This is a genomic window from Xanthomonas sp. NCPPB 2922 (genome assembly GCF_041520885.1).
In the GTDB taxonomy this organism is placed as follows: domain Bacteria; phylum Pseudomonadota; class Gammaproteobacteria; order Xanthomonadales; family Xanthomonadaceae; genus Xanthomonas; species Xanthomonas campestris.
Map to the genome: position 1 here is coordinate 57,672 of NZ_JBGOFY010000017.1, position 45,156 is coordinate 102,827.

Annotated in this window: 39 protein-coding genes, 1 other RNA gene and 1 pseudogene (1 of these 41 cut by a window edge); 24 read left to right on the forward strand and 17 right to left on the reverse strand. The window is 66.3% G+C overall.

Annotation, left to right across the window (positions count from 1 at the left end):
- The 3 genes from ACD584_RS16980 to ACD584_RS16990 all read left to right on the forward strand — a co-directional run.
- Positions 1-876: the 3' portion of a CitMHS family transporter gene (locus tag ACD584_RS16980; RefSeq protein WP_011038452.1), read on the forward strand. 453 nt of this gene lie to the left of the window's left edge; only the last 876 of its 1,329 coding nucleotides appear in the window; its start codon lies beyond the left edge, outside the window; it ends in the stop codon at positions 874-876.
- Positions 877-1,037: 161 nt separating this feature from the next.
- A complete protein-coding gene (gene phbB / locus ACD584_RS16985) occupies positions 1,038-1,778 on the forward strand; it encodes an acetoacetyl-CoA reductase (RefSeq protein WP_014508912.1) in 741 nt (246 codons plus the stop codon).
- 367 nt (positions 1,779-2,145) lie between these two features.
- Positions 2,146-3,177 (forward strand): LacI family DNA-binding transcriptional regulator, encoded by a 1,032-nt coding sequence (locus ACD584_RS16990; RefSeq protein ID WP_076037898.1) that lies wholly within the window; start codon positions 2,146-2,148, stop codon positions 3,175-3,177.
- A 167-nt stretch (positions 3,178-3,344) separates the two neighbouring features.
- Here the strand turns inward: ACD584_RS16990 and ACD584_RS16995 are convergent, their stop codons facing one another.
- Positions 3,345-4,664 (reverse strand): MFS transporter, encoded by a 1,320-nt coding sequence (locus ACD584_RS16995; RefSeq protein ID WP_076037157.1) that lies wholly within the window; start codon positions 4,662-4,664, stop codon positions 3,345-3,347.
- Between the two features lie 265 nt (positions 4,665-4,929).
- Here ACD584_RS16995 and ACD584_RS17000 point away from each other — a divergent pair, with 265 nt between their 5' ends.
- Positions 4,930-7,386, forward strand: coding sequence for a TonB-dependent receptor domain-containing protein (locus ACD584_RS17000; RefSeq protein WP_070689761.1), 2,457 nt, complete (start codon positions 4,930-4,932; stop codon positions 7,384-7,386).
- 36 nt (positions 7,387-7,422) lie between these two features.
- Positions 7,423-9,333, forward strand: coding sequence for an amylosucrase (locus ACD584_RS17005; protein WP_175611867.1), 1,911 nt, complete (start codon positions 7,423-7,425; stop codon positions 9,331-9,333).
- 295 nt (positions 9,334-9,628) lie between these two features.
- On the opposite strand, the gene ACD584_RS17010 is transcribed toward ACD584_RS17005, so the two are convergent.
- From ACD584_RS17010 to rsgA, 3 genes are all read right to left on the reverse strand, one after another.
- Positions 9,629-10,309: a type 1 glutamine amidotransferase domain-containing protein gene (locus ACD584_RS17010; RefSeq protein WP_042596977.1), complete on the reverse strand. Its 681-nt coding sequence runs from the start codon at positions 10,307-10,309 to the stop codon at positions 9,629-9,631.
- A 102-nt stretch (positions 10,310-10,411) separates the two neighbouring features.
- Positions 10,412-11,674 carry a flavohemoglobin expression-modulating QEGLA motif protein gene (locus ACD584_RS17015; RefSeq protein WP_076037160.1) on the reverse strand — a complete coding sequence of 421 codons (1,263 nt, stop codon included), beginning with the start codon at positions 11,672-11,674 and terminating at the stop codon, positions 10,412-10,414.
- Positions 11,674-12,765 carry a ribosome small subunit-dependent GTPase A gene (gene rsgA, locus ACD584_RS17020; protein ID WP_076037161.1) on the reverse strand — a complete coding sequence of 364 codons (1,092 nt, stop codon included), beginning with the start codon at positions 12,763-12,765 and terminating at the stop codon, positions 11,674-11,676. The genes ACD584_RS17015 and rsgA overlap by 1 nt, the downstream gene beginning before the upstream one ends.
- A gap of 153 nt (positions 12,766-12,918) precedes the next feature.
- Between rsgA and ACD584_RS17025 the strand changes: the two genes are divergently transcribed.
- Genes ACD584_RS17025 through ACD584_RS17035 form a run of 3 tightly spaced genes read left to right on the forward strand, consistent with a single transcriptional unit; the run spans position 12,919 to position 15,542 of the window.
- A complete protein-coding gene (locus tag ACD584_RS17025; RefSeq protein ID WP_042596984.1) occupies positions 12,919-14,190 on the forward strand; it encodes a pyridoxal phosphate-dependent aminotransferase in 1,272 nt (423 codons plus the stop codon).
- Entirely contained in the window at positions 14,190-14,813 is a 624-nt protein-coding gene (locus tag ACD584_RS17030; protein WP_076037162.1) for an SGNH/GDSL hydrolase family protein, read from the forward strand. The genes ACD584_RS17025 and ACD584_RS17030 overlap by 1 nt, the downstream gene beginning before the upstream one ends.
- Positions 14,814-14,870: 57 nt before the next feature.
- Entirely contained in the window at positions 14,871-15,542 is a 672-nt protein-coding gene (locus tag ACD584_RS17035; RefSeq protein WP_070689752.1) for a methyltransferase, read from the forward strand.
- A 366-nt stretch (positions 15,543-15,908) separates the two neighbouring features.
- Here the strand turns inward: ACD584_RS17035 and ACD584_RS17040 are convergent, their stop codons facing one another.
- A complete protein-coding gene (locus ACD584_RS17040) occupies positions 15,909-16,685 on the reverse strand; it encodes a polysaccharide deacetylase family protein (RefSeq protein ID WP_076037163.1) in 777 nt (258 codons plus the stop codon).
- 60 nt (positions 16,686-16,745) lie between these two features.
- Between ACD584_RS17040 and grxD the strand changes: the two genes are divergently transcribed.
- Together grxD and ACD584_RS17050 are read left to right on the forward strand one after the other, a co-directional pair.
- Complete coding sequence (grxD, locus tag ACD584_RS17045; protein ID WP_070689748.1) at positions 16,746-17,672, forward strand: Grx4 family monothiol glutaredoxin; 927 nt, start codon at positions 16,746-16,748, stop codon at positions 17,670-17,672.
- Between the two features lie 100 nt (positions 17,673-17,772).
- The gene (locus tag ACD584_RS17050) at positions 17,773-18,642 is read left to right on the forward strand and encodes a hypothetical protein (protein ID WP_076037164.1); all 870 of its coding nucleotides are present in this window, start codon (positions 17,773-17,775) and stop codon (positions 18,640-18,642) included.
- Positions 18,643-18,962: 320 nt separating this feature from the next.
- Here the strand turns inward: ACD584_RS17050 and ACD584_RS17055 are convergent, their stop codons facing one another.
- Positions 18,963-19,529 carry a DUF924 family protein gene (locus tag ACD584_RS17055; protein WP_175611678.1) on the reverse strand — a complete coding sequence of 189 codons (567 nt, stop codon included), beginning with the start codon at positions 19,527-19,529 and terminating at the stop codon, positions 18,963-18,965.
- 134 nt (positions 19,530-19,663) lie between these two features.
- On the opposite strand from ACD584_RS17055, the gene ACD584_RS17060 reads away from it, so the two are divergent.
- The 7 genes from ACD584_RS17060 (at position 19,664) to ACD584_RS17090 (ending at position 26,493) form a co-directional block, all read left to right on the forward strand.
- Positions 19,664-21,061, forward strand: a complete 1,398-nt coding sequence (locus ACD584_RS17060; protein ID WP_012437413.1) for an amidohydrolase — start codon at positions 19,664-19,666, stop codon at positions 21,059-21,061.
- Positions 21,058-22,338 (forward strand): amidohydrolase family protein, encoded by a 1,281-nt coding sequence (locus tag ACD584_RS17065; protein WP_175611679.1) that lies wholly within the window; start codon positions 21,058-21,060, stop codon positions 22,336-22,338. Before ACD584_RS17060 ends, ACD584_RS17065 begins: the two co-directional genes overlap by 4 nt.
- 165 nt (positions 22,339-22,503) lie before the next feature.
- Entirely contained in the window at positions 22,504-23,070 is a 567-nt protein-coding gene (locus tag ACD584_RS17070) for a hypothetical protein (protein WP_076037166.1), read from the forward strand.
- On the forward strand, positions 23,067-23,486 hold the full coding sequence (locus tag ACD584_RS17075) for a DUF2809 domain-containing protein (protein ID WP_076037167.1): 420 nt from the start codon (positions 23,067-23,069) through the stop codon (positions 23,484-23,486). The genes ACD584_RS17070 and ACD584_RS17075 overlap by 4 nt, the downstream gene beginning before the upstream one ends.
- 22 nt (positions 23,487-23,508) lie before the next feature.
- On the forward strand, positions 23,509-24,312 hold the full coding sequence (locus ACD584_RS17080) for a hypothetical protein (protein WP_228437975.1): 804 nt from the start codon (positions 23,509-23,511) through the stop codon (positions 24,310-24,312).
- Between the two features lies 1 nt (position 24,313).
- The gene (locus tag ACD584_RS17085) at positions 24,314-24,685 is read left to right on the forward strand and encodes a hypothetical protein (protein WP_175611680.1); all 372 of its coding nucleotides are present in this window, start codon (positions 24,314-24,316) and stop codon (positions 24,683-24,685) included.
- A gap of 206 nt (positions 24,686-24,891) precedes the next feature.
- Complete coding sequence (locus ACD584_RS17090) at positions 24,892-26,493, forward strand: rhamnogalacturonan lyase B N-terminal domain-containing protein (RefSeq protein WP_076037169.1); 1,602 nt, start codon at positions 24,892-24,894, stop codon at positions 26,491-26,493.
- Between the two features lie 557 nt (positions 26,494-27,050).
- Here the strand turns inward: ACD584_RS17090 and ACD584_RS17095 are convergent.
- A complete protein-coding gene (locus ACD584_RS17095; RefSeq protein ID WP_011038479.1) occupies positions 27,051-27,866 on the reverse strand; it encodes a cellulase in 816 nt (271 codons plus the stop codon).
- Positions 27,867-28,329: 463 nt separating this feature from the next.
- On the opposite strand from ACD584_RS17095, the gene ACD584_RS17100 reads away from it, so the two are divergent.
- Positions 28,330-29,274, forward strand: a complete 945-nt coding sequence (locus ACD584_RS17100) for a DegV family protein (RefSeq protein WP_076037170.1) — start codon at positions 28,330-28,332, stop codon at positions 29,272-29,274.
- A 98-nt stretch (positions 29,275-29,372) separates the two neighbouring features.
- Positions 29,373-29,711, forward strand: coding sequence for a hypothetical protein (locus ACD584_RS17105; protein WP_016944410.1), 339 nt, complete (start codon positions 29,373-29,375; stop codon positions 29,709-29,711).
- Between the two features lie 153 nt (positions 29,712-29,864).
- On the opposite strand, the gene ACD584_RS17110 is transcribed toward ACD584_RS17105, so the two are convergent.
- Together ACD584_RS17110 and ACD584_RS17115 are read right to left on the reverse strand one after the other, a co-directional pair.
- Entirely contained in the window at positions 29,865-30,788 is a 924-nt protein-coding gene (locus ACD584_RS17110) for a DMT family transporter (RefSeq protein ID WP_076037171.1), read from the reverse strand.
- Positions 30,785-31,576: a PhzF family phenazine biosynthesis protein gene (locus ACD584_RS17115; RefSeq protein ID WP_076037172.1), complete on the reverse strand. Its 792-nt coding sequence runs from the start codon at positions 31,574-31,576 to the stop codon at positions 30,785-30,787. The genes ACD584_RS17110 and ACD584_RS17115 overlap by 4 nt, the downstream gene beginning before the upstream one ends.
- 122 nt (positions 31,577-31,698) lie before the next feature.
- Here ACD584_RS17115 and ACD584_RS17120 point away from each other — a divergent pair, with 122 nt between their 5' ends.
- Both ACD584_RS17120 and ACD584_RS17125 read left to right on the forward strand, forming a co-directional pair.
- Positions 31,699-33,108: a PLP-dependent aminotransferase family protein gene (locus tag ACD584_RS17120; RefSeq protein ID WP_076037902.1), complete on the forward strand. Its 1,410-nt coding sequence runs from the start codon at positions 31,699-31,701 to the stop codon at positions 33,106-33,108.
- Between the two features lie 318 nt (positions 33,109-33,426).
- A non-coding RNA gene (locus ACD584_RS17125) (sX9 sRNA) lies at positions 33,427-33,498 on the forward strand.
- 4 nt (positions 33,499-33,502) lie between these two features.
- On the opposite strand, the gene fghA is transcribed toward ACD584_RS17125, so the two are convergent.
- The 5 genes from fghA to ACD584_RS17150 all read right to left on the reverse strand — a co-directional run bounded on the left by fghA (position 33,503) and on the right by ACD584_RS17150 (position 37,605).
- Positions 33,503-34,333 carry an S-formylglutathione hydrolase gene (gene fghA, locus ACD584_RS17130; RefSeq protein ID WP_076037173.1) on the reverse strand — a complete coding sequence of 277 codons (831 nt, stop codon included), beginning with the start codon at positions 34,331-34,333 and terminating at the stop codon, positions 33,503-33,505.
- Positions 34,334-34,392: 59 nt separating this feature from the next.
- On the reverse strand, positions 34,393-34,968 hold the full coding sequence (gfa, locus tag ACD584_RS17135) for an S-(hydroxymethyl)glutathione synthase (protein ID WP_011038486.1): 576 nt from the start codon (positions 34,966-34,968) through the stop codon (positions 34,393-34,395).
- 66 nt (positions 34,969-35,034) lie between these two features.
- Positions 35,035-36,144: an S-(hydroxymethyl)glutathione dehydrogenase/class III alcohol dehydrogenase gene (locus ACD584_RS17140; protein ID WP_042597014.1), complete on the reverse strand. Its 1,110-nt coding sequence runs from the start codon at positions 36,142-36,144 to the stop codon at positions 35,035-35,037.
- A 63-nt stretch (positions 36,145-36,207) separates the two neighbouring features.
- A complete protein-coding gene (locus tag ACD584_RS17145) occupies positions 36,208-36,483 on the reverse strand; it encodes a metal/formaldehyde-sensitive transcriptional repressor (RefSeq protein ID WP_014508942.1) in 276 nt (91 codons plus the stop codon).
- 207 nt (positions 36,484-36,690) lie between these two features.
- On the reverse strand, positions 36,691-37,605 hold the full coding sequence (locus tag ACD584_RS17150; protein ID WP_076037174.1) for a LysR family transcriptional regulator: 915 nt from the start codon (positions 37,603-37,605) through the stop codon (positions 36,691-36,693).
- 104 nt (positions 37,606-37,709) lie between these two features.
- On the opposite strand from ACD584_RS17150, the gene ACD584_RS17155 reads away from it, so the two are divergent.
- The gene (locus ACD584_RS17155; RefSeq protein WP_217694198.1) at positions 37,710-38,882 is read left to right on the forward strand and encodes a TDT family transporter; all 1,173 of its coding nucleotides are present in this window, start codon (positions 37,710-37,712) and stop codon (positions 38,880-38,882) included.
- Positions 38,883-39,633: 751 nt separating this feature from the next.
- Here ACD584_RS17155 and ACD584_RS17160 read toward each other — a convergent pair.
- Complete coding sequence (locus ACD584_RS17160; protein ID WP_040940671.1) at positions 39,634-40,731, reverse strand: glycosyltransferase; 1,098 nt, start codon at positions 40,729-40,731, stop codon at positions 39,634-39,636.
- A 135-nt stretch (positions 40,732-40,866) separates the two neighbouring features.
- Between ACD584_RS17160 and ACD584_RS17165 the strand changes: the two genes are divergently transcribed.
- Positions 40,867-41,586: a response regulator gene (locus tag ACD584_RS17165; RefSeq protein ID WP_011038492.1), complete on the forward strand. Its 720-nt coding sequence runs from the start codon at positions 40,867-40,869 to the stop codon at positions 41,584-41,586.
- Positions 41,583-43,079, forward strand: coding sequence for an ATP-binding protein (locus ACD584_RS17170; RefSeq protein ID WP_076037176.1), 1,497 nt, complete (start codon positions 41,583-41,585; stop codon positions 43,077-43,079). The genes ACD584_RS17165 and ACD584_RS17170 overlap by 4 nt, the downstream gene beginning before the upstream one ends.
- A gap of 39 nt (positions 43,080-43,118) precedes the next feature.
- On the opposite strand, the gene ACD584_RS17175 is transcribed toward ACD584_RS17170, so the two are convergent.
- Positions 43,119-44,483: a glutamate--cysteine ligase gene (locus ACD584_RS17175; protein ID WP_076037177.1), complete on the reverse strand. Its 1,365-nt coding sequence runs from the start codon at positions 44,481-44,483 to the stop codon at positions 43,119-43,121.
- Positions 44,484-44,981: 498 nt separating this feature from the next.
- Positions 44,982-45,156 (reverse strand): annotated as a pseudogene (locus tag ACD584_RS17180) (YihA family ribosome biogenesis GTP-binding protein); the annotation flags it as partial.

A 45,156-nucleotide genomic window follows, 5' to 3' on the forward strand; every position in this document is an offset into this window, starting at 1 on the left:
CTCACCCCGTGGGGCGGCCCCACCGCGCGTGCCGCCACCGCATTGCATGTGGATCCGGCCGATGTGTTCGTGCCGCTGGTACCGGCCATGGCGATGGCGATCGCCGGCATCATTGCACTCGCCTGGCTGCTCGGCATGCGCGAGCGTCGCCGTCTGGGCGTGGTGCGCCTGCCGGCCGATGGCAACTGGCTGGAAACCAGCCTGCCCGACGACAACGACGCCCTGCCGCGCGTGGAAGACACCGAAGACATGAAGCGGCCCAAGCTGCTGTGGGTGAACCTGGTGCTCACCCTCGCGCTGATGGCCGCGCTGGTGGTGGGCATCCTGCCGATGCCGGTGTTGTTCATGATCGGCTTCGCGCTGGCGCTGATGATCAACTACCCCAACCTGGCCGAGCAGCGCCGCCGCCTGGTCAACCACGCCGGCAATGTGTTGTCGGTAGTGTCGCTGATCTTCGCTGCCGGCATCTTCACCGGCATCCTGTCCAACACCGGCATGGTCGAAGCGATGTCGCGCAGCTTCCTGGCGGTCATTCCCGACAGCTGGGGTCCGTACCTGGCGGTGATCACCGCCATCGTCAGCATGCCGTTTACGTTCTTCATGTCCAACGACGCGTTCTACTTCGGCGTGCTGCCAATCCTGTCCGAAGCCGCCGGCCATTACGGCATCACGCCCGTGGAAATGGCGCGCGCCTCGCTGGCCGGCCAGCCCGTGCATCTACTCAGCCCCCTGGTGCCCTCGACCTATCTGCTGGTCGGCCTGGCCAAGGTCGATTTCGCCGACCACCAGCGCTTCACCCTGAAATGGGCGGTGCTGATTTCGATGCTGATGCTGGCGGGCGGGCTGCTGTTTGGCTTGTTTCCGTTGGCGCGCTGAGGCCCGCCGGGATTGGGGAATCGGGAATGGGGAATCGCAAAAGCGGCGCTGCGCTGCCGTTTCGATTCCTGACTTCCACATAAAAAATAGAAACCGCGGCCCCTGCTCCACCGATTCCCCACTCCCGATTCCCCATTCCCAACTCCGAAGGAGTTCAAGCAATGACGCTTCGCATCGCATACGTCACCAGTGGCATGGGCAGTGTGGGCACTGCGATCTGCCAGAAACTGGCGCGCACCGGGCACACGGTGGTGGCCGGGTGTGGTCCTAATTCGCCGCGCAAATCGGCGTGGCTGCGTGAGCAACGCGAGCTCGGGTTCGACTTCGTTGCCTCCGAAGGCAACGCGGCCGATTGGGATTCCACCGTAGCTGCGTTTGCCAAGGTCAAGGCGGAGGTCGGCGAGATCGATGTGTTGGTCAACAACGCCGGTGGCAGCCGCGACACGCTGTTCCGCCAGATGAGCCGCGACGACTGGAATGCGGTGATTGCCAGCAACCTGCATTCGCTGTTCAACATCACCAAGCAGGTGGTGGATGGCATGACCTCGCGCGGCTGGGGGCGCATCGTCAACATCGGGTCGGTCAGCGCGCACAAGGGCCAGATCGGGCAGATCAACTTCGCTACCGCCAAGGCGGCCATGCATGGGTTCAGCCGTGCGCTGGCGCAGGAAGTGGCCTCGCGCGGCGTCACCGTCAACACCATTTCGCCCGGCTATATCGCCAGCGCTTCCATCAGCAATTTCCCACCGGATGTGCTGGACCGCCTGGCCACCTCGGTGCCGGTGCGCCGGCTCGGCAAGCCGGCCGAAGTGGCCGGCCTGTGCGCATGGCTGGCCTCCGACGACGCTGCGTATGTGACCGGCGCGGACTACGCGGTCAACGGCGGTTTGTACATGGGCTAGTGCGCCATGCACGTGCGGCGCTGCTGCGTGGAGGCTGGCATCCATCACGCACAGCGCAGCGATGCACCTGGCAACGCAGCAGTGCGTACAGCCGCCCGTGCTGCGGCCGCCTCCCGCGCATGCAGCAACGTTTGGCATCGCATCCCCCTGCACGCCGCAGCCCAACGCGCTCCGTTTCATGCCCTGCATCACCCCCCACAAGCACCGCGCCAGCGCGCTGCAATGCCTGAGCAAGCCGCTGTTTGCCAGCAGTTGTGCGCCCGCATGGCACCGCCAAATCCCCTGTAAGCGACCGCCACCGCAAGGCCTGCCCGACACGTGGCGTGCACGAACTGATTACACTCTGGCTTTTCCGCAGTGCGGTGCCATGGTCAAACATCCCGAACGCGCCACTCCTGCTGCACGCCCGCAGATGGCCGACATCGCGCGCATGGCGGGCGTGTCCGAGTCCACCGTGTCGCGTGCGCTGGCCGGCAGCCCGGTGGTGGCCGAGCGCACCCGTGCCTACATCAAGCAGATCGCCGCCGATGCGGGGTATCAGGTCGATCCGGTGGCACGCAGCCTGCGCGCCAAGCGCTCCAATACGGTGAGCGTCGCGGTGCCGATGATGCATGCGCTGGACCAGCCGCTGTCGGACCCGTTCCTGATGACCATGCTCGCGCTGCTGGCCGAAGAACTCACCGGCCGTGGTTACAGCATGCTGTTGTCCAAGCTCAATCGGCATCAGGACGGCTGGGTGGAACAACTCGCACGCGGCAGCCGCTCCGATGGCGTGATCGTGCTCGGGCAAAGCTCCGAACATGCTGCGCTGGATGCGGCCGCACGCGATGGCCTGCCGATGGCGGTGTGGGGTAGCCGGATCGACGGGCAGTCCTACATCAGCGTGGGCAGCGACAATTTCCAGGGCGGCGCACTGGCCACCGAGCACCTGATCGCCAGCGGCCGCCGGCGCATCGCCTTCCTGGGCGATGACCAGCTTCCCGAAGTGGCGCCGCGCTTTGCCGGCTACCGGCAGGCGCTGGAGCAGCATGGCCTGGAGTTCGACACGCGCCTGCACGCGCGCAGCCACTTCCTCAGCGAGGACGCCTACCGGCTGACCCGCGCCATGCTCAAGAAGACCGACGCACCCGATGGCCTGTTTGCCGCTTCCGACGTGATTGCGGTCGGCGCGATCCGCGCCCTGGTCGAAGCCGGCCACCGCGTGCCGCAGGACATTTCGCTGGTGGGCTTCGACGATATTCCGCTGGCCGCCTACAGCCAGCCGCCGCTGACCACCGTGCAGCAGGACCTGGGCCTGGCCGCCCGCCTGCTGGTGGACCGGCTGCTGGCATTGATCGCCGGCGAAGCAGTGGACTCGGTGGAGATGCCGGTGAAGCTGGTGGTGCGCGAGTCGGCTTGATTCGGGGATTGGGGAGTTGGGATCGGGAATCGGGAATCGGGAATCGGGAATCGGGAATCGGGAATCGGGAATCGTAAGAGCGTGCGTCCTGGACGGATTGCACGCAATGTCTTGGTGCTGCAATCCGCCTTTTTTAGCGGCAAAACGTTGCGACACCTTGCTGGCTACTAGGCCACCACGGCCTTGGGTTTGCGGATGCGCACGCACAGCATGGCCACCGCAGCCGCTAGCATCAGTGCGCCGGCCAGGCGGATCACGTTGCGCGGGTCGCCGTGCAACAGCGGTTCGTAATACAGCGGCAGGGTCACGATCTGGATCAGCATCGGCAGCACGATGAACAGGTTGAACAGGCCCATGTACACGCCGGTGCGCTCGGGCGGAATGCTGTCGGCCAGCATCAGGTAGGGGTTGCCCATCATGCTGGCCCAGGCCAGGCCAATACCGATCATAGGCAGCAGCAACAACCAACGGTTCTCGATGCCCGGCAATACCCACATGCCCACGCCAGCCGCCAGCAGGCAGGCCGCGTGCGTGTACTTGGGGCCAACGCGCCGCACCACTGGCACCATCGCAAAGGCCGCCAGAAACGCGATGAAATTATAGAAACCGCCGATCTGCCCGTTGACCAGCCCGGCCTCGCGGAAGCCGTGCGAGTTCGCCTCGGTGGTGCCGAACAAGGTAGTCGACAGCGACAGCACGATGTACTGCCAGTAGCTGAAGATCGCATACCACTGGAACAGCATCACCGGCGCAAGCTGGCGCATGGTCGGCGGCATGTCGCGCAGCGCGCTGCCGATTTCGCGCAGCGTAGCGCCCAGCCCGGTACCGGCCTTGCGCATGCGCGCGATCTCCGCCGCGGGCACCACCGGCTCGCGCACGCTGCGCGCGGTGAGCAGGATCGAGGCGGCCGAAAAGCCGGCGCCGATCACGAACGCGGCAATGGTCACGTACGGGATGTGGTGCGCATTGGCCGCGTCCTGGCTCATGCCGAACCACACCAGCAAGGGCGGGGTGAGATAGGCCAGCGTCTGCGCCAGCCCGGTAAAGGCGCTCTGTGTGAGATACCCCAACGGCCGCTGCGGTGGCGCCAGCACGTCGCTGACCAGAGCGCGGTACGGCTCCATCGCGACGTTGTTTGCGGCGTCCAGCACCCACAGCAGGCAGACCGCCATCCACAATGCGGTACTGAAGGGCATCGCCAGCAGGCACAGGCTGCACACCAGCGCGCCGAGCACCATGTAGGGCATGCGCCGGCCCCAGCGCGTCACCGAGCGATCGCTCAAGGCGCCGACGAACGGCTGCAGCACCAGGCCGGTGATCGGCCCGGCCAGCCACAGGTACGGCAGGCTGGCGTGGTCGGCACCCAGGTAGTTGTAGATCGGGCTCATGTTGCTCTGTTGCAGCCCGAAGCTGTATTGCACACCGAAGAACCCGGCATTGAGGGCCAGGATGCGTGCGAAGGAAAGCGGAGGAGCGGTCGACGACATGCAGGGTCCAGGCATCGGTGCGGCTCCCAGTGGCCGCAGCGCACTCTACCCTGGCCGCTTTGCAATCGATTGTAACGCTGCGCCGCAGCACGGACGCTCGCCCGCTTAACCCTCTTTCATTACCGCAACAAATGCTGCAACGCAGGATTGCAATCGATTGCATTAGGGCGTATCACTCCGCTCGCACTGCAGGCCACCCGGCCATCCCTGGGAGGGGACGACGCAGGGCGTCGACACACCACCATCCGTGAGAGAGAGAATCGCGATGTCCACCTTGCACACCCTGCGCCTGCACGCTTTGGCCTGCGCGGTCACCACCTGCCTGTGCGCACCGCTCGCGCTGGCCCAGGACGCCACCCCGCCCGCACCCGCCACCCCGCCGGCCGCCGACAGCGCCGCGGTCAACCTGGACTCGGTGTTCGTCACCGGCACCTCCACCGCCACCACCAAGCTCAAGTCCAGCGTGTCGGTGAGCACCGTGGGGGCCGAGGCGATCGAGCAATCGGCCCCGCGCAGCACTGCGGAAATCTTCCGCAACATTCCCGGCATCCGCTCCGAGTCCAGCGGCGGCGAAGGCAATGCCAATATCGCCGTGCGCGGCCTCCCCGTCGCTTCGGGTGGCGCCAAGTTCCTGCAACTGCAGGAAGACGGCCTGCCGGTGATGGAGTTCGGCGATATCGCCTTCGGCAATTCCGATATCTTCCTGCGCTCGGATTTCACGATGGATCGCATCGAAGCGATCCGCGGCGGTTCGGCCTCGACGTTTACCAGCAATGCGCCCGGCGGCATCATCAACTTCATCAGCAAGACCGGCGACACCGAAGGCGGCAGCGTCGGCGTCAGTCGCGGCCTGGACTACGACAACACCCGCATCGACTTCAATTACGGCGCGCCGTTTGCCGAGCACTGGCAGTTCAACATCGGCGGCTTCTTCCGCCAGGGCGACGGTGTGCGCGATGCCGGCTACACCACCGACAAGGGCGGCCAACTCAAGGCCAACCTCACCCGCCTGTTCGAGAACGGCTACGTGCGTGTGTACGGCAAATACCTCAACGACCGTGCCGCCGGCTATCTGCCGGTGCCCACCTCGGTGCGTGGCCGCGACGGCTCGCCGGACCTGGGCGGCTTCCCCGGGTTCGATCCCGGCAACGACACCTTGTACAGCCGTAATTTCCGCACCGATGTTGGCCTGGATGGCAACAACCAGCCGCGCCGCACCGACCTGGGCGACGGCATGCACCCGATCTCCCGCACCATCGGCGCCGAAGCCTGGTTCGACCTGGGCAATGGCTGGAACCTGAGCGATAAATTCCGCATCGCCGACAACAGCGGCCGCTTCGTCAGCCCGTTCCCGGCCGAAGTCACCGATGCCGCCGCGCTGGCATCGTCCATCGGCGGCGCTGGCGCCCAGCTGGTGGAAGCCGGTGGCGCCAATGCCGGCCAGGCCTACACCGGCACGGCCATCCGCACGCATCTGTTCAATGTCGCCATCAACGATCTGGGCAATGTCACCAACGACCTCAGCCTCTCGCGCGAGTTCGGTGGTGACGGCCGCACCCTCAACCTGCGCATGGGCTACTACACCTCGCGCCAGACCATCGACATGGACTGGACCTGGAACTCCTACGTGCAGAGCCTGGGCCGCGACTCGCGCCTGCTCAACGTGGTCGACGCCGCCGGCGTGTCGCGCTCGCAGAACGGCCTGTACGCCTACGGCACGCCGTTCTGGGGCGATTGCTGCATCACACGCAGCTACGACGTGCGCTACGACGTCAACGCACCGTACGTGGCGCTCACCTTCGACAGCGGCAAGCTCAGCATCGACGGCAGCCTGCGCTATGACATGGGCGATGCGCGCGGCAACTATTCCGGCACCGCCATCGCGCAGAACCTGGACGTCAACGGCGATGGCGTGATCCAGCCGGTGGAGCAGCGCGTGGCCACCGTGGACACCGCCAATGCGCGGCCGGTGGACTACGACTGGAATTACCTGTCGTACTCCTTGGGCGGCAATTACCTGATCAACGACGACCTGGGCGCATTCGCACGCGTCAGCCGTGGCGCACGCGCCAATGCCGACCGCCTGCTGTTCGGCGTGATCCGCGACGATGGCTCGGTGACCTCCGATGAAGCGGTCAACGTGGTGCGGCAGACCGAAGCCGGCCTGAAGTGGCGCCGCGACGGCCTGAGCCTGTTTGCCACTGCATTTGCCGCGCGCACCCAGGAGCAGAACTTCGAAGTCACCAGCCAGCGCTTCTTCAACCGTAGCTACAAGGCGCACGGCATCGAGCTGGAAGCCAGCTACCGCTACGAGGGCTTCACCGTCAACGGCGGCGTGACCTGGACCGATGCAGAAATCGCCAGGGACCAGATCACTCCGGAGAACACCGGCAACGTGCCGCGTCGCCAGGCCGACTTCGTGTGGCAGCTCACCCCGAGCTACCGCGGCGACGGCTACCAGTTCGGCGTGAACCTGATCGGCACCACCGAGGCCTACACGCAGGATTCCAACCAGCTGAAGATGCCGGGCTACACGCAGGTGAATCTGTTCGGCGACTACCGCATCACCGATGCGCTCACCGTCGCGTTGAACGTCAACAACCTGTTCAACACGTTCGGACTGACCGAAGCCGAGGAAGCCACCATTCCGGCCAACGGCATCATCCGCGCACGTTCGATCGCCGGCCGCACCACCAGCCTCAGCCTGCGCTACGACTTCTAAAGGACCCGCGCCGGGCCCTGCCCGGCTTTCCCCATGATCGTTTCCTCCCCCATCGATGCCGCTGCACTGCGCGCCTGCGTTGCCGTCGCACTGGATCCGTCCACTGCCGCTGCAACACTGGCGCGTTTCGATACGCATGCCCCGCGCCTGCTCGACGCGCTGTCCACGCTCTACGGCGACCGCGCCGACTACGCCAGCTGGTTGCCACAGTGGCTGAGCGCACTGGGCGTGGTCGCACAGGCACGGCCAGCGGCCTTGCGGCACCTCGACGACAGCCGCGCACCGGGCTGGTTGGGCCAGCAGGACATGCTGGGCTACAGCGCCTACGTGGACCGTTTTGCCGGCACGCTGCGCGGTGTTGCCGAGCGCGTTCCGTATCTGCAGGAACTGGGCGTGCGGTATCTGCACCTGCTGCCATTCCTGCGCGCACGCGCCGGCGACAACGACGGCGGTTTTGCGGTCAGCGATTACGGCCAGGTGGAGCCGGCCCTGGGCAGCAACGACGATCTGGTCGCACTCACCGCACGCCTGCGCGCGGCCAACATCAGCCTGTGCGCAGATTTCGTGCTCAACCACACCGCCGACGACCACGCCTGGGCACTGGCTGCACGCGCTGGCGATACGCGTTATCTCGACTACTACCATCACTTCGCCGACCGCAACGCACCTGACCAGTACGACACCACCCTGGTGCAGGTGTTCCCGCAGACCGCGCCCGGCAACTTCACCTGGGTGGACGAGACCCGGCAGTGGATGTGGACCACGTTCTATCCCTATCAATGGGATTTGAACTGGAGCAACCCGGCGGTGTTCGGCGAGATGGCCTTGGCGATGCTGGAGCTGGCCAATCTGGGCGTGGAAGCGTTCCGGCTGGATTCCACGGCGTACCTGTGGAAACGCCCGGGCACCAACTGCATGAACCAGCCCGAGGCACACACCATTTTGGTGGCATTGCGTGCCGTGGCCGACATCGTAGCGCCCTCGGTGGTGATGAAGGCCGAAGCCATCGTGCCGATGGCGGAACTTCCGCCCTACTTCGGCAGCGGCGCGCAGCGCGGGCACGAGTGTCACCTGGCCTATCACAGCACGCTGATGGCGGCTGGCTGGTCGGCGCTGGCCCTGCAACGCGGCGACATCCTGCAGGACGTGATCGCGCACAGCCCACCGCTGCCGCCCAACTGCGCCTGGCTCAGCTACGTGCGCTGCCATGACGACATCGGCTGGAACGTGTTGCAGCACGAGGCCGCCGGCAATGCGGCGCAACCGCCGTTCTCGCTGCGCAAAGTGGCGCAGTTCTACGCCAACGCCGTGCCCGGCAGTTACGCGCGCGGCGAAAGTTTCCAGAGCAGCGGCGATGGCGTGCACGGCACCAATGGCATGAGCGCGGCATTGGTGGGCGTGCAGGCTGCGCACGAACACGCCGATGCGGCGGCGGCCGCCCGTGCGGTGGACCGCCTGGTGTTGCTGTACGCCGTGTCGCTGGCGATGCCGGGTGTTCCGCTGATCTACATGGGCGACGAGCTGGCACTGCCTAACGACACCGCCTACCTGGACGACGCGCAGCGGCGCCACGAAGGACGCTGGCTGCATCGCCCGGCGATGGCGTGGGAGCTGGCCGCGCAGCGGCATGACGCCTCCACGTTGGCAGGTACGGTGTACACGCGCTTGCGTGCATTGATCCGGCTGCGTGCGGGCCTGCCTGCGCTGGCTGCCACGCAATCGCTGGGCAGCGTCGCCCTGGGTGATGCACGGCTATTCGCGCTGACCCGTGGCGACAGCTTCCTGGCGGTGCACAATTTCGGCGAAGTGCCACTGCCGGTGGATCTCACCCAGGCAGGACATGCGCAATGGGCTGTGCTGGACACCGATGGCACCGGCGATGCGCCTGCGCCGTGTACGGAGCTGTTGCTTCCTGCCTATGGCGTGCGCTGGTTGCAGCGTCGTTGAATCATGGGTTGATCTAGACGGTACTCGACGACATGGCCCCGGTGCGCGTCGCGTGCCGATGCTTGATGCGCGAGGTACTGGAGTGCCTCGCCGACTCGACGCCCGCGCTTCGCCATACGACGCGGTTTCGCACCCAGCCAACGCTGCATTGCAGCGTGTACATCGGCAATAAAAAAGCACGCCGGTCAGGGCGTGCTTTTTCTCATCGCATCTGCTCGACCTGACGACCACGAAGGCTGCGCCGCCGCACAGATGAGTTGCTGCGCTGGCGCGTTACCGCGCCAGCAGCTGCATTTCAGCGCTTGCCCAGGCTCAACAGCGTTTCTGCAGTCTTCTCGGACGAAGCCGGGTTCTGGCCAGTCACCAGCATGCCGTCTGTAACCACATGCACGCCCCAGTCGGCGCCCTTTTCATACTGGCCACCAAGCTCGATCAGCACGTCTTCCACCAGGAACGGCACGATCTTGGTCAGACCCACGCCCTCTTCTTCGCCATTGGTGAAGCCAGTGACGCGGCGGCCATTGACCAGCGGCTTGCCGTCGGCGCCCTTGACCCGACGCAGCGCGCCCGGTGCGTGGCAGACCAGACCGTGTGGCTTGTTGGCAGTGGCGAACGCTTCGATCAGCGCGATCGAGTGCGCGTCTTCGGCCAGATCCCACAGCGGGCCGTGACCACCCGGATAGAACAGCACATCGAACGCGTCTGCCTTGATGTCGGCCAGGCGATGCGTGCTTGCCAGCGCCTGCTGGGCGTCGGGATCCTGCTTGAAGCGCTTGGTCGCCTCGGTCTGCGCGTCGGGCTCGTCACTCTTCGGGTCCAGCGGCGGCTGGCCGCCCTTCGGCGAGACCAAGGTGATCTGCGCGCCTGCGTCCTTGAACACGTAGTACGGCGCGGCGAATTCTTCCAGCCAGAAGCCGGTCTTCTTGCCGGTATCGCCCAGCTGGTCGTGGGAGGTGAGCACCATCAGAACATTCATTGGATTGCCTTGGGTTATCGCCCCTGACTCGGGCAAGGCGGCCAGTCTGCGGTTCAGCCCGTTGCAGCGCCGTGTAGAGCGCGTGGGCGCCGCGCGCACGGTTCAGACATTCATCGCCGGCGGCTGCAGCTGATCCATGCGGATGCGGTTGGCAAACAACGAGAACGCCAGCATGCCGGCCAGCCCGCTGACACGGCTCACCCACGGCGGCAGCCAGCGTGGCGCCACCAGCACACCGCTTTCGAACAGCGGCGCAAAGCGCGCCACATCGCCCAGCGCCATCTTGCCGGCGAACAAATACCGGCAGCGCTGCAACTGATCGCGCTGCAAGGCATGCCGGAAGAACGTGTGCACCGCCACCAGCCCGCGCAGGTACACCGTGTCCTTGGTGAAGGCACCGCCACCGCTGGTCGGCACGCCGCGGAACACGCGCTGCGCGGAGGAAAAACTTTCCGGCGGGCTTTGCCCGCTCTCGGTGAAATAGCGAAAGATCTCGATGAAATCCGCGCCGGAGCGCGCCATCGCAATCGCTTCGATGCGCAGGCTGATGCGCTTCATGCGTTCGATGTCGATGCTGCCGGTGATCTGCTCGGCAAAGGTCGCTAGGCCTTCCTGCGTGGCGGTGGTGCGTGGCGAAGAAATTCCCAGGCTGGGCAGGTGCAGCTGCGCACGCCCGTTGAGCGCCGTGAGCGAGTGCACCAATGCTTCGTGGTGGAACAACTGCGCGCGATCGTAATCGCTGAAGGTCGCGCCGCTGCGCAGCCGGATGCGATGCGCACCGGCCGCGGCCTTGGCCAGCAGGTCCGGGTCCAGCGTCACGGTGATCACGCGGCCTTCGAAAAACGCATCCAGATCGTTCTGCAACTGCATCCGCAACGCGGTGGCCGACACCGGCACCTGTTCTTCGGGCGCCAGCAGTTCGCGGTCCAGTTCCTGCGCAATCTGGATGAAGTGCCGCGCAGCCTCGCGCGTGCTCGGCCCATTGCCCGGCATCGGGTCGTCCGGCACACCAAACAGCTGCGCCGAGTAATCACTCACCGCTGCGGTGCCCAGCGATTCCAGCAGCCCGGCCGCCAGCCCCCAGCTATGCGCCGAATCGATCAAATACGCGCCGAGCGGATGCTGCGGGTCGGCGGCCTTCGCAATGACGGCCAGTTCGCGCCGGGTGTCGCCAAAATCCAGTACCGGGTACTCCACCTGAGGCAGTTCTGGCTGCCCGCGCGCCACGCTTTGCAGGAAGGGCTCCTGCAGCGAGCGCGGCCAGCTCGCCAAGGCGAGCAACTTGACCCCGCGCACCGCCTTGACCAGACGCGCATCCAGCGCCGCGTGATGGACGATGTCCGGCGGCCCCTTGCGCGATGGCATCAGCGCCGTCCGGGACGATCGACGCTGGCAGGCCGCTTGCCCGAGCCCTTGCCGCGATTGTTCTGCGCAACACGGGTGGCGAGTTTTTCGGCCGCGCTGGCCACTTCCACGCGCAGCTTCATGTAGTTGGCCACGCGCTCCGGGTCCAGCTGATCGGCTTCGATCGCCGCACGCACCGCACAACCGGGTTCGGCGATATGCGCGCAATCGTTGAAACGGCATTGCGCGGCCAACGCTTCCACGTCCGAAAAGCCGCCTTCGGCCAGGTCCTCCTCACCGGTGGGCTTGAGCTCGCGCATACCGGGCGTATCGATCAGACACGCACCCGACGGCAGCGGAATCAACGCCCGATGCGTGGTGGTGTGGCGGCCGCGCGAATCGTTCTCGCGCACCGCATTGGTCTTCATCTTCTGCGTGCCGAGCAAGGTGTTGGTCAGCGTCGACTTGCCCGCGCCGGACGAGCCCACCAGCACCGCGGTGCGGCCGTCGCCCAGCCACGGCCGCAGCGCCGCCACGCTGGCCAGGTCCTTCGCATTGACCGTGAGCAGCGGAATGTCTTGCGCGGCCAGTTCTTCCAGCACCGCCAACGCGTCGTCGGCATACTCGGTCTGATCGGCCTTGGTCAGCACCACCACCGGCTCGGCACCGCCACCGCCAACCAGCAGCAGATAGCGCTCGATGCGGCGCGGATTGAAGTCCGCATCCAGCCCGCACACGATGAACACCGTATCGATATTGGCCGCGATCACCTGCTGGTGGTAATGCTCGCCAGCCGCCCCACGCTTGATCGACGTGCGCCGCGGCAACAACGCCACGATGCGCTTGCCCTCCATCAGCACCCAATCCCCCACCGACGCCCGCTCATGGCTGGGAAAGCGCGGCCGCTGCCATTCCGGCAACGACTCGGCCTTGAGACTGGCCTCCGGCGTATCGGCCACCACATAACCGGTGCGGTGCTGCTCCACCACCCGCGCCGGCAGCGCCTGTGGATGCGCCGCAAAGATCGCCTGCCAGGCCGGCTCTTCCGGGGGGCCAGGCCAGGGCCAGCCGATGGATTGGAGGGTGTGGTAGTTGGGGGATGTATCGCTCATGTGCGGATTCTAGCGGCCCAACCTGGGCCGCTTGTGCATTCAAGCGTGATCGGAGCGCTTGCCGTGCACTTGACATTGTTGCCAATGCAAGCATGTCCGCTTGTCATATTTCCGCTACCATGCCAAGCCTCACGCCTACAACCGGCCTGCCGTATGTCCACCGCCCCGCAAAAGCCGCTCGCCATCCGCGAGCGCCTGTCCGAAGTCCGCTACGAGATCCGGGGCGAACTGGCGCGGCGAGCGCGGGAGTTGGAAGCGCAGGGCCGCAAGCTGATCAAGCTCAACATCGGCAACCCCGGGGCATTCGGGTTCCGTGCGCCGGAGCATCTGCAGCGTGCGATTGCCGACGACATGGGCCGCACCGACCCCTATACGCATCAGCAGGGCCTGCCGGAAGCGCGCGAGGCGATCGCGGCCGCGTATGCGCGCCGCCAGCATCCGGATGCGCATCCGGACCGGATCTTTATCGGCAACGGCGTCAGCGAGCTGATCGACCTGTCCCTGCGCGCCCTGCTCAACCCCGGCGACGAAGTGCTGGTGCCCTCGCCCGATTACCCGCTGTGGTCGGCGGCCACCATCCTCAACGACGGCCGCCCGGTGTATTACCGCTGCGCACCGGAAAATGGCTTCCAGCCGGACCCGGTGGAAATCGAGACACTGGTGTCGTCGCGCACCCGCGCCATCGTGCTGATCAATCCGAACAACCCCAGCGGCGCCAGTTATTCGCGCGAGTTGCTGGAGCGCATCGTCGCCATCGCGGTCAAGCACAACCTGCTGTTGATGGTGGATGAGATCTACGACCAGGTGCTGTACGACGGCGCGGCGTTTGTGCCGGTGGCGCCGCTGGCTGGCGAGCACCCGTGCATCACCTTCAGCGGGCTGAGCAAGGTGCACCGCGCCTGCGGCTGGCGGGTGGGCTGGGCGCTGTTGTCCGGCGAGCAATCGCGCATCAACGATCTGCGCAACGCCATGGACCTGCTCGGCGCACTGCGCCTGTGCGCGAATGTGCCTGGCCAGTATGCAATCGACGCGGCGGTGAACGGGCCGGACACCATCTCGGCGCTGTGCGCGCCGGGTGGACGCTTGTACGAGACCCGCCGCGCGGTGATCGAAGCATGCGCGGCTAGCAGCCATCTGTCTTTGGTTGCACCGGCCGGCGCGCTGTATGCGTTCCCGGCAGTGGTGGGGCCGGCGGCGCGTAATTTCGACGACCACACCTTCGCGCTGGATCTGATGAACGACGAAGGCGTGCTGGTGGTGCCGGGCTCCAGCTTCAACGTGCCGTATCGCCACCATTTTCGTGTGACGCTGATGCCCGAAGCTGCGGTGATGCGCGATGTGTTTGCGCGCATCGATCGCGCCCTGACGCGACGTGCAGAGGCGGTGACCAAGGTCGTGCCGCTCAAGTCGCGCAGCGTGGCGTGATGGCGGCGGTCGGCCTGCCGCGGCGCTATCTGGCGCTGGGCGACTCCTACACCATCGGCGAGGGCGTCGCCGCCGAGCAGCGCTGGCCGGAGCAACTGGCCGAAGGCCTGCGGGCCTACGGCTGGCCGGTGGCAGCACCGCAAGTGATCGCCACCACCGGATGGACCACCGACGAACTGCAGGCCGGGATCGACGCGGCCGCGCCGCAGGGCCCGTTCGATCTGGTGAGCCTGTTGATCGGGGTGAACAATCAATACCGCGAGCGCACGCTGGATGCCTACCGCGCCGAGTTCGACGAGTTACTACAGCGCGCGATTGGCTTTGCCGATGCGCGGCCCGAACGCGTGGTGGTGCTGTCGATTCCCGATTGGGGGCTGACCCCATTCGCGCGCGCGCAAGGACGCGATGCGGCCCTGATCGCCGCACAGATAGATGCATTCAACACGGTGGCCGCCGAACGCTGCACGGCACGCGCGGTGCGCTTCGTCGACATCACCGCCACCAGCCGCGACGGCGGCGATGCACCGGACATGCTCGTCGATGATGGCCTGCATCCGTCCGGTGCGATGTATGCGCGCTGGACTGCGCTGGCGCTGCCCGCCGCGCGCGACGCACTCAGCTAGCCGCGTTAGACGCCTCACTGCCAAGGACCGACATTGCACACCACCGCCACCCAACCCATGAGCCGCCCGCAGGCGCTGGCGATCGCACGCGCATTTCTGCCGCCGCATCCGCTGGGCAATCGCTACGACTATTACTACACGCAGGCCAAGCTGCGCACCGACCCACTGTATCCCGGCGTGCTGGCAGAGCTGCGCAGCACCACTGCGCCGGTGCTGGACCTGGGCTGCGGGCTTGGGCTGCTGGCCCATGCATTGCGCGCCGATGGCCAGACGCTGGGGTATCACGGCGTGGATGTGGATGCGTCCAAAATCCGCCGCGCGCAGCACATCGCGCAGCGCTCGGCGCTGGGCAATACGCAATTCGCCGTGGTCGATCTGAGCGTGGCGTGGCCGCAACACAGTGGCAGCGTCACCATCCTGGACGTGTTGCAGTATCTGCAGGCCGACATGCAGGCCAGCCTGCTGCATAGCGTGGCGCAGATGCTGACCCCCGGCGCCAAACTGGTCATCCGCAGCGCGCTGGGCGATGCCAGCGGCCGTGGCCGCACCAGCCGCGTCACCGACGTGCTGGCGCACCTGAGCGGCTGGATGCAGCGCATGCCGCGCAGCTATCCCACCCGCGACAGCCTGCAGGCGCAGCTGGATGCCGCCGGGCTGCGTGCGACGTTTGCGCCGCTCTACGGCAACACGCCATTCAACAACTGGCTGATCGTGGCCGAGCCGCGCTGAGCGGTGGTGCCGGTCCCCCGCTGCGTTGCGGGGAATCTGTGAGTTGCACGTTCTTAATGGAAACTCGTGCGCTCTTGTGCGTATTCGATTGCGTCGCGTCTTTCGTGCTGACGCAGTACGTAGCGATGGACGTCGGCCTGCGGCGCCCGTAAGGACGAATGCATTTTCAAATGCCATCGGCGAGGGCCTTGGAGCTGCCGCCGAAAATGCATTGCCGAAGCATGCGATCGCCTCCCCCATGGCGTGACCTGCAAACTCAGCTCCATCAGACGTCGGCCGAACAGCGCCGTCATGAATGGCACTGCGCACGCCTTGCGCATGCGTCGCCGCGTTCCGCGAGAATGGATTTGCAGCACAGCCGCGCCGTCAATCCGGGCGCCGCGCGATCAATCCACGCGCCTGCATCGCCTCCAGCACGGCGCGCAGGATCGTGACGTTGTGGCCGTGCGCGGCGCCTTCGTGCAGCAGCACGATGGCGCCCGGGACGAGGTCGCGCACGATGCGCGCGACCGTGGTGTCGGGTTCGCAGCGCACGCCGTCGAAGCCACGTGCGCTCCAGGCCACGCGGGTCAGGCCGTGCTCACGCAGCGCAGCGGCAACGAAGGGGTTGGTCATGCCTACCACCGAGCGGTACAGCCGAGGTGCCTGGCCGGTGATGTCCGCCAGCGCCTGTTGCGCGTCGCCGATCTCGCGCGCCATGCGGCGCGGGCCCAGCGCCCAGAACCAGGCCTGCGGATGGCTGTGGCTGTGATTGCCGATGCCATGGCCGCGGCGCATGATTTCGCGCACCAGTTCAGGCCGCTGTGCGGCGCGTTCGCCCACCACGAAGAAGGTGGCGCTGGCGCGGTGCGCATCGAGCAGGTCGAGCATGGCCACGGTGTCGTCGGAAGGGCCATCGTCGATGGTCAGCCACACCTGCGGCCCGTGCCCCGGCAGGCGCGACACCACCGGCGCGTACAGGCGTGCGCGCGGCAGGAACACCGGCGCAACGAACAACGCATGCGAGAGCAGCAACGCTGGCAGCCCCCAGGCCCAGCCCAACCGCCACCACAGCAGCGCCACGGCCAGCTGCGAGACGGCCAGCCAGCCGACCCAGCGGTACGGGCGCGAGGGGATGCGATACAGCGTTTCCAGCGTGGTCATGCCTCATGATGCCACGGGGCGTAGAATGGTTGGCCTCCACGATCTGACCGAAGTGCTGCCATGTCCCTCGATCCCGCCCTGCGTTCCCGCATCGATACGCTGCTGCAATCCAACCGCGTGGTCCTCTTCATGAAAGGCCAGCCCGGCATGCCGCAGTGCGGCTTCTCGGCCAAGGCCATCGGCGTGCTGGACGGCCTGGGCATCGACTATGCCCACGTCAACGTGCTGGCCGACCAGGAAATCCGCGAAGGCATCAAGGCCTACGGCGACTGGCCGACCATTCCGCAGCTGTATGTGGATGGCGAGCTGATCGGCGGCAGCGACATCATCGTGCAGATGGCCGACAGCGGCGAGCTGAGCAGCATGCTCGGCCTGCAGGCGCCGGACCGCAGCCCGCCCAAGATCACCATCACCCCGGCTGCGGTCGAGATGCTCAAGGGTGCACTGGCCGATGCGCCGGATGCCTCGCTGACGCTGGCCATCGATGCCAATTTCCAGCCGAACTTCCAGCTGGCGCCGACCAACCCGAATGCCATTGCCGCCGAGTCCAACGGGCTGCGCGTGCAGTTCGACCTGGCCAGCGCGCGCCGCGCCGACGGCATCACCATCGACTGGGTGGACGACATCCGTGGCCGCGGCCTGGCCATCGACAACCCCAACGCGCCCAAGCCGGTGCAGGAGCTGTCGGTGCGCGATGCCGACGACCGTCTCAAGGCCGGTACGCTGACTCTGGTGGACGTGCGCCCGGCCGATGAGCGTGCGCTGGCCACGGTGGCGGCGCCGTTCCGCACCCTGGACGCACACGAGCGCCTGGAAATCGAGCAACTGCCCAAGGACACCCCGCTGGCGTTCCTGTGCCACCGCGGCGGGCGCAGCCTGCAGGCGGCCGAGCATTTCCGCGGCCTGGGCTTCACCAACGTCTATAACGTCACCGGCGGCATCGATGCCTGGTCGGACGCGGTGGACAACGGCGTGCCCAAGTACTGAGCACGCCGGGTGGCCACGCACGGCCGCCGTGACACCCGAACGGGCGCTCCCATGGAGCGTCCGTTTTTTCATGCCTCCCATCACAAGGACACCGATACGCATGCACTGCCGATTGCTTTCCCTCGCCCTCACCGCCCTGCTGCCGCTGGCCGCCCACGCCGCCGCACCGCCGCGCGCGGTGATGCTGGTGCAGACCTACGACACCCAGACGGCGGATGAGCCGTTCGAATACGTGCCGGTGTGGTTGGGCCGTGGCGTGGTGCAGGAAGCCACCATGCCGCGCTCGCTGATCGGCCAGCCGCTGCAGCTGTTCGATGCAGGCGTCTCCACCGGCGTAGTGCGCCTGACCGCATTGAGCGTGGACGACAACAGCATGTGCGGCGGCACCGCGCGCCTGCGCTTCAAAGGCGCGACATCGCCGACCAAGCCGGTCTTGCTGTCGTCGGTAGACCTCAACCCGGGCCAGCGCTTTGCCACGCGCGCGGCCACGCCGAGCGAGCAGACCGAGCTGCTTCGCCTGCTTGGTGAGAGCGCGCAGCTGCGACAGAAGGTCAAGCCGGCGGCGTTGAACAAGGCGTTGGCGGCATTTGCGGCAGACCGTGCCAACGACGCCGCGTCGCTACAGATTTTCACTGATGCGCGCACACCGCAACGCCGCGTGACCGTGCTCACCCAGAGCCACCCCACCCAGACCGGCAACACCGAAAGCCCTACCGGCGTGCTCACGGTGTTCGCCCTGCTGGAGCACACCGGCCAACGCTGGCAGCTGCGCCAGGGCAACGCCGAGAATGGCTGCGACGACTGCGAAGGCCTGCCACGCAGCACGCACTTGCTGCAGTTCGGCGACATCGACGGCAACGGCACGCTGGACTTCGTGCTGTCCGACAGCGGTTATGAAACCTACGGGTTCTATCTACTGCTGGGCGAAGGCGACCGCTGGCAGAGCGAGACCTTGATGGGCGGCTGCTGAGGCATCGAACACGTGCAGGGAGCCGCCTGTAGATGCATGAAAACGCGTGATTGGCTTGGACGCGCGCAGATCAGCCCTGCGTGCGTCCATCCACGCGATTGCGTTGAGGTGCAGACAACGCGATCTGCTCAGTCATCAGCATCTCTCAGAATCGGCTGGGTGCGCACGCATCAACACTGCGTGCGCCCAAGCATGCGAGTGCTCGCAGATCCAGACGCACGCGATCCGGGCAGTCAACACTATCTTCAGCACCTGCGCGCAGATGCCGAGCTCGCCGTCATACCCACTTTGGGACAGCGCGCGCCGCACTCATCAACGGCCTAACCGGCAAACCCACCTTCGTCGAGAAACTGTTGCTCTTCGACGGTGGTCTCGCGTCCCAGCACGGCATTGCGATGCGGGAAACGACCGAAGCGCTGAATGATCTGCTGGTGCTCCAGCGCATAGCGCGTGGTCTCGGCCTCGCCGAGCGCGGTGATCAATGTCACCGAGCGTGCCTGCTCCTGCAACTCCTCCGCATGCTCGAATGGCAGATAGAAGAACAGGCGCAATTGCGCTGAAACCTGCTGGTCGAAGCCGCGTGCAATGGCCTGCTTGGCGTAGAACAGCGCTAGGCCGTCGGTGGCATAGGCGTGCGCACTGCCCCGGAACGCGTTGCGCGGAATCTGGTCGAGCAGCAACAACAAGGCCAGCGCATCTTCGGCGCGGGTCATCCAATCGGCGTACTCGCCGCGTGCCGCGGCGAAATGCTGCTCGCTGAAATGCTGGCGCACGTTGGCGTCGAAGGCGTCGTTGCGGGTGAACCAGCGCGCCTCGCCGGCCAGTTCCCAGAAAGCCAGCACCACATCGGCCTGTTTGTTGCGTTCGGTTTTGGCAATCATCGACATTCTCCCCAATGAATACGGCACAGCATGCGCCTGCAGGCGTGATGAGCCCGCTGCGCCGCGACCATCAGCACTTGGCAAGCGCGTCGCCGGCCGCTAGGTTTGCGCAGACGTCTTTCGTTCCACCGGGGAAATCCATGCGTTCCATCCTGTTCGCCGCGCTGGGCGCGGCTGTGCTGTGCGGGCCTGCCGCGGCCGCGTCGCGTTTTGTCGAAGACCCGTACCCCAGCACCTACCACGCGCTCGCCTCTGGCCCGGTGCTGATCCAGCATGCCACCGTGCTCACCGGCACCGGCCAGCGCCTGGACGATGCCGACGTACTGCTGCGCGACGGCAAGGTGGCCGCGGTCGGCCGTGGCCTGGAGGTGCCCGCCGACGCGCGCCGCATCGACGGCACCGGCAAGTGGGTGACGCCGGGCATCATCGACGTGCACTCGCACCTGGGCGTGTACCCCAGCCCGGGCGTCAGCGCGCACAGCGACGGCAACGAAATGACCGCCCCGGTCACCCCCAACGTGTGGGCCGAGCATTCGGTGTGGCCGCAGGACCCGGGCTTCGGCACGGCACTGGCTGGCGGCATCACCTCGCTGCAGGTGCTGCCCGGTTCGGCCAATCTCATTGGTGGCCGTGGCGTCACGCTCAAGAACGTGGCGGCCACCACCTATCAGGGCATGAAATTCCCCGGTGCGCCGTGGGGCCTGAAAATGGCCTGCGGCGAAAACCCCAAGCGCGTGTATGGCGAGAAAGGCGGCCCGGCCACGCGCATGGGCAACGTCGCCGGTTACCGCGCGGCCTTCATCGACGCGGCCGAATACTTGAACAAGAACGCGCCCAAGAAGAGCGAGAAGAAGCGCCACTGGTGGAGCGGCGGCGGCGACAACGACAGCAGCGGCGATGCCGGTGGCAAGCGCGATCTCAAGCTGGACACGCTGGCCGGTGCCATCAACGGCGACATCCGCGTGCACATCCACTGCTACCGCGCCGATGAAATGGCCACCATGCTGGATCTGGCCAAGGAATTTGGCTTCCACATCGCCGCGTTCCATCACGGCGTGGAAGCCTACAAGTTGGCCGACCGGTTGGCGCAGGAAAACGTCTGCGGTGCGCTGTGGGCCGACTGGTGGGGCTTCAAGATGGAAGCCTTCGACGGCATCCAGGAAAACATCGCCATCGTCGATCGTCCGGCCAACAGCTGCGCCATCGTGCATTCGGATTCGGAAGAAGGCATCCAGCGGCTCAATCAGGAGGCGGCGAAGGTGATTGCCAACGCGCGCCGCGCCGGCATGGAGATTCCGCCCGAACGCGCCATCCGCTGGCTCACCAGCAACGCCGCCAAGGCGCTGGGCATCGAGCAACAGACCGGTGCGCTGGAGCCGGGCAAGATGGGCGATATGGTGGTGTGGAACGGCAACCCCTTCAGTTCCTACGCACTGGCCGAGCAGGTGTATATCGACGGCGCGCAGGTGTACGACCGCCACGACCGCAGGTTGCAACCGGTCTCCGACTTCATGCTGGGCCAGGAGGTGGCACGATGAGCCGCGCCATGTTCCGCCGCCCGCGCCTGCGTGCGTTGTCAGCCGTTTTGCTGGCTGCGCTGGCATTGCCGGCAGTTGCGCAGCAGGTGCTGATCCGCGGCGCCACCGTGCACACCGCCACCAGCCAGGGCACGTTGCGCAATACCGATGTACTGGTGCAGGGCGGCGTGATTCGCGCCATCGGCACTGGCCTGGCCGTGCCCACCGACGGCCGCGTGGTCGAGGCCAAGGGCCGCCCGCTGACGCCGGCCCTGTTCGGCGGCATCACCGAGATCGGTATCGAAGAAGTGTCTGGCGAAGCCGCCACCGTGGACAGCGGCGTCAAGCTGACCGAGCAGCCGATGCGCCCGGAATTCGACGTCACCCTGGCCTACAACCCGGACTCGGTGCTGATCCCGGTGGCACGCGTGGAAGGCATCGGCTTCACCGCGCTCGGGGCGACCACCAGCGGTGCGTTCATCGCCGGCCAAGGCGGCATCGTGCGCCTGGATGGCGGCCCGGATCCAGTCGGCCCGCATGCCCTGTTCATTCGTCTGGGTGCGGCCGCGTCGGACCTGACCGGCAGCTCACGCGCCGCGCAGTGGATGCTGCTCGATCAACTGGTGGCCGAAGCACGCGGGCGCGTGCCGGCAGACTCGCCGCATGCCTTGCTCACCCCGGTTGGCCGCAGCGTGCTGGCCAACTACCTGGCCGGCCGGGGCCGCATCGTGGTGCAGGTGGAACGGGCTGCGGACATTCGCCAGCTGCTGCGTTGGGCGCAGCGCGAGAAGGTGCGCATTGCCATTGCTGGCGGCACCGAAGCGTGGAAGCTCGCCCCGCAGCTGGCGCAGGCCAAGGTGCCGGTGTTGGTGGATGCGTTGGCGGATCTGCCTTCCACCTTCGACCAGATCGGCGCCACGCTGGAAAACGCCGCACGCCTGCGCGCGGCCGGCGTGGAGGTGAGCTTCACCCAGAGCGGCGATGCCTCGCACAACGCGCGCAAGTTGCGTCAGCTGGCCGGTAATGCCGTGGCCAATGGCCTGCCATGGGAATCTGGCTTGGCCGGGCTGACCCGCGTGCCGGCGGAAATCTTTGGCGTGGGCGATCGCATCGGCAGCATTGCGGTGGGCAAGCAGGCCGACCTGGTGTTGTGGGACGGCGACCCGCTGGATGTGGCCCATTACGCCGAACAGGTCTGGATGGGCGGGCGTGACATGCCGATGCGCTCGCGCCAGACCGATCTGCGCGACCGCTATCTGCAGCAGGCCGGCCCGTTGCCACGCGCCTACCAACGCTAAGCTGCGCGGCGCAGACGGCTGCGTCGCTGACAGTGGTCGCAGTACACCGTAAGCGCCGCATTGCGGCGCCGCGCAGTGTAGTGCACTGCACTGCACTGCAAGCATCGCAAGCACTCCACGGTCGCAGGCGACACGCCTGCGACACCTCATCGCAAAGGATTGCCCATGCGCCTGATGCGCACACTGCTGTTGTCGTTGTTGCTGCTGCCGCTGCTGGCCAGCGCCCAATCCGGCTGGATCGATACGCAAGGCCAACCGATTCCCAACTCCTCTAGCCGCAAGGCGGTGCAGGACCTGGGCGCTAGCCTGTTACTGACCCCTGACGCGGACTGGCAACAGAAATGGAATACGCCCAGCGACACCACGCCGCACTTCAATGAGGTGGATCACCTCGCTACCGGCGAGGTGTTGTTCATGCTGATCCTGCTCTCCAACCCGGGCCTGGATGCGCAGCGGCATACCGACGTGGTGTGCAATATCCGCATCATCGACCCGACCGGGCACCTCGTGCAGGACACCACCGATACGCCCTGCCTGCAGGGCGAACTCAGCGGCGACCCACGCAATGTGTACATGGCTCAGGCTAGCCTGCATGTGGAAGCCGAAGCCGACGACCCGCCGGGCCGCTGGCAGGTACAGGTCACCGTCAATGACCGCCAGCGCGGGGTCAGCATTCCGCTCAGCACCAGCTTCACCATGGGCCGCAAACGCGCCGCAGCGACCGCCCGATGAGCAGCATGCCGCGACGGACCCGCATCACTTATTTACTCATCGCGGCGGCCATCTTCTTGATCGAAGTGGCCATCGCCGCCGGCTGGATCGGCGGGCCATGGGTGCGCGGCAGCCTGGGCGATGTGTTCGCGGTGGCGCTGGTGTATTGCGGCCTGCGCGGTGTGTTCGCCTGCCCGCCGCGGTGGGCCTGCGTGCTGGCGATTGCCATCGGCCTGCTGATCGAAGGGCTGCAGGCCGTGCACCTGGCCGACCGGCTTGGTCTGCGCTCCGGCAGCGCCGCCTACATCGCGCTTGGCAACACCGCCACGCTGCATGACCTGGTGATGTATCTGATCGGCGGGCTGCTTGCCTACGGCTGCGACGTGCTGCTGCGTCGCCGTGTCATGCGTGCATCGCATCATGTAGCGCAGCAGTGAGCCACTTTTTCTGGAGACACGAATGGCCGGTTCGATGACCACGGCGCTGACACGCATCACCGCCCTCTGCACGCTGCTTGCGCTGGCCAGCTGTGAGCGTGCGTCCGCACCTGCTCCCGCACCATCGCCGTCGGCAGCGACGCCGACCACACCGGCGACCAGTGCGCCGGCAACACCAGCCGCACCCGCAGCGCCAGTCGATGGCGCATCGCTCACGCTGGCCTGCGCGGAAGGCGACGACCCCGCGCAGGAAGCCAGTGCCATCGCCGCACGCGGTGGCAGCATGGTGCAACGGGTGTCCGCGCATCGCCTGCAGGTCACCACGCCGGCCGGCGCGCAGGTCTTTGCCGACACCGCGCCCTTCGACGAACCGCTGGAGGGCGAGGACTACCGCTTTTGTGATCGGCGCGATGGCTACCTGCTGCTGCAGCATCGCGACGGCGGCACCTTCGCCGGTACCTTGATCGACGCACGCACCGGCACGCAGACGCCGGGCGGCCTGCGCGTGGTGATCGCGCCGGACCGCAACCGCTATCTGGCCACCGCGCAGCCCGATGGCATGGATGGCGAGGAGTGGCAGGTGCTGAGCATCGGCGGAAAGCAGCTTGCGTCCACGACCAGTGCCTTGCTCAGTGACGACGCTGCCGAGCCCGGCATCATCGCCACGCTGGACGCACCGCAGTGGAGCACCGCGCAGCAGCTGCAGGCCACCGCCACCTGCCTGAGCGATGAGACGCAGCAGTGGCAGGTGCGTCTTGTCGAGCAGGCCGGCCGCTGGCAATGGCAGCCACGTCGCGACTGCGCGAGCGCGCCCACGGAGCACTGACATGTTCCAGGGCAGCACGACGGGTTCGATTCAACAGCGTGTCCTGCAGCAGGCGCCCGCCAATCTGCAACGCGGCCTGGAAACGGTGGGCGGGCGGCTGATCCTGACCGCCGATGCGCTGCACTTCCAGCCGCATGCCTTCAACATCCAGACCCAGTCGCTGACCATCATGCTGCTGCAGATCGCATCGCTGCAGTTGTGCTGGACGCGCCTGCTCGGCCTGCTGCCGCTGGCACCCAATTCGCTGGCGGTGCAGGTGGCCGATGGCAGCGAGCACCGCTTCGTGCTTGGCAAACGCGAGCAGTGGATGCGCGCCATCCAGGCGGCCTGCGATGCCAAACGCCAGGCCGCCACACCACCACCATTGCCGTAGCCGTCCCCGCCGGTTCTGCGCAACCGGCGGCCTGCGCGCCAAGCGGCAATGCATGCCGGTCGCACCGCGAGCGTGACCTGCACTGCGCTTCGCGTACCGGGCGTGAACCCAGCGCACGCTCCTGGGCTGCGGTTATCGCCGCTGCAGCCGCGCCCGCCTAGCATCGCGCATCGGCGCACCGCGCCTTGCTCGTTACGGAGATCGACATGCATCGCATTCCGCTGCGCGCGCTGGCCTGTGCGCTTGTGCTCTACGCCGGCGTCGTCGCGCCCGCATTCGCCGCCTTCGGCATCACCCGCAGTGGTGATCGCATCGTGGTGGATACCGGCGCCGAGCTGCTGTTTTCGGTCAACGCCAGCAACGGCGATCTCGTGTCGATGCGCTACCGCGGCAACGAACTGCAGACCACCGAATCCAAGGGCTCGCATATCGCCTCCGGGCTAGGCAGCGCCAGCGTGGAGGCGCGCGTGGTGGGCGGCGCCATCGTGGTCACGGCCAAGGCCGGCGACCTCACCCAGTACTACATCGCGCGCAAGGGCCGTAATGCCATCTACATGGCCACCTCCGCGCCCAGCCTGCTACCGGTGGGCGAGCTGCGCTTCATCGCCCGCTTGAACGTGGCCAAGCTGCCGAACGCGTTGCAGGAACCGGATTCCAGCGTCGGCACTGCGATTGAAGGCGAAGACGTGTTCCTGCTGCCGGACGGGCGGACCAGCTCCAAGTTCTACTCGGCCCGGCGCATGCTCGAAGACCCGCTGCACGGCGTGAGCGGCAACGGCATGGCGGTGTTCATGCTGATGGGCAATCGCGAGCGCAGTGCGGGCGGGCCGTTCTTCAAGGACATCGCCACACAGAAAACCCGCGTCACCCATGAGTTGTACAACTACATGTATTCGGACCACACCCAGACCGAAGCCTTCCGCGGCGGATTGCACGGCGTGTACGGCCTGTTGTTCACCGACGGCGGTGCGCCCTCCTCCGCACAGACCAGCACCGACTTTATCGATGCCAGCCTGGGCGTGAGCGGCTACCTGGCAGCGGACGGGCGCGGCACGCTTGCCGGGCGCGTGAGCGGGGTGTTGGCCGGGCAGCCGGCAGTGGTCGGCTTGCGCAACGCTCAGGCGCAATACTGGGCCACCGCCACTGGCAGCGGCGACTACCAGATCAACGGCGTGCGCCCGGGCCGCTACCGCATGACGCTGTATCAACACGAGCTGGAGGTGGCGCAACGCGATGTCGAGGTGTTTGCCGGCGCCACCGCACAGGCCGCGCTGCAGGCGGTGAGCTTGCCCGGCGCGGTGAAGTGGCAGATCGGCGTTCCCGATGGCACGCCAGGCGGCTTCCAGTACGCAGACCTGCTGCCGCGCGCGCATCCGTCCGATGCGCGCATGCGCTGGGCACCGGTCACCTACACGGTGGGATCAAGCAGCGTGGGCAGCTTTCCGGCGGTGCAGTGGCGCGGGATCAACACACCCACACAGATCGTGTTTAGCTTGAGCAGCAGCGAAGTGCGCAGCTATCGGCTGCGCATCTTCGTGCCGTTGGCGCAGGTCAGCGCGCGCCCGCAGATCGCCGTCAACGCACGCTGGAACGGCCCCGTCCCCGCTGCACCGAATCAACCCAAGACGCGCGGAATCACCCGTGGCACCACACGCGGCAACAACACGCTGTATGAAGTGGATATCCCGGCGACGGCGCTGCAGGCGGGCAGCAACCGGATCGCCATCAGTCTGGCCTCGGGGTCGCCGGACAATGGCTTCCTCAGCCCGGCCATCGTCTACGACAGCGTGCAGCTGGTCGCACCGTAATCACGCCACGTCCGGGTGCCCGCATAGCGCACGCCAGAACGCGTGGTGTGCGGTGCATGCATCAGTTGGCGGTGATGCCCACCGCCAAGCGACGCGCTAGCGCTGCGGTAACTTCTAATGCATCGTCCACCACTTGCAGATACAGGGCGTTGCTGTAGCGGCCATCGCCATTGCGCACGGCCTGCACTCTGTCCGGAAAGGTCTTGCTGCGCGCCGCCTGCAGGACATGTCGGAATGAGCGACCTGCGCCTGCGCATGTTTGCACGTGCCCTCCAATGAGTTATGGACGACGTGCTTACTGCTGCACACGTACTGGCAGGCGATACGCCGATCAATCCATCCAGTACGCCCTCATCAAGGTGAGCAGCCACATGCGACTTCACGCGCACGGCATGACTGCGCGAGTTGCGCCACGCTAGCGCGCAGCAAAAAGCGCGGCACACCCATGGGGTGTACCGCGCCTTGGATTACTGCGTCTACCTGGCAGTGATCAACACCGCCATGGGCCAGCATCGACCGCGCCAGCCGCAGCTATGCAGCCGCGCTGATCGCCGCTGTTACTTGGCGTCCATCGTGGCGCTGACCTTGGCCCAGCCATTGCCGCGCACCACTTCGAAACCGGCTTCGGCCGCATGCAGATACATGCTGTTGTTGTAGCGGCCATCCTTCGAGCGGTTGGTCTGCAACCAGTTGAGGAACGGCTTGGCATCCACGTTGAGGCTGCCGCTGGTCTTCAGCGTGGCCTGCCCCGCGGTTCCGGTCGGGATGAAGGTGTAGACGTAATAGCCCGCACCGGAGTTGAAGCCTTCCCACAGATCAAAGGTGCGCCCGCCAGCGGTGATCACCTTGCTGGCGGTCAGCGTGCCGATCGGCCAGGAGTTGTGGTCGCCCCAGATCATCACTTCCAGCTGCGGATTGCCTTTGGCCGTATCCCAGCGGAAGAAGATGTCGTAGGCGAAGTCGCCCGCCAGGTTGGTGCCGCCGGCACTGTAGCTGAACTTCATAGGGATCGAGCTGATCGAGGAGATCTGCTTCGGAAACAGCGTGTCGCTGGTGGGGTTCCAGTCGTAATGCCAGCCGCGCACGATCGCCGGATACCCGTAGAGGTTGTAGTCGGCGAAGTTGAAGGTGACGGTGAGCTCCGGCGTGCTGCCGGTGCCGAACGTGCCCTGGATGATGTTGTTGGGATCGTTGAAGTTGTTCACCCACGCGTAGTGGTTGCCGAAGATCTTGTACGGCCCGGCCAGCGCGACCGGCGCCAGTGCCACCAGCCCGAGGGTCAGGGCGGCCTTCCACCAGCGCGAGGCACGCCGCCGTGTGGTGGGCGCCTGCGCAGTGGCCTGGTCGAGGATGCGATGTTGAGTCTGCTGCATGTGGTGTCTCCCTTGGATTCAGCGCGCGACGCCACCGTTGCGGCGTCGGGACCGCTGCCTGGCAGCGATCGCAGCGGGACCCTAACAGCGCCGCGTCGCAAGGAGCTATAGCGAAACCTGGGGGCCTGCGGGTGCCCGCGCGATAGCGGGCGCTACCCGGCAATCGGGGCGTGCGCCCGTCCTCAGTTCGTCGTCGGCATGCTGCCGCGCCAGCGAATCCCGGTCAGGTGGCGGCGGCCTTGGTGAGGGCGATTGCTGCGTTGCCACATCGCGCGACGGCGCACTGGCGCCGTGCAGTGCCTGGACAGTGCTGTGCTCAGCGTGCCGGGGCCTTCCGGTAGACCCCGGCGACGCTGCCGCCGAGCCCGTCCCCGCACGCCTTCCGACCAATGCCCTTCGCCTCGCCCCCGATTTGCGATAGCGTTCACATCCAGAGACGACGCAACAGCCGGAGGGGGCGACGATGCGCATCGGAATCGTGGTGGACAGTGCGTGCGACTTGCCGCAGGACTTCATCCAACGCAACAACGTCATCGTGCTGCCGATCAGCGTGCGTATCGGCGAAGCCGTGCTGGCCGACCATCGCGACGAGGAAGCCACCTTGAGCTTCCTGCACGCGCACGTGGCCGAGCGCGGCCATGAGGCGGAGACCACCCCGTTTTCGGTCAACCAGATCCGCGACCTGTTCCTGCAGCGGCTGGTCATCGATTACGACCACGTGTTCTGCCTGACCATCTCCAAGCTGCGCAGCCAGATTTTCGACAACGCCACCCAGGCGAGCTTTGCGATCCTCAACGACTACAAGCCGGTGCGGCAGGCGGCCGGGCACACCTCGCCGTTCGCGCTGCGGGTGATCGACACGCTGAACCTGTTCGCAGGCCAGGGCATCACCGCGGTGGAAGCGGTACGCCTGCGTGCGCAAGGCCTGGGCGTGGCGCCGATCCGCGCCCGGCTTGAGCAATTGGCCGAGCACACCTATGGCTACATGATTCCGCGCGATCTCTATTACCTGCGTGCGCGTGCGCGCACCAAAGGCGATCGCAGCGTGGGCCTGATCGGCGCCGCGCTGGGCAGCGCGCTGGACATCAAGCCGGTGCTGCGCGCCTACCGTGGCGTCACCGAGCCGGTGGCCAAGCTCAAGGGCTTCGAACCCTCGGCCGAAAAGCTGTTCGCCTTCACCGTGCGCAAGCTCCGCGACGGGCTGATGACGCCTACCGTGTGCGTGGGCTATGGCGGCGAACTTGCCGAACTGCACGCGTTGCCGGGCTATGCCGCATTACAGGCCGCCTGCCAGACGCAGGGCGTGGAGCTGTTCGAAAGCGTGATGAGCCTGACCGGCATGGTCAACGTCGGCAAAGGTGCGTTGGCAGTGGCCTTCGCCGCCGAGCCGCACAGCTTCTCGGCATAAACGTGCGCCTGCACGCCAGCACACGGCAGCAGGCCTCGACGACGCACTCACCACTGCTGGCATAAGGTGCCCGGCACCTGTCATCCGAGTGTGTGCCCATGCCTGTCAGCTATTCGATCAGCCTGCCCGACCCCAAGCTCGCCCGCGGCAGCGCGCCGGCGGTGAGCTTCAGCGCCAATGGTGCGGAGGCCTTTGCCGAACAGTTGCAGGCTGCCCTGCGCGACCCGGCCTGGTTCGACCGCTGGCGCCAGCTGCAGGCCGACCCGGACGAAGTGGACCCCAGCCTGGGCGTCACCGACCCGGCGGCCACCGTGACCGGCAAGCAGGGCGACCTGCGCATCGACCTGGTGGCCACCACCAGCATCCCCGGCGACCTGCTCAAGCAGCGCATGCAGGCCCTGGCCGGCCATCACTGGGAACTGCGCGACGTGCGTTGACGCGCAGATGCCGTGCCGGTTTGCGCGTACGATCGTGTTGCGCAAACCGGTGCGGCTTCAAAACACTGCGACGTTGTACTAAGCACGCCGCAGATCGCATTCCGCTCCAGCATGCGAGCGGGATGACTGACTACTTCTCGTCGCCAGCGCGCGTTACCGCTGCAGCACTGCCTTGCCAGTTGCCCACCGTGGCCAGCGCCATTTCAGATTCACCGCCAGCGTGCCGCAGACGATCAGGCCCAGGCCCAGCCATTGCACCGGCGCCAGCGCATGGCCGTACAGCAGGTAATCCAGCAGCAGCGTCACCAGCGGATACACGAAGGCCAGCACCGCGATGGTGGCCACGTGCAGATGGCGGTACGACGAATAGAACAGCACGTAGACAATGCCGCTGTGGATCACGCCCAGGCCCACCAGCCAGGCCCAATGCATGCCCGGATGCAGCGCAGCACTGCTGGAAAACCCCATAAGCAGCACCGTCCCGACCCAGCACTGCACGGTGACCACCGCCAACGGCCGCTCACGGCCGATGCGTCGGGACATCAGTAGCGAAGCACCACAGAGCAGCGCCGCCAGCAGCGTCAGCCCGATGCCCAGCAGATAGCTGCGGTCGGCGGACTGCCACAACCGCAATGGGTCTGCCGAACACGCCACCCCGATGAAGGCCAGCAGCGTCCAGCCCAGATCGGCGCGACGCGTGCGTTCGCCCTGCACCACCGCCGCCAGGATCAGCATCACGAACGGAAACACGTGATACACCATGGTGGCCACACCGATCGACGAGCGCGCCATACCGGCAAACAGCGCCACCCAGTTCAATACCAGCAGCACGCCGCTGATGGCCGCATCGCGTAACAGGCGGCGCTCGCGCCATAGCCCACGCAAGTGCCCACCAAGCACCCCGCAGACAGTGAGAAACAGTGCGCCAAACAGGCAGCGGTAAAACACCGCCGTCACCGGGTCCTGGCCGCTTTCATGCACGAAGACGCCAACCGAGCCGATCAACACCTCGGCCAACAGCAGCTGCCAGATTGCGCGGCGCGACGCCGCCACCGGTGGTGCAGCCGCAACGCTCATAGCGTGATCTCCCCACGCAGATAGTGCACGGCGCTGCCACGTACGTAGACATGCGCCGGTGTGACGCGGCACTCAAGCTCACCGCCACGCGCCGAGGCCTGCAGCGCGCGCAGATCGGTCTTTCCAAGCGTGCGCGCCCACAACGGCGCCAGCGCTGCATGGATCGAACCGGTGACAGGGTCCTCCGCTCCGCCATTGGCCGGCCAGAAATAGCGCGACACCAGGTCATGCGTGGCTCCCGGTGCGGTAATGGCCACATCGCGTGGCGCCAACGCCAGCATCTGCGCCAGGTCGGGCACCACGGCACGCACCTGCTGCTCGTCCGCGTACACCCCGATGTAGGCCTGTGCGTTGGCATACACCGCCTGCGGTGCGATCGACAACGCGGCCAGCAGTGGCGCCGGGACCTGCGTGACCAGGGTCGGCAGCTGATTGGGAAAGCAAATCTCGAACGTAGCTTCGTCCACCTGCTCAACACCGATCTCACCGACCGCCGGGGCGCGCAGCCGCAACGGAAACGGTGCCAGCTGCTGGCGCGCAATGACGTACGCACTTGCCAGCGTCGCATGGCCGCAGAAGCCGACTTCCTTCAACGGCGAGAACCAACGGATGTCGAAGACGCCAGCGTGATCGCGCACGAAGAACGCGGTTTCCGAAAGATTGTTTTCGGCAGCGATCGCCTGCATCACCGGCACCGGTAACCATGCCTGCAACGGCACCACCGCCGCAGGGTTGCCCTTGAAACCCACACACGTAAACGCATCGACCACGAACAGGGAAAGCAGCACGTTGCAACCTCGCCAGAAGACCGGGCAGGTCGCCCGGCACGGCCAGTCTGCAGCGCGATGCGCGACCAGGACAGATTCAGATACGCTACAAACAGACCAATACAGATTTGGGCACCGTACCCATGCTGCTTTACGAATCGCTGGCCACACAGCTGCGGCAACAGATCGAGCGCGGCACCCTGCGCGCCGGCGAACGCCTGCCCTCGATCCGCCAGCTGGCCGCCAGCCACGGCATCAGCCCCGCCACCGCCGTGCAGGCCTGCCTGCAACTGGAACGCGAGGGCCGCGTCCAGGCGCGGCCACGTTCCGGCTATTTCGTGCGCGCCGCTGCCGCGCCACTGCCGGCCGCCACGCCCACGCCACGCCGGCGTGCGCCGGGCGTCATCGCCAATCCCGCCCTGCAGGGCGTGTTCGACCTGCTCGCACGTACCGACCTGGTGCCGCTGCACCTGGCGACGCCTGCGCCCGCGCTACTACCCGGCGCACAGCTGGCCGCAGCGATGTCGCGCCAGCTACGCCGCCAGCGCACTGCGGCACTGGACTATGCACCTCCACAAGGCCACGCCGCGCTGCGTCGGCAGATCGCGCTGCGGTATGCGCAATGCGGCACCAACGTGGACGCAGACGAAGTGGTGATCACCGCTGGCGCGATGGAGGCAATCAGCCTGGCGTTACGCACCATCACCACGCCAGGCGATGTGGTGGTGGTGGAGACGCCCACCTACCACGGCATCCTGCAAGCGGTCGCCGCGCTGCGTCTGAAGGTGCTGGAAGTTCCCAACCGCGCAGGGCAAGGCATTGACGCCGCGCATCTGGATGCACTGCTGCAACGCACGCCGGCACGCGCCGCGATCCTGGTGCCCAACTTCAACAATCCGCTGGGCAGCCTCACCCCCGATCACGCCAAGCGCGCCGTAGTGGACAGTTGCGCACGGCATGGCACGGTGGTGATCGAAGACGATATCTACGGCGAGCTGGCCTGGTCTGGTCAGCGCCCACGCCCGCTGCGGCAGTTCGACACGCACGCCAACGTCATCACCTGCGGCTCGTTTTCCAAGGTGTTGTCGCCCGGCCTGCGGGTGGGCTGGCTGCTCGGTGGGCCGTGGACCGACGCGCTGGTGCGTGCCAAGTATTTCTCCACCGTCGGCAACGCGAGCCTGCCGCAGCTGGCCCTGGCCGACTACCTGGCGCAACACGATCTGGAGCGGCATCTGCGCAAGCTGCGCCGCACGCTGGCCGACAACGGTCAACGCCTGCGCGATGCGATCGTGCGGCACTGGCCATCCGGCACGCGCATCGGCGAGCCGGCAGGTGGATTGTCGCTGTGGCTGCAGTTGCCCGATGGCGGCAGCGGCCAGACGCTGTTCGAAGCCGCGCTGGCCAAGGGCATCGGCACCTCACCCGGCCAGGTGTATTCCAGCCGCAGCGACTACGCCGACCATCTGCGCCTGACCTGCGGCCAGCCGTGGAACGAGACACTGGACCGCGCCATGCGGCAGCTGGGGCGGCTGGCCGCGCAACGGTCGAGTTGAATTGCGCGCATACGCGTTGTTGCCAGAAATCCGGCAAGCGCCTGACCTGTTCGCAGGTACTGCGCGTCGATGGTTGGGAGGTGATCAACGTCGTCCGCAGTCGCAATGCGACGTGCGGCGGGAACTAAAAGCAAGGGCTCACAGGGCGACAACACTGCGGCATTGCCACCGCGTTTAGCAATGACGCCTTACCGCATCCGCGCGCGCGACACGGCAACCACTACGACACCAAGCACGCCGGCACTGCCTCACTGAGAGCAGCGATCAAAACAACGACGCAACTGCCAGGCGGGAGCTGCGGCCAGTGCTCGGATCGGCATGTACCCGTACCTTCCGATTCCTCCGCACCGTCCGCACCCACCTGACGATTGCTCGCTGCGTCTGTTAGCCGCTTTTAGCTTTTCAGCGCGCGCGCATGATGGGCAATATGCTCGCCGATGAAGCTGGCGATGAAGTAATAGCTGTGGTCGTAGCCGGGCTGCAGCCGCACCGTGACCGGATAGCCCGCAGTCTTGGCGGCGTCTTCAAATAGCTTCGTTTTCAGCTGGTCTTCCAGGAATTCATCGGCATCGCCCTGGTCGATCAGCAGCGGCAGGCGCTCGGCTGCCTGTGCGATCAGTGCTGTGGCGTCGTAGGCCCTCCATGCCGCGCGATCGTCGCCCAGGTACTGACCGAAGGCCTTCTCGCCCCACGGCACCTGGCTCGGTGCGACGATCGGCGAAAACGCCGACACGCTGCGATAACGGCCTGGATTTTTCAAGGCGATGGTCAGCGCGCCGTGCCCGCCCATCGAGTGACCGCTGATGGCGCGTGCGCCGGTGGTGGCGAAGCTGGCCTCGATCAATGCCGGCAGTTCGTTCACCACGTAATCGTACATGCGGTAATGCGCGGCCCATGGTTGCTCGGTGGCATCCACGTAGAAGCCGGCACCCTTGCCGATGTCGTAGCCCTCGGCATCGGCGACATCGTCACCGCGCGGGCTGGTATCCGGGGCCACCAGGATCACGCCGTGTTCGGCGGCATAGCGCTGAGCCCCGGCCTTGCTGATGAAGTTCTGCTCGGTGCAGGTCAACCCGCTCAGCCAGTACAGCACCGGCAAGGGGCCGTCGGCTGCCTGCGGTGGCAGATAGACGCCCACCTGCATGGCGCAGCCCAGGCTCGTGGAGTGGTGCCGGTAAACGTCTTGCCAGCCGCCGAAGCAGGCACGGTGTTCGATACGTTCCATGGGATTCCTTGCGAAGAGAAAATCCTGCGGCCGGGATCACCGGCCGCAGGATCGGACCATCAGTGCAACAAGCCCTTGTGACGCGCCACGTTGGTCGACAGCGCATCCATCAGCGCCGGCGACAGGCAGTCGTACGGCGTCAGGCCCAGTTCGGTGAGACGCGCACGCACGCCATCCATCTGGTCCGGCGGCGTGCCGGTTTCGATGATGGACGAGACGAACGCAGCAAAGCCCGGCGGCGACCATCCCGACTGCTGCGACAGCTCGGTATGGATGAAGTCCAGACCATAGAACGCATGGTCCTTGTTCTCGATCCGGCCATACAGATGCACGCCGCAACCGGTACAGGCATGGCGCTGGATCGTCGCACTTTCATCGACGATCTTGAGCTTCTCCGGATGCGCGGTCACGGTGACCTTGTCGCGTGGCGCAACCGCCACCACCGAGAACTTGGCGCCTTCCGGCTTCCAGCATTTGCTGCAGCCGCAGGCGTGGTTGTGCGCGCTCTGCGATGCCACGTCCACGGTCACCTTGTTGCTGGCACACAGGCATTGCAGGGTGCCCCCTGCAAAACCTTCGGTACTGCCATGCACAACACCACCATCTACTGCAGGGTGAATCGACACGTTAGCCATCATGCCCCTCCCGGTTACGGGTCCCACGTGCGCGGAAGCGGCCGCGCGCCGCTCCTGGCCGTCCGGTCAGAAATGAATCACGGTGCGGATCGACTTGCCTTCATGCATCAGGTCGAAGGCTTCGTTGATCTGTTCCAGCGGCATGGTGTGGGTGATGAACGGATCCAGATCGATCTCGCCCTTCATCGACTGCTCCACCATGCCCGGCAATTGGGTACGTCCCTTGACGCCCCCGAAGGCCGAGCCGCGCCACACGCGGCCGGTCACCAGCTGGAACGGGCGGGTGCTGATTTCCTGGCCGGCACCGGCCACGCCGATGATGACGCTCTCGCCCCAGCCCTTGTGGCAGCACTCCAGCGCCGAACGCATCACGTTGACGTTGCCGATGCATTCGAAGCTGAAATCCACGCCGCCATCGGTCAACTCGACGATCACTTCCTGGATCGGCTTGTCGTAATCCTTCGGGTTGATGCAATCGGTGGCGCCCATGCTGCGCGCCAGGTCGAACTTGCCCGGGTTGGTGTCGATGGCCAGGATGCGCCCGGCCTTGGCCTGCACCGCGCCCTGGATCACCGCAAGACCAATACCGCCCAGCCCGAACACAGCCACGCTCTCACCTGGCTTGACCTTGGCGGTGTTGTGCACGGCACCGATGCCGGTGGTGACGCCGCAGCCCAGCAGGCAGACTTTTTCCAGCGGCGCTTCCGGGTTCACCACGGCCAGCGAGATCTCCGGCACCACGGTGTATTCGCTGAAGGTGCTGCAGCCCATGTAGTGGAAGATCGGCTCGCCGTTGTAGGAGAAGCGCGTGGTGCCATCGGGCATCAAGCCCTTGCCTTGGGTTGCGCGCACGGCCTGGCACAGGTTGGTCTTGCCGGAGAGACAGAACTTGCACTTGCGGCATTCGGCCGTGTACAGCGGGATGACGTGATCGCCCACTTTGACGCTGGTCACACCTTCGCCGATCTGCTCGACGATGCCGCCGCCTTCGTGCCCGAGCACCGACGGAAAAATACCTTCCGGGTCATCCCCTGACAGCGTGAACGCGTCGGTGTGGCAGACGCCGGTGTGGGTGATGCGGACCAGCACTTCGCCGGCCTGCGGCGGTGCCACGTCGATCTCGACGATTTCCAGCGGCTTGCCGGGTCCGAATGCAACTGCTGCACGGGATTTCATGGATGAGTGCTCCTGACGAGGATGTTCGAGGACGGGCGCGGCGCATGCCGACCCGGTGGGAGTTCATTTGAGATAGGACCGGACCAGGCCAAGCAATTCCTGCACCCGTTCGGCGCGTTGCGCATCGGACGCGGCGGCATGCCCGAAGTCTTCACGGATATGCGCCTCCAGTACCTGCGACATCAGCCCGTTGACGGCCCCCCGGATCGCGGCGATCTGCTGCAGGACTGGAGCGCAGTCTGCCCCTATTTCCAGCGCACGCTCAAGTGCATCGCACTGCCCACGCAGCCGACGCACACGCGCTAGCGCTCGCTTTTTCTCCTGTGGCGAATGCGGCATGCAAGGCCCCGTACCGGATACTGGGGGGTAGTATATGGATCGAAGACAAAAAAGCCATGACCGCCGCATGACAGACGATGCAGTGCGCCGACTTCTAGCTTCTTTCTTCGCAGCGTGGGCACACGTCGCGCCCCAGCACCACAACTCCCCTGCGATGGCATATGCAGTGGGCTGCGAACATTCGGCAAGCTGCGCTGCAGCAACACGTTATGGTGTAACAGGCGCTCTCTGCGTCTGTGCAAACTGCCGGCAGCTGCTGCGAAAACGCGCAAGACTCGGCGAGAGAAACTTGTCGCGATGCGTGATCAGAAAGAAGCGACGTGACATCGGCGGGAGCACGCCGGTGATGGCCTTCAACGTCCCGGCAGCCAAGGACGCCTCCACCACCCAACGCGACAGACAACTCACGCCCAGGCCGTGCATCACCATGTGCTTGATCGCTTCGGAGCTGCCGATCTGGCGTGCATCGGCCAACTGATGCAGATGCCGCAGCAGTCGTTGCTCCACCTCCTCACGCGTGCCAGAACCCGGTTCGCGCAACAGCCACGCAGCGGCGCGCAGATCCTTGCGGGTGACGTTTGCCTGCTTTGCCAGCGGGTGCTGGCTGCCAACCACGATGAGCAGTTCGTCGGACAACCAGGGCTCGACGTGCAACTCGGGCACGTGGCACGGGCCTTCGATCAACCCCATCTCCAGCTCGAAATTGGCGACCTTCGCAGCGATGGCCGTGCTGTTGCCGGCTTCCATTTCCACGCGCAGATGCGCAGCGGTTGTATGCAGCTCGCGCAGCACCAGCGGCAGCACATAATTGCCGATGGTGGTGCTGCAGCCCACCTTCAGACGTGTCGACAAACTGGCGCTGCCGGGATGGAAACCGGCTTCGATCTGCTGCGCGTTGTCGAGCATCCTGCGCGCGTGCGTCAGCAATGCGCGGCCGCTGTCATTCAACAGCAAGCGTTTGCCGACCCGATCGAACAACCGGGTGCTCAAGCCACTTTCCAGTTCATTGAGCGAGGCGCTGGTGGCCGACTGCGACAACGCCACCTGCGCCGCCGCTGCGGTGGTGGAGCCACACTCGGCAACCGCACAAAAGATCTGGAGCTGCCGCAGGCTGAGTTTCATCGTTAGCGATTTATTGGGTTACATCAACCAATATTACGCGCTTTACTGCTAGATCCAGCTGCCTAGACTCACTCACTTCTTCAGCCGACACCGCTGTGACCCAAATGCGCATGCCCACCTCCCCGATCTGCCCTGCAATCGCCTGGCCGCTATACGCGCTGCCCAGTCCGGGCGAAGCGATCCGCCAGTTCACACCAAACTGGTTCGCGGTGACGATGGGCACCGGCATCCTGTCGCTGGTGCTGGGCCAGCTCCCCTGGCCCGTGCCTGGCGCCGCGCTGCTCGGCGCTGGCCTGTGGCTCTGCAATATCGGGTTGTTTGTGGTGTTCAGCGCGTTGTATCTCGCTCGCTGGGCGCTGTATCCGCACGAAGCCCGACGCATCCTGGCCCACCCGACCGCCTCGATGTTTCTGGGCACTATCCCGATGGGCCTGGCGACGCTCATCAACGGCCTGCTGCTCTATGGCCTGCCGCGCTGGGGCGCTGCCGTCATTCCCGTGGCCACTGCGTTGTGGTGGATGGACGCGGCCATGGCGCTGGCCTGCGGCGTGCTGGTGCCCTACCTGATGTTTACCCGCCAGCAGCACCGCATGGAACAGATGACCGCACTGTGGCTGCTGCCAGTGGTGGCTGCGGAAGTCGCCGCGGCCAGTGCTGGCGCGCTCGCCCCGCATCTGGCCGATGCCGGCAGCCGCTTCGGCATGCTGGTTGCCGGGTACGTGCTGTGGGCGTACTCGGTGCCGGTGGCGATGGGCATCCTGGTGATCCTGTGGCTGCGTATGGCGCTACACCAGTTGCCGCAGGCCAGCATGGCCGCTTCGAGCTGGCTGGCGCTGGGGCCGATCGGCACCGGCGCGTTGGGGATGCTGGTATTTGCCGGCGACGCGCCGGCACTGTTCGCCGCACATGGCATGGGCACCATCGGCCAGGCAGCGGCGGGATGTGGCCTGATCGCCGGCCTGTTGCTGTGGGGGCTGGGGCTGTGGTGGCTGGCGCTGGCCATCCTCATCACGGCCCACTATTTCGCGGACCAGGTTCCGTTCAATCTGGGCTGGTGGGGATTCACGTTCCCACTTGGGGTTTATGCGTTGGCGACACTGAAGCTCGGCGCCGCTCTGCAAATGCAGGTTTTCGATGTACTCGGCAGCGTATTGCTCCTGCTGCTATGCGTGACCTGGACGATCGTGGCGGCACGCACTGCGGTAGGCGCGTATCGGGGCACGTTGTTCGTTGCGCCCTGCCTTGTCGAGGCCAGCGAGCATGCACCTGCGCGCTGAAGTACAGGTTGCATGTCTGACAGGTGCGCTTCGCGCTGCCGAATGAGCACGCATGCGCGTTCGGCTACTCCGCGGCGTCCAGATCCGGTGGTGGTGGATCTGACGGGTCATCGAACCAATCGGCATCAGGCGCATCCAATGCATCCGGTGGCGGTGGTAGCGGGACACCCATGTCGTGATCCGCCAGGCAGCGCGCGAGCGCTGCCGGATCTACGGGGATGTCTTCCGCGCCATCGTGCAAGACGGGTGGCTGGTGCGGTGGCTGCAGGCACTCGCGCAGGAACCCTCGCTCCATCGCAGACGGCGGCTGCCCGCGGCGCACATGCACCGGGGGAGATGGCGGTGGGCCCGGTGGCGCGCCGCACCGGCTTGCACAGCCTCCGAGGGTCAGCATTGCAAGCATGGTGCTCACGGTAGCAATGGTCGGGCGCGTCTGCCCCATGTTTTGATCTCCCTTGTGTACGGCAAACGCAGCGCGCGGCGTGTGGCAGAGCGACGTTCGCCCCGCGGCCAGGAGATCCTTGCAGGCACGTTTTGCACAGGTGTGTTGTGCGCTGGCGCCGCATGGCATGCCGTGCCGGGCGCGTACAAACGTGAGGAAACAAGCGAAACGACGACAAACATGCTTCGTGCATCTGCATTGCGTCAACGTGACCCAACGCCGCGCTGGAGAAGGCCTACGCGTGCGCGGGTTTGAACACAACAGCATCTCAGCGCTGCAAAACAAACCGTACGATCAGCGCATCACCAATCAGCTCTTCGCGGCCACCGGCACCACGTCGGCCACTGCCTCGGTCGGCATCGCCACCGCGGCCATGACTGCAGTGCGGAAGCGCCCCGCAAAAGCGGCGTCGTTGGCCAGATAGCACGCCCGCGCGGCCGCCGAGAGGCGCTCCAACTCTGCGGGCGGCAACGCCAGCGCGGCTTGCACTGCCTGCGCAATGCCTGCCGCATCCACATAGTGATAGCTCGCCAGCCGGCGCTGGCGCACTGTCGCCACCGGAATCAGCAGGCCGTGCTCGGGGCGGACCAATTCGTTCATCGGCTCGCCATCGGTGGCCAGGGTGATCGCACCCACGCTCAAGGCCTCCATCAGGTAATGCCCGAAGCCTTCCGCCTCCGATGGACAGATATGGAACTGGTGGGCGTTCTGAAGGCGGCGCAGCGCTGCATCGTCGAGATACCCGACGCGGTGATCGATATTGGCCGCCACCACCTGCTTGCCCGCCGTGCGTGGGTTCTGCACCACCGTCAGCAGCGGCCATTCGGGATGCTGCTGCCAGGTTTCCAGCAGCACGCGGGTGCCCTTGGCGGTGCTACGCCCGGCCAGGTGGAAGAACGCACGCTGACGGAACACCTCCGGATCGTGGCGATCGGGGCTGGTGAAGCCGATGTACTGCGTGCGGCAGCCCAACTCGCGGAAGATCCGCTCGGCATGGTGGGTCTTGCACAACACCGCCGTGAACCGCGGCAGCAATGGCAACCACTTGGGCAGCAGCCATTCCGGGTTGGGAACCAGCAGATTGGCGTGCCCCAACGGCAGGCAGCGCGCATACACGCGCTCGGAAAAGATCTGTACCGGCACCTTGCCCAACAGCGCGCGCCGTCCCCACAGGCGCAACTCACGCCCGGTGTCGTGCAGGCGCTGGCTGGTGAACCCCACTTCCTGCACCTGCGCCCCGCCGGCACGCAGCGTCTGTGCCATCAACACCATGTCGCGGGTCAGGCCCACGCCATTGTCACGGCTGATCACCCGCATCATCGGCAACACCACGTCATGCACCTGCTCGACCTTGTCGGCGGGCAGTGTCGGTGCAGCGGATTTTGGTGGGATGTCCCGGTCTGTCATGCTGCGTCACACGTGTGCCAATGGTTGACAAATTCGATCATTATGATGCGTGCTCCCGTCCTGCACCTTGCGAGCACCATGTTTCCGGTAGCCACCCCGCGCAGCCCGACCGTTGCGCCTCCGACGATGACCTCCATGGACATGCAACAACCCTGCGTTCTTGTGGTCGACGACGACCCCGACCTGCGCAAGCTGATCGGCGAGTTCCTGAGCGCCCATGGCTACCAGGTGGATGTGGCCGAGAATGTCGCCGAAATGCGCAAGCGCATCACACAACGGCGTCCGGACCTCATCGTACTCGACGTGATGATGCCGGGAGAAGACGGGCTGAGTGCGGCGCGTTCGCTGGCCAGCGAACGCGGCTCGCCTGCGGTGATCATGCTGAGCGCGCTGGGCAATGATACAGACCGCATCATCGGGCTGGAGGTTGGCGCCGACGATTACCTGGCCAAACCCTGCAACCCGCGCGAGCTGCTGGCGCGGGTGCGCGCCCTGCTGCGCCGCAGCCAGGTCACCAGCGACCAGGCCGAGCCGCGCGGCAATGTCTACGAGTTCGCCGGTTGGCGGCTGGACGTGGTGCGGCGCGACCTGCGCGACCCCACCGGTATCTTCATCAACCTCTCCGACGGCGAATTCGCCCTGCTGCGTACCTTTGTGGAGCATCCGCAACGCGTGCTGAGCCGCGACCAACTGCTCGACTACGCGCGCGGCCGCGACACCGACGTCTATGACCGCGCCATCGACAGCCAGATCAGCCGGCTGCGCCGCAAGATCAACGAACGCGTGCACACCGAGCTGATTCGCACCGTGCGCAACGAGGGCTACATGCTGCTGCCGAGCGTCGCGCGTCTGTGAGTGAACCGGTACGCCGCGGGCTGTCGATCTTTGCCCGCACCTTTGTCCTGCTGGCGGTGGCCCTGGTCACCGCACAGGCGGTCGGCATCGCCCTGCTGGTGATGCGCACCCCCGTCTACGAGCCGCCGGTGCATCCGCCGGAGGTCGTGGCCCTGCTGTCCACCCGCATGCCGGCCGGCACCCAGACGCTCAAGGTGCACGAAGCCCGCCAGGCGCCCACGCCACCGGCCGGCCAGGTCCGCGACGGCTTCGCCGAAATGCTGCTGGCGCATTGGCTGGATGTGGACAGCGCGCGCGTGCGCTTCTATCGCAGTGCCGATGACGGCGAGGCGCCACGGCTCCTGCCGCGCCAGGGCACATCGAACCGGACATCGGCCCAGGCCCGCGCGGCTGGCGCCGGCAGCGAGCAACTGCCAGCCGGGGCACCGCCATTCGGCAAGGACTGGCCACGCCCCAGCCCCGAGGGCGCGCCCTTCGGCAACGGGCTGCGGCCTGACGACCCGCGCGGTGATTGGGAAAGCGAACGCCTGACCCCTGGCGTGCCGCTGCTGGACGGTTTCACCGCCGCGCTGCAACAGCCCGACGGCCGCTGGCGCACGGTGGAATCGCCGCGCCGCCGCCTGTCGGCCGAGTTCAAGACCCACGTGGTGCTGCTGTTCCTGGCCGGCCTGCTGGCCAATGTGCCGCTGGCGTGGTGGTTCTCGCGTGCGCTGTCCGCGCCGATCAAGCGCTTTGCCGAAGCCGCCGACCGCCTGGGCCGCAATCCCGACGCGGCGGCCCTGCAACGCAGCGGCCCGAAGGAGATCGTGCGCGCGGCCGATTCGTTCAACGCCATGCAGGCACGCCTGAACCGGCTGATCAACGAGCGCACCCACATGGTGGCGGCGATCGCACACGACCTGCGCACCCCGCTGGCACGGCTGTCGTTCCGCCTGGACGACCTGCAAGCGCCGCTGCGCGACAAGGCGCTGGCCGACATCGACGAGATGAAGGCGATGATTTCTGCGGCGCTGGATTTCATCCAGAACGACCGCCATCGCGGCGAGCGCGCCCCGCTGGACCTGCGCCTGCTGGTGGAGAGCGTGGTCGACAACGCGGTGGACACCGGCGCCGATGCCGAACTGCTGCCAGGCCCGGCGATCACCCTGGACGGCGACCCGCTGGCGTTGCGCCGCGCGGTGATGAATCTGCTGGAAAACGCGCTGAAATACGGCCGGCGCGCGCGCCTGCGGCTGCATCGCGAAGGCGAGGACGGCGTGCTGTGGATCGACGATGACGGCCCGGGCATCGACCCCAGCCAGCGTGAACAACTGCTGCTGCCGTTCGTACGCGGCGAATCCTCGCGCAACCGCGACACCGGCGGAATCGGGCTGGGGCTGTCGGTGGCGCACAGCATCGTGCTGGCGCATGGCGGTGCACTGCGGCTGGACAATCGCGACGGGGGCGGACTGCGGGTGACCGTGCGCCTGCCGTGCATGCCGGAACGGCGCTGACGGCGACGCAGGCAGGCCTGCGCCGCACGGCTCACTGACTCAGTACGCGAACTCGCGGAACACCGGGTCGATATCACCCTTCCAGGCACCGTGATACAGCGCCAGCTTGCGCTCTGCAGCAGTGACGCCGGTTTCGGCAATCTCGGTGATCACATCGAGAAAGCCGGTCTCGTCCTGGCCGTCGCGGTTCAGGCGGGCACGTCGGCGCAGGCCTTCGCGGGCGATGTTGACCGCCTCCAGCGCCAGATCGCGCACCACGCCGTTGCGGAACGGCAGGCCCAACGCCTGCTTGGGGACGCCGTCGCGCAATGCGTGGCGCTCGGCCAGGGTGAAGTCCTTGACCAGGTCCCAGGCCGCATCCAGCGCGGTCTGGTCGTACAGCAGCCCCACCCAGAACGCAGGCAGCGCGCACAGGCGATTCCACGGCCCGGCGTCGGCGCCGCGCATTTCCAGGTACTTCTTCAAGCGCACTTCGGGAAACGCGGTGGTCATGTGGTCGGACCAATCGCGCAGCGTCGGCAGTGCGCCCGGCAGCACCGGCAGCTTGCCCTGCATGAAATCGCGGAAGCTCTGCCCGCTGGCATCGTGGTAGACGCCATCGCGGTAGGAGAAATACATCGGCACATCGAGCAGGTAATCCACGTAACGCTCGTAGCCGAACCCGTCGTCGAACACGAAATCCAGCATGCCGGTGCGATCGGCATCGGTGTCGGTCCAGATGTGCGAGCGGTAGCTGAGGTAGCCGTTCGGCTTGCCTTCGGTGAACGGCGAATCGGCGAACAGCGCAGTGGCGATCGGCTGCAGCGCCAGCGAGACGCGGAACTTTTTCACCATGTCCGCTTCGGTGGCGTAATCCAGGTTGACCTGCACCGTGCAGGTGCGCGTCATCATGTCCAGGCCGAGCGAGCCGACCTTGGGCATGTAGCTTTTCATGATCTGGTAGCGGCCCTTGGGCATCCACGGCATCTCGTCGCGCCGCCACTTGGGCTGGAAGCCCATCCCCAGGAAGCCCAGCTGCAGCTCGCCGGCCACTTCGGCCACCTCGCTCAGGTGGGTGCCGGTTTCCACGCAGGTGTGGTGCAGCGTTTCCACCGCCGCGCCGGACAACTCGAACTGCCCGGCCGGTTCCAGCGTGACCGAGGCGCCATCGCGCAGCAGCGCAATGGTGCGGCCGTTTTCCTGCACCGGCTCCCAGCCGAAGCGGGTCATGCCGACCAGCAAGGCCTCGATGCCGCGCTCGCCATCGAAGGTGGGCGGGCGCAGGTCATCCAGCCGGAAGCCGAACTTCTCGTGTTCGGTGCCGATCCGCCAATCCGCACCGGGCTTCTCGCCGGAGGCGAGCACCTGGATCAGCTCTGCGCGTTCGGTGATCGGCGTTTCGGCAACGTGGCTGGGACTCGACAAGGGCACGCTCGCAGGCGAAAGGGGGTGGGACGATGTGGGGATCGCCCCCTGCCACCGCAAGGCCCGCACTATAACCGCAGGGCGTGCCCGGATTGGCGACATGGACGGGGCATGAGATTTCCACTCACAGGCGCTCGGCGCTGCGGTGGAGGATGGGCACGGGAGGCCGGTGGCGCAGAAGGGCTGTTGCGGGCCGGCCGATGTCGTCTGCTGCCGAGACGGCAGCCGCTGAACGCGTTGACTTGCGCCGCATTGCGGGTGGGCAGGCTGGGCATCCGATCGAGGTCTGCCTCAACCGCCGACCATGTCCACCGAAGCCAAGCGCCGCGTATCAGCGCATTGCATGTGCTGCACCTGCGCAAAAAGCTGGCGCCGCACCACCTTCAAGCAACCGCACCAACCAGCAACTGCGCGCAGGCCGCCAAGGCAGACCAGCCGATCACCGCACTGCCGATGAGCCCGGCAATCCAGACGCGCAGCCACGCCGCGCGTAGGGGGCTACGCGTCTGCAGGCGGTTCGACGTCCAGGCCCAGCCAGCCGCCGACGATGCCGCGCAGTTCGTCCACGCCCTGGCGCGATTCGCCTGAGTAGGTCTGCACGGTGACGCTGTCGCCGAAGCGCGAGGTCACTTCCTTCTTGACCTTCTGCAGGGTCTGCATCTGCTGGCCACGC

Coding starts and splice junctions, on each gene's coding strand:
- phbB (WP_014508912.1), top strand. CDS start 1,038: ATGACGCTTCGCATCGCATACGTCACCAGTGGCATGGGCAGTGTGGGC.
- ACD584_RS16990 (WP_076037898.1), top strand. CDS start 2,146: ATGGTCAAACATCCCGAACGCGCCACTCCTGCTGCACGCCCGCAGATG.
- ACD584_RS16995 (WP_076037157.1), bottom strand. CDS start 4,664: ATGTCGTCGACCGCTCCTCCGCTTTCCTTCGCACGCATCCTGGCCCTC.
- ACD584_RS17000 (WP_070689761.1), top strand. CDS start 4,930: ATGTCCACCTTGCACACCCTGCGCCTGCACGCTTTGGCCTGCGCGGTC.
- ACD584_RS17010 (WP_042596977.1), bottom strand. CDS start 10,309: ATGAATGTTCTGATGGTGCTCACCTCCCACGACCAGCTGGGCGATACC.
- ACD584_RS17015 (WP_076037160.1), bottom strand. CDS start 11,674: ATGCCATCGCGCAAGGGGCCGCCGGACATCGTCCATCACGCGGCGCTG.
- rsgA (WP_076037161.1), bottom strand. CDS start 12,765: ATGAGCGATACATCCCCCAACTACCACACCCTCCAATCCATCGGCTGG.
- ACD584_RS17025 (WP_042596984.1), top strand. CDS start 12,919: ATGTCCACCGCCCCGCAAAAGCCGCTCGCCATCCGCGAGCGCCTGTCC.
- ACD584_RS17030 (WP_076037162.1), top strand. CDS start 14,190: ATGGCGGCGGTCGGCCTGCCGCGGCGCTATCTGGCGCTGGGCGACTCC.
- ACD584_RS17035 (WP_070689752.1), top strand. CDS start 14,871: ATGAGCCGCCCGCAGGCGCTGGCGATCGCACGCGCATTTCTGCCGCCG.
- ACD584_RS17040 (WP_076037163.1), bottom strand. CDS start 16,685: ATGACCACGCTGGAAACGCTGTATCGCATCCCCTCGCGCCCGTACCGC.
- grxD (WP_070689748.1), top strand. CDS start 16,746: ATGTCCCTCGATCCCGCCCTGCGTTCCCGCATCGATACGCTGCTGCAA.
- ACD584_RS17050 (WP_076037164.1), top strand. CDS start 17,773: ATGCACTGCCGATTGCTTTCCCTCGCCCTCACCGCCCTGCTGCCGCTG.
- ACD584_RS17055 (WP_175611678.1), bottom strand. CDS start 19,529: ATGTCGATGATTGCCAAAACCGAACGCAACAAACAGGCCGATGTGGTG.
- ACD584_RS17060 (WP_012437413.1), top strand. CDS start 19,664: ATGCGTTCCATCCTGTTCGCCGCGCTGGGCGCGGCTGTGCTGTGCGGG.
- ACD584_RS17065 (WP_175611679.1), top strand. CDS start 21,058: ATGAGCCGCGCCATGTTCCGCCGCCCGCGCCTGCGTGCGTTGTCAGCC.
- ACD584_RS17070 (WP_076037166.1), top strand. CDS start 22,504: ATGCGCCTGATGCGCACACTGCTGTTGTCGTTGTTGCTGCTGCCGCTG.
- ACD584_RS17075 (WP_076037167.1), top strand. CDS start 23,067: ATGAGCAGCATGCCGCGACGGACCCGCATCACTTATTTACTCATCGCG.
- ACD584_RS17080 (WP_228437975.1), top strand. CDS start 23,509: ATGGCCGGTTCGATGACCACGGCGCTGACACGCATCACCGCCCTCTGC.
- ACD584_RS17085 (WP_175611680.1), top strand. CDS start 24,314: ATGTTCCAGGGCAGCACGACGGGTTCGATTCAACAGCGTGTCCTGCAG.
- ACD584_RS17090 (WP_076037169.1), top strand. CDS start 24,892: ATGCATCGCATTCCGCTGCGCGCGCTGGCCTGTGCGCTTGTGCTCTAC.
- ACD584_RS17095 (WP_011038479.1), bottom strand. CDS start 27,866: ATGCAGCAGACTCAACATCGCATCCTCGACCAGGCCACTGCGCAGGCG.
- ACD584_RS17100 (WP_076037170.1), top strand. CDS start 28,330: ATGCGCATCGGAATCGTGGTGGACAGTGCGTGCGACTTGCCGCAGGAC.
- ACD584_RS17105 (WP_016944410.1), top strand. CDS start 29,373: ATGCCTGTCAGCTATTCGATCAGCCTGCCCGACCCCAAGCTCGCCCGC.
- ACD584_RS17110 (WP_076037171.1), bottom strand. CDS start 30,788: ATGAGCGTTGCGGCTGCACCACCGGTGGCGGCGTCGCGCCGCGCAATC.
- ACD584_RS17120 (WP_076037902.1), top strand. CDS start 31,699: ATGCTGCTTTACGAATCGCTGGCCACACAGCTGCGGCAACAGATCGAG.
- fghA (WP_076037173.1), bottom strand. CDS start 34,333: ATGGAACGTATCGAACACCGTGCCTGCTTCGGCGGCTGGCAAGACGTT.
- gfa (WP_011038486.1), bottom strand. CDS start 34,968: ATGGCTAACGTGTCGATTCACCCTGCAGTAGATGGTGGTGTTGTGCAT.
- ACD584_RS17140 (WP_042597014.1), bottom strand. CDS start 36,144: ATGAAATCCCGTGCAGCAGTTGCATTCGGACCCGGCAAGCCGCTGGAA.
- ACD584_RS17145 (WP_014508942.1), bottom strand. CDS start 36,483: ATGCCGCATTCGCCACAGGAGAAAAAGCGAGCGCTAGCGCGTGTGCGT.
- ACD584_RS17150 (WP_076037174.1), bottom strand. CDS start 37,605: ATGAAACTCAGCCTGCGGCAGCTCCAGATCTTTTGTGCGGTTGCCGAG.
- ACD584_RS17155 (WP_217694198.1), top strand. CDS start 37,710: ATGCGCATGCCCACCTCCCCGATCTGCCCTGCAATCGCCTGGCCGCTA.
- ACD584_RS17160 (WP_040940671.1), bottom strand. CDS start 40,731: ATGACAGACCGGGACATCCCACCAAAATCCGCTGCACCGACACTGCCC.
- ACD584_RS17165 (WP_011038492.1), top strand. CDS start 40,867: ATGGACATGCAACAACCCTGCGTTCTTGTGGTCGACGACGACCCCGAC.